The following is a 55,725-nucleotide window of genomic DNA, read 5'->3' as shown; positions in this document are numbered from 1 at the left end:
ACACCCTGGCCGATCTCGAGAACCCGGTCGCGCTCCCACGCATCACCGTCGACCAGCCCGCGATCTCGGTGACCATCGGCACCAACACCAGCCCGCTGGTGGGTCGGGTGAGCGGACACAAGCTCACCGCCCGGATGGTCAAGTCACGGCTCGATCAGGAACTCATCGGCAACGTCTCGCTCCGCGTACTCGACATCGGCCGTCCCGACGCGTGGGAGGTGCAGGGCCGCGGTGAGCTGGCGTTGGCCATCCTCGTCGAGCAGATGCGGCGCGAAGGATTCGAGCTGACCGTCGGCAAGCCGCAGGTGGTCACCAAGCAGGTCGACGGCAAGCTGCACGAGCCGTTCGAAGAGCTCACCATCGACACCCCCGAGGAGCACCTCGGCAGCGTCACCCAGCTGCTGGCCGCCCGCAAGGGAAAGATGGTCCAGATGTCCAACCACGGAGCCGGCTGGGTGCGCATGGAGTTCATCGTTCCCTCGCGCGGGCTCATCGGGTTCCGCACCGACTTCCTCACCGAGACCCGCGGAACCGGTATCGCCAACGCCGTCTTCCACGGCTACGCGCCGTGGGCCGGTGAGATCCGGGCGCGCCACACCGGCTCGCTGGTCTCCGACCGTCAGGGCAGCGTCACCCCGTTCGCGATGATCCAGCTCGCCGACCGCGGCACGTTCTTCGTCGAGCCGGGCGCCGACACCTACGAGGGCATGGTGGTCGGCATCAACCCGCGTCAGGAGGATCTCGACATCAACGTCACCCGCGAGAAGAAGCTGACCAACATGCGTCAGTCGTCCGCCGACGTGATGGAGACCCTCGCCAAGCCGAAGAAGCTCGACCTCGAGATGGCCATGGAGTTCTGCGCCGCCGACGAGTGCGTGGAGGTCACGCCCGAGGTGGTGCGCGTGCGCAAGGTGCACCTCGACGGCAACGAGCGAGCCCGCGAGCGCTCGCGCAGCAAGTCCCGCGACAAGGCGGCCCTCTAGGGGTGCGCCCGACCGGCTCGACCACCGAACGCCCGGCCCGCGCGCGGATCGCCGCGGTGGCGGTGCTCGCCCTCATGCTGTCCGCGTGCGCGGCCAACCCGCCACCTCCGATTCAGAGCACGCAGACCACCTCGTCGAAGGCTCCCGCGGCCTCGACGTCGACCAACCCCGTGGTCGTTGCCGTCGACGACACCGGTGTCGGGTTCAACCCGCACCTCGTGGCCGACCTCTCGCCCGCCACGGTGGCCGTCGCGTCGATGGTGCTTCCCAGCCCGTTCCGTCCCACCCCGGGACCGGACGGGTCGACGATCTGGACACTCGACTCGTCGCTGATGGTCTCCGCGGAGGTCACCAACACCGCGCCCTTCACCCTGACGTACGTGCTGCGGGGTGATTCTCAGTGGTCCGACAGCGCGCCCATCGCGGCGGAGGACTTCCGCTACCTGTGGCAGCAGATGATCACCGCGCCGGGGGCGGTCGATCCGGCCGGGTACTCCCTCATCCGCGACGTGCAGTCCTCCGGCGGTGGCAAGACGGTGACGGTGATCCTCGCCGAGGCCTACCCGGCGTGGCGTGAGCTGTTCACGGCACTTCTGCCGTCGCACCTGGTCAAGGACTCACCGGGCGGATTCGAGGACGGTCTGCGCGAGAACGTGCCGGTCTCGGGCGGGCCGTTTCGCGTCAAGTCCGTCGACAAGGGGCGCGACGAGATCCTCCTCGAACGCAACGACAGATACTGGGGCACCCCGGCCACACCCGATCAGGTTCTCCTGCGCCGAGGCGGCACGCCCGCGCAGCTGGCCGATTCGATGCGTTCGGGTGACGCGCAGGTCGCCCAGGTACGCGACGGCAACGCCGCCCGTGTGCAACTCGAGGCGATCTCCGGCCTGACCGTCGCCACCCTGCCGCAGCCGCGGGCACTCGAATTCGTCCTCAACGCTCGGCGACCGGCGCTGGCGGACGTCTCGACCCGGCGCGCCGTCATGGGTCTTCTCGATCCGGCGTTGCTGGCGACGGTGGCCGCAGGCGGTGGAATCAACGATCGCCAGACCCGCGCCCAGCTCCTCGTGCCGTCCGACCGCGGCTACGCGCCCACCGATCCACCCCCGCTCGGGGTCGACGCTGCCGTCGCCGCGCTGCGCGGGCAGGGCTTTCCGGCGGGCGCCCCGGTCGTGAACGGCCCGCAGTCGGCCACCGCCACGGCGCCGGCCACCCCGGTCGAACCCGGTGTCCGCGGCCCACTGACGCTGGTGATCGGTACCGCCACCGGCGACGCCATCGCAGCTGCCGTCGCGAACACCGCCGCCGATCAGCTCCGCAGATCCGGTGTCGAGGTCAGTGTGAGCACGCTCGACCCCACCGAGCTCTACGGTGAGGCACTGACGGGCGGAACCGTCGACGCCGTGGTCGGGTGGACTCGGGCGGGCGCCGATCCCGCCACCGCACTGGCATCCCGCTTCGGCTGCAGTGCGCCGCTCGTCGACGGTAGAGCCGTGGACCCGCGGGCGCTCAGCAACGTCGCGGGCGTGTGCGACCCGGCTCTGCAGCCGTCGATCGACCGGGCGCTCGTCGGCGCCGCCGACGCAGCCCAGACCATCGCTGCCGCCGAGCCCGCCCTGTGGGCTCTGGCGTCGGTGCTGCCGATCATCCAGGACACCTCGACGGTCGCGGTCGGCCCCGGCGTGGGCGGTGTGTCACTGGTCGGGCCGCCCGCGGCCGGGGTGTTCGGGGGGGCCGCCGGATGGGTCAGGAACACCAGGTGACCGGCGCACCGAGGCTGCTGCTGGTGCACGCACATCCAGACGACGAGTCCATCACCACCGGTGGAACCATCGCCCTGGCCGTCGACGCCGGTGCCCGGGTCACCGTGGTCACCTGCTCGCTCGGCGAGGAGGGCGAGGTGATCGGTGACCGCTGGGCCGATCTGGTGGTCGATCGGGCGGATCAGCTCGGTGGCTACCGCATCCACGAACTCACCCGCGCGCTCGAGGCCCTCGGGTGCGACCCGCCGCGGTTCCTCGGCGGCGCAGGCCGATGGCGCGACTCGGGGATGGTGGACCCGGCGACGTCGGCGCATCCTCGCGCGTTCGTCCATGCCGACCGCGACGAGGTGGTCGGCGCGATGGTGCAGGTGGTGCGCGAGGTCCGCCCGCACGTGGTGGTCTCCTACGACCCGCCGGGTGGATACGGCCACCCCGATCATCAGCAGGTCCACACCGTGACCACCGCGGCCCTGTACGCGGCCGCAGACCCCGGGTACCGGGCAGACCTCGGCGACCCGTGGTCGGTGCAGAAGTTCTACTGGACGGTCACCGGGGCACGACAGTTGGCGGACGGGCTGGCCGACCTCGGCGAGTATCCGCCCGCCTGGCGTGAGCCGGCTGCCGGTGAGCTACCGAGCGTGCCCGATTCCGTGGTGACCACCTCCATCGACGTTCGGCCGGTGCTCGATCGCAAGCTCGCCGCCCTGCGCGCGCACGCGACGCAGTTGACTGTCTCGGAGTCGGGTCGGGCGTACGCGCTGTCGAACAACGTGGTCCAACCCGTCCTGGCCGACGAGCAGTACGTGCTGGTGGCCGGGGTCCGCGGCACGGTGGACTCCGTCGGTCTCGAACGTGACCTGCTGGCCGGTATCGATGCGACGGGTACGCTGTGAGCCGCATCACCGATCGACGCCATGCGTCGCCGGCCGGAACGAACCTGAGGAGCTTGCTCGATGTCTTTCCTGGAACTGCTCGGCCAACTGCTGAACCCGTTCAAGGCGCCCTGGGTGGATGTTCCCGCTCTGTACAACGCGACGGTGCACGCCTTCGCCATCGATGCCAGCAACTTCCTGGTCACGCTGGGTTTCCCGAAGCGCTGATCCCGGTATTCGCGGGGGGTCGATCGTGACGCTTCCCGGCTCCACACCGCTGCCGGACGCCACTGCGGTCGCTCGCGCGCGCGGAGTCCTGCGCAGCGTCGACGTGGCCACTCTCGCCGCCCTGACCTTCGACGGGTTCCTCTGCGCCGTTCTGGCGGTGCTGTTCCTGCCGCTGTACGTGGGCAGTACCGCTCTCCCGATCAGCGCGCTCCTCGCGGGAGTGGCCAACGTGGTGTTGCTGCGGGCCGCGGGGCGGGTGTCGGGCAGCGCCGCCGGTAGCGCGCTCCCGCTCATCGGTTTCGCGGTGGGGTTCTTCCTCTGCACGCTCGGCGGCCCCGGCGGCGACGCGCTGGTGCTCTCCGACTGGCGCACCCTGCTGCTGATCATCGGCGGCATGGGTCCACCGGCGGCGCTGCTGATCACCGCGCGCGTGCGCGCGCTCGGAAACCTCACCGGCCCGGCCTCGAAGGTCTAGGGCCCGTCGAGTCCCGCCGCCCGGGCCGCGGCGCCGAGCACGTCCTCGAGCATCGCCGGGGTCAATCGGCCGGTGAAGGTGTTCTGCTGGCTCACGTGGTAGCACCCGAACAGAGCCACCGGCGCGCGACCGCGGACAGCGGGTCGAAGGTCCACGCGCACACCGTGTCCGAACTTCGGCCGCGGGGTCGGCACCACCCATCCGGCCTCGGCCAACACCGGCAGCAGCGCCTGCCAGCCGAACCCACCGAGGACCACCACGGACCGCAGTGTAGGAGCGAGGATGTCGAGTTCACGCAGCAGGAACGGTCGACAGCGATCGCGCTCGTCGGGCGTCGGTTTGTTCTCGGGCGGCGCGCAGTGCACGGGGGCGGAGATGCGGGTGCCGATCGGTTCGGTGCCGTCGGTTCGGCTCACGGACATCGGTGCGGTGGCCAGACCCACGGCGTGCAAGGCCGCGAACAGCACGTCGCCGCTGCGGTCGCCGGTGAACATCCTGCCGGTCCGGTTGGCGCCGTGCGCGGCGGGCGCCAGACCCACCACCAGCAACGCCGCGTCCGCCGGTCCGAAGCCGGGAACCGCTCGGCCCCAATAGTTCTCGTCGACGTAGGCGGCTCGCCTGGTCGCCGCGACGTGCTCGCGCCAGGACACCAGTCGCGGGCAGGCTCGGCACGCCGCGACGTCGCGATCGAGCGCCCGCAGGCGACTCACCCGCGACGGGCCCACACGTCGCCCGATCCCGGTCTGGCCGCCTCGACGATCGACCAGGCATCGCCGACAGGTACGTCCACGATGTCGTAGTGGCCCCGACCGGCGCCGGTGGTCGCGATCACGGTGGCCACCCCCGCCCGTCGCTGAAAGAAGCTCTGCCGCACCGTCCAACCGACGATTCCCGCGGCGTCGACAACGTGGCGACGACGCTCGAGAGAACCCGACGAGGCCACCAGGGTGCCCGGCTCCACGCCGTGCCCGAGCCCTCGATAGCGGTCGACGGCCAACACGAGTGCGACGGCCGCCGCGCCGGCGAGTACCACCGCGATCCACCACGGGAGGTCGGCGAGAGCTGCCCAGATCGCGGTGGCGCCTGCCAGGATCAGCACGGGCAGCAGCGCGCGGGTGATCCTGCGGCGCAGGGCGATCGGTCCGTGCGAGATCAGGTCGCCGGTCAGTGCCATCGGCCCGCGTCGCAACACGTTCGAACCCACCCGCACCACATCGGTGCGAGGTGCGGCCGGCAACAGCAGTGACGACTCGTTGCCCTCGGCGCTGACGCCGGTCATGATCGCCTCGAGCCGCGCACCTCTGGCCAGGCGCAGCAGTATCGATGCGCGCATCGTCACCCCGCGCAGGCGCCCACGATCGAGCGAGACCGCCCGCGTACGCAGCAACCCGTGGCCCACGTGCAGGCTGTGCCCGTCGTCGGTGAGCCGGAAGTTGCCATAGGTGAGCACGTAGTGGATCGCGGCGACCAGGCTCGCCCCCGCGATCACGATCACCACCGCCACCGCGATGGTCGCCGCGATTCCCAGGCGATCGGCCGTCGCGTTGACCGCCGACTCCGCCCCCGACTTCTCGAGGTCGTCCCAGATCCCGGCCTGCGAGGCCAGACCTGCGGCGCCGACGAAGACGGCGAGGCCGGTCGTCGACAGGGGAGCGAACCGCACCCATGAGAAGCGGAAGCCGGACATCTCCGGTCCTGCCGCGCCGCGCGGCGGGACCGGGGTCACGAGCGACGGTTCGTGCGCCGCAGAGGATCCGGGGTCGGGTTCGGTGAGGGCCGCGCGGGAGAGCAGTTCGGCGCGCAGAGCGTCGATGCTGCGGGTGGCGATGCCGTTGAGTTCGATATGGCCCGGTCCGTCCTTGGACGCCTGCTGCCCTGTGCCGATGCGGACGATGGACAGTCCCAGCAGACGGTGCATCACGGTCGCTTCGACGTCGACGCTACGAACTCGGCTGCGCGGGATCGACGTGGTGGTCCGGCGCACGATGCCGGCGCGCATCTCGATGCGCTCGTCCCCGATGCGGTAGGTGGTGCTGAGCCAGCGTCCGATCGCGACGAACACCAGCACGACCGCCACGATGATCCCGGAGAGGTGATTGCCGCTCGCCGACCCGGCGAAGATGGCCACCAGCAGCACCGGGAGCAGGCGGATCGCCTCGCGCACCGGGTGGATCGCGAGCATCCGGGCGTCCAGGCGCAACCAGGGCGGTTCGGCGGCGGCGCCCGGGACCGGCGCGGTCATGTCGCGTCGCCGCGCATCGCAGCGGCGGCGCGCGTGAGGTGGGCAACCACATCGTCGGCCACGGCCCGGTCGAGGGCGGTGATGGTGATGTTGCCCGCGGACGACGCGGTGGTGACGGTGACCGTGGACAGATCGAGCATCCGTTCCAGCGGGCCACGCGCGGTGTCGACGGTCTGCACGCGCGAGAGCGGGGCGATGCGACTCTCCTGCGTCAGCCATCCCGAGCGCGTGTAGACGGCGGTGTCGCTGATGTCCCAGCGGTGAACCCGGTAGCGCCACCGTGGCACCGCGACGATGTGCACGACGGCGAGCGCGACCGTGATCACCAGGACCAGCAGGTGCACACCGGCAACCGGCCCGGTGGGATCGTCGCGCAGGTTCCCGTCGAACACGGCCCACACGATCTGCGCCAGGAGGACGGGCAGCCACAGCGCGACCGCGCCGATGGTCCAGAGGGTTCGCGCACGCGGGCTCGGCAGGCGGGTCGGTTCCACCATCGTGACCATGGGCAAGAAACCTAGCCCGCACTCGGCGCCGCGTCGAGACAGCACCTACCGGGTGGCAGTGACACCGTTGCCCCGGGTGGCAGTGACAGCGTTGCCCCGGGTGGCAGTGACACCGTTGCCCCGGGTGGCAGGGGGTGCGGGCGACGGCGCATGATCGACCTGTGACATTGCTGCCCGACCCTGCTCTTCCAGCCAAGCCCGCACCGTCCGATTCCGCGCCACCGTCCGAGTCCGCACTGCGGCGTGCCCTGCGTCGCGCACGCGACGGTGTGGCGCTCAACGTGGACGAGGCGACGGTACTTCTGCACGCGCGCGGGCCGGCCCTGGACGATCTGTGCGCGAGCGCAGCCCGGGTACGCGACGCGGGCCTGCTCGCCGAGGGACGACCGAACACGGTGACCTACTCGCGCAAGGTGTTCGTCCCGGTCACCCGTCTGTGCCGCGACAGCTGTCACTACTGCACGTTCGTCACGGTGCCCGGCAAGTTGCGCGCCGCCGGTCACGGCATGTTCCTCGAGCCCGACGAGATTCTCGACATCGCTCGGCGCGGCGCCGAACTGGGGTGCAAGGAGGCCCTGCTGACCCTCGGTGATCGTCCGGAGGACCGCTGGCCCGAGGCCGCCGAGTGGTTGGACTCGCGGGGGTACGACTCCACGCTCGACTACGTGCGCGCGATGTCCATCCGGATCCTCGAGGAGACCGGACTGCTGCCGCACCTGAACCCCGGAGTGATGAGTTGGGAGGAACTCTCTCGCCTGCAGCCGGTGGCACCGTCGATGGGGATGATGCTCGAGACCACCTCGCGTCGGCTGTTCGAGGAGAAGGGCCGGGCGCACTACGGCAGTCCGGACAAGGACCCTGCCGTGCGGCTGCGCGCGCTCACCGACGCCGGCCGCCTGTCGATTCCCTTCACCACGGGCATTCTGGTCGGCATCGGGGAGAGCCTGCGCGAGCGGGCGGAGTCGATCATGGCGATCCGCTCGGTCCACCGCGCGTTCGGGCACGTGCAGGAGGTGATCGTGCAGAACTTCCTGGCCAAGTCCGATACCGCCATGCGGTCGGTGCCCGACGCCGGTCTCGAGGAGTTCCGCGCCACGATCGCCGTTGCCCGCCTGCTTCTCGGGCCGGCGATGCGTGTGCAGGCACCGCCGAACCTCGTCGCCGCCGACGAGTGCGCCGCGCTCCTGGCATCCGGGGTGGACGACTGGGGTGGGGTGTCGCCTCTGACGCCCGATCACGTGAACCCCGAACGCCCCTGGCCGAACCTCGATTCGCTCGCGGCCATCTCGGCCGATGCGGGCTTCACACTCGTCGAACGTATTGCCGCGCAACCGAAGTACGTTCTGGCCGGGTCCCCGTGGATCGATCCTCGAATCGCCGCGCACGTGGCGGCGCTCGCCGATCCGGCGACCGGGCTCGCGCGGGCCGACGTGGTGGCGACCGGGTTGCCGTGGCAGGAACCCGACGAGGTGTGGCAGTCCACCGGCCGGGTCGACCTGAACACCGAGATCGACACCGCTGGGCGCAACACCGACACCCGCTCGGACATCGCGTCGGCGTTCGGTGACTGGGATTCGGTGCGCGAGCAGGTTGCCGCTCTCTCGACGCTCACCCCGGTCGATCGGGACGTCGCCGCGGCCCTGCGCCGCGCCGAAGCAGACCCCGGCGGTCTCTCCGACGAGGACTACCTCGCCCTCGCGACGGCCGACGGGCCCGCGCTCGACGCCGTCGCCGCATTCGCCGACCAGCTGCGTCGAGACGTCGTCGGCGACGATGTGACGTACGTGATCAACAGGAACATCAACTTCACGAACATCTGCTACACGGGATGCCGATTCTGCGCGTTCGCCCAGCGCAAGGGCGACGCCGATGCCTTCTCGCTCTCGACCACCGAGGTTGCCGACCGCGCGTGGGAGGCGCACGTTCTCGGCGCGACCGAGGTGTGCATGCAGGGCGGGATCGATCCGGAGTTGCCGGTCACCGGGTACGCGGACCTGGTGCGTGCGGTCAAGGCTCGGGTGCCGTCGATGCACGTGCACGCGTTCTCCCCGATGGAGATCGTCAACGGTGCGTCCCGCGGAGGCCAGAGTGTGCGCGACTGGCTCACCGCTCTGCGCGAGGCAGGTCTGGACACCATCCCCGGCACCGCCGCGGAGATCCTCGACGACGAGGTGCGCTGGGTGCTGACCAAGGGCAAGTTGCCCACGGCCACCTGGGTGGACGTGGTGACCACCGCTCACGAGGTGGGCCTGCGATCGAGCTCGACCATGATGTACGGCCACGTCGACAACCCGTCGCACTGGGTGTCACATCTGAACGTGCTCAAGGGCATCCAGGACCGCACCGGGGGATTCACCGAGTTCGTGCCGCTGCCGTTCGTGCATCAGAGTTCGCCGCTGTACCTCGCCGGTGCGGCCCGGCCGGGGCCGACTCAGCGCGACAACCGGGCCGTCCACGCCCTGGCCCGGATCATGCTGCACGGTCGAATCCCGAACATTCAGACCTCCTGGGTCAAACTCGGAATCACGGGTACACGCGTGATGTTGACCGGGGGAGCGAACGATCTCGGCGGTACGTTGATGGAGGAGACCATCTCGCGCATGGCCGGTTCACAGCACGGCTCGGAGAAGACCGTCGCCGAACTCGTGGACATTGCGGCCGGCATCGGGCGGCGCGCCGTCCAGCGCAGTACCGCCTACACCGAGAGGAACAGTGCTGCGTGAGCAAGGACTATCTGGGCGACGACGCCGTCGCCGCTGTGCTGACCGCTGCCGTGAGGGTGATCACCCCGATGATCGAGGTGCTCGCCGAGAGTGATCCGCTGGGGCTCAAGGAGCGAACCCACCGTCTCGCGAGTGTCGACTCCTCGCTCGCCGACCGTGCGCGCGATGCCGCGACGGACAGGGCCCGCGACATGCTCGCATCGGTGTTCGACGCGGTGGAGAGCCCGGGAACCCATGCGTGGGAGCAACTCACCGTCGATCAGCGGGTGTCCTGGTGGGTCAAGCGCGTCGGCGGCATCACCACCATCGCCGTGGCGTTCCCCGGCATGTTCGGGGTGCTCGCCCGTCGTCTTCCGGTGGGTGATCTTCTCGGATTCGCGAACCAGGCCATCGTCCTCGTCGCGGTCGCGCGCGTGTACGGGGTCACCGAGCGCGACGACCACGTCCGGCTGCTCGCGTCGGTGCTGTGCAATCGGCAGCTCTCGCCGCGAACGGCCGAGCAGGCCGTGGAGAAATCGCTCGAGGACGGCGCATCGACCGAGGTGGCCCCGCGTTCGGCGCGATCACCGTTCTGGGTGCTCTCGACGCTGTGGTCGGTGACCAGGATCCTGCGCGCGGTGGCCGACGAACTGGTCAAGCGACCCCGCAGCCGCACGCTCTACCGGTGGCTCGGTAATCTTCCCGTGGTCGGGGCGATCGCCGGGTACTTCGGTGAGCGTGACGCCCTCGAGAGGGCGGCCAAGCTCGGTCGGCGATGGATCGAGGGCCAGGGCCTCGCCCGCACGTCGACACCCCGGCGAACCACCTTCGTCAACGCTCGGAAAGGGTAAGGAGACCCGCAGTGACCTACACCATCGCAGAGCCCTGCGTCGACGTTCTCGACAAGGCGTGCATCGAGGAGTGCCCGGTCGACTGCATCTACGAGGGCGCTCGGATGCTCTACATCCACCCCGACGAGTGCGTGGACTGCGGTGCCTGCGAACCGGTGTGCCCGGTCGAGGCCATCTTCTACGAGGACGACGTTCCCGATCAGTGGTCGGCGTACGTCAGCGCCAACGTCGATTTCTTCGACGAACTCGGCTCTCCCGGTGGCGCCGCCAAGGTCGGGCGCACCGAGCACGATCCGGCGTTCATCAAGGCGCTGCCGCCCATGGCCGAGAACTGACGGCACCGACATGAGCCTGCGTGTGCCGCGCGCGTCCGGGCTTCCGGATTTTCCGTGGGACTCGCTCGCAGGCGCCAAGAAGACCGCCTCGGCGCATCCGGACGGGTTGGTCGACCTGTCGGTGGGAACACCCGTCGATCCCGTCGCTCCGGTGATTCGCGATGCTCTCGCGGCGGCCTCCGATGTGCCCGGCTACCCCGCCACCGTGGGGACACCGGCGTTGCGTGCCGCCGCGGCGGCGGCATTGAAACGGCGACACGGCATCGTCGGGCTCGACGAGGCCATGATCCTGCCGTCGATCGGCACCAAGGAGACCATCGCCTGGCTGCCGTTCCTGCTCGGGCTCGGCGCCGGCGACACCGTGGTGATCCCGGAGCTCGCCTACCCCACGTACGAGGTGGCGGCTCTGCTGGCGGGCGCCACCATCGCGCGCGCCGACGGGTTGGCTCAGCTGGGACCGACGTCGCCGGCCCTGATCTTCGTGAACTCACCGTCGAACCCCACCGGGCGTGTTCTGGGTGTACCGCACTTGCGCAAGGTGGTCGAGTGGGCACGCGAGCGGGGTGCCATCGTGGTCTCGGACGAGTGCTACCTCGGGTTGAGTTGGACCGGGCCCGCATACTCGGTGCTCGATCCCGCGGTGTGCGACGGCGACATGACCGGGCTGCTGGCCGTGCACTCGCTGTCGAAGACCTCGAATCTCGCCAGCTACCGTGCCGGGTTCGTGGCCGGCGATCGAGCCCTGATCGCGGAGTTGCTCGAGGTGCGCAAGCACGCGGGAATGATGATGCCCTACCCGGTGCAGGTCGCCATGACCGCGGCACTGACCGACGACGCGCACGCCCGCGATCAACGTGAGATCTACCGGCGGCGACGCGAGGTGCTGCACGCAGCGGTGACCGCGGCCGGCTTCACCGTCGACCACTCCGAGGCCGGGCTCTACCTGTGGGTGAGCAGCGGTCGGTCGTGCCGGAGCACGGTCGACTGGTTCGCCGAGCGCGGGATCCTGGTCGCTCCCGGCGAGTTCTACGGCCCGGCCGGCGCCCAACACGTGCGCATCGCCCTCACCGCCACCGATGAGCGGATTGCGGCGGCCGCCGCCCGGCTCGGCTCTGCGTGACGTCCACCCCGCTCGGCGCTCGTTAGACTCCCTGCCGTGAGTGTGGTCGATCGAGCGCAGGAGGACATCGCGCGGGGCGAGCCGTGGCTGGCGCGCAACCGATTGGCCGCGCTGCTCGAACAGGACCCGTCGTCGCAGGCGGCGCTGGACATGCTGGCGTACGCGCACCTGGCCATGGACGACCTCCCGTCGGCCGGTGCGGCCTGGTTCCTCACCGCCCGGCCCGACGACGATCCGCACATCAAACCTGCTCTCGATGCCCTCGCATCGGCGTACCCCGATCCGCTGGTGCTGGCCCGATCGCTGCCCATCCACGGGCCGTCGGCCGCGTATCCACCAGCTGCGCGCGGGCGGTTGGCCGTGCTCGAGTCGCGCATCCGTGCCGGTGGCCAGGAGTGGGAACCACCCGGTGAGGTGCACTTCTTCGAGCAGGACGGCGTCGACGTGGAGGCTTTCCGCGAGTGGCCCGCCACCGTTGCCCAGCCGCGCTCCGGCGTTCGCGTCGTCGCCGCCATACTCGTGGTCGTGATGCTGACCGGCGCCGTTGCCGCCGTGGTCGCGCTGCTGCTGTGACCCGTGCGACGATCGCAGGGTGCTGCTGCGGTCGCTGAACTCCTACACCGTCGCCCGCGGGGACGACATCGAGAACGCCGTCACCTTCCTCGGTCAGAACGAGGTGTCCACCCGCCTCTCGCGCAGCGACATCATCGGTGCCGCCACGTCGGTGGCCGAACGCATCGCTCGCGCGTCCCGCGTGGCCGTCCTCGCCGAGCCGACGCCCCGCACCGTCATCGCCATCGTGGGCTGCCTGATCGCCGGGGTTCCCGTGGTGCCCGTTCCGCCGGACTGCGGACGCGCCGAACTCGACCACATCCTCGCCGACTCCGGAGCGCAGGCCTGGTTGGGAGTCGCGCCCCAACACGACCGATCGTTGCCCGTGGTGCCGGTGCGTCTGCACGCCCGCTCGTGGCACAGTTACCCCGAACCCGCGCCCGAGTCCACCGCCTTCGTCCTCTACACCTCCGGTACCACCGGGCCTCCGAAGGGTGTGGTGCTCAGTCGACGCGCTGTGGCCGCCGGCCTCGACGCGGTGATCGACGCCTGGGCCTGGACCGCGAGAGACGTTCTGGTCCATGGACTTCCGCTCTTCCACGTGCACGGTCTGATCCTGGGTCTGCTCGGTCCGCTGAGAGTGGGAAGCCCCGTGGTCCACACCGTCACACCCACGCCGACCAACTACGCCCGCGCCCGCGGCACCATGTACTTCGGGGTGCCGACGGTGTGGTCGCGCATCGCCGCCGATCCCGAGTCCGCGCGGGCTCTGTCCCATGCGCGTCTGCTGATCTCCGGGAGCGCGCCCCTGCCTGCACCGGTGTTCCATGCGATCGCCGACCTCACCGGTCTGGCCCCCGTCGAGCGCTACGGCATGAGCGAAACGCTCATCACCGTCAGCACCCGCGCCGAAGGTGAGCGCCGCCCCGGCTGGGTCGGCGTCCCCGTTCGCGGTGTCTCCACTCGCCTGCGTACCGAGGACGGGGAGGACGTGCCCCACGACGGGGAGAGCATCGGCCGCCTCGAGGTGCGCGGCGCCCAACTGTTCGACGGGTACCTCGGTAGAGACGATGCCACCGCCGACTCCTTCACCGACGACGGCTGGTTCATCACCGGCGACGTCGCTCGGATCGATGCCGGCGGGTTCCACGCCATCGTGGGCAGGGAGTCGACCGACCTGATCAAGAGCGGTGGCTACCGGATCGGTGCGGGCGAGATCGAGACCTCGCTTCTCGGTCACCCGAGCGTGTCCGAGGTCGCCGTCGTCGGGTTGCCCGACAGCGATCTCGGCCAACGCATCGTCGCCTTCGTGGTCGGCACGGACGTCAGCGAGGAGGACCTCATCGCTCACGTCGCTGCTGAACTCTCGAACCACAAGAGGCCGAGGGAAATTCGCGTCGTCGACGCCCTTCCCCGCAATGCGATGGGGAAGGTGCAGAAGACGCGCCTCTCCTGATCGGGGTGCCCCGGACCGGGCGGGCTCAGTAGCCGTGGTGGTAGGTCATCTCCGACGAATCGACGGTGAGGTTGTCCAGGGGATCGGTGATGTGCTCGGTGACGGCGCCGGTGGTGTCGTAGACGTGGTCGTCGTCGACATCGGTGTACTGGGTGTCGAATACCCCGTCGAAATCGGTGTCCCGCACCTCGATGTTGGCGGTTCCGTCTCCGTCGGTGTCGATGAGGCGCTCGTCCATGATCCCGTCGCCGTTGGTGTCGATGCTCGTGACGTCGGTGGTGCCGTCGTTGTTCATGTCCCAGATGAACGTGTCGACCTTGCCGTCGCCGTCGGTGTCCTGAGCCTGCACACTCATGCCGTCGACCTCACCGGTGTAGTACCCACCGGTCGAGGTGTCGGTGGAGTGGCTGTGGGAGTGCGAGTCGGTCGAGTACGGGGTGGTCGAGTGCGAGTCGGTGGAGTGAGGGCTGGTGGAGTTCGAGTTCGATGAGGTGCCGCTGACGCCGGGGACCCCCGTCGGGATGGTGAGGCTGCCGTATCCGGTGTGGCCGTCGGACATCGAGTTCAAGTCCATGGACGTGCTCTCGGAGTCGTCGACGATGCCGTCACCGTTGTAGTCCGTGTACCGCACGTCGCCGACGCCGTCTCCGTTGATGTCGACGACCACGGCGTCGACGCGGCCATCGCCATCGTCGTCGAAACCCTCGACGTCGGTGCGTCCGTCGCCGTTGGTGTCCTCGAGAATGATGTCGTTGCGACCGTCGGAGTCGGAGTCGATGTTCTTGGTGCTCATGGCGTGTTCCCTGTCGGTTGGTCCGCCTGATCCGGCGGGTCTGTGTGGCTTACACGGACTTGGATGCGGCCGGAAGGGTGAATGTTCCCGCCGTGGTCAGGACCCCATCGGCATGGGTAGCGGGGGCGCGGTGCTCGTGTAGCGATGCCCGGGCGTGGTGATGGTGATGGCGTGCGGTTCGGCGGTGTTGGTGCCGGGGGTGTGTGTCAGGCCCGATGCGTCCTTGACGAGGTTGCAGGTGACGCACAGACCCGCGCTGTTGACGACGCTGGTGGCGCCACCGCGCGAGTGGGGAACCGTGTGGTCGTGGTGAGCGATCGGGTTGCCGCAGTACGGAGTTCGGCACACGCCGCCGTCACGCAGATCGATCAGCGTCGCCAGGGCGGCGGGGAACGTGCGGGTGCGGGAGCGGGTGGCGGTGAGTGCTCCGGTGGTCGGGCAGGCGTAGACCATGCGCAGTGCGGTGGTGGCCTTCTCCTGCGCCAGAGCTGCGTTGCGCGCCGACAGGTCGGCGAGGTGACCGACGAGCTCGCTGATCACCTCCGTGAGTTGGTCCGGATCGGTCGGGTCCAGAGCAGGCCGCACCTGCGGAGGATCCTGCTGTGGCGATGACCCGGGTGGCGGCCGGTATCGGCGTCCGGTGACCGGCGGAATGTCCGCGAGCATGGCCTCGCGTGCGGCGGCGCCGTAATCGCCGGGAACGGGTATCGGCCGATCGCCGTCGGCGACGACGGGAACCGGTGGTGGCGGCTCGACCGGGGGCTCCGAGTGGGTGCGCAGGCTGTCGGCGACGAGCCGGCGCGCCAGAGGTGCGGGGATGGTGGTGCCGTCGCCGAGTCGAGCCGCCTCGCGCCCGCCGGCCAGGAGTGTGCGGTCGGAGACCACCAGGTTCACCGTGGTGGGCACCGATGCGGCGATCGACTGGCCCGTCAGGCGGGTGACGGCGAGGTCGGTGAGGATGTGCGCGCGGGTGCGGCCGGTGTCGTCACCGCGGGCGACGAGCTGCGCGGCACGCGTGTTCAGCGATCCCATGATGTGCGCGCACTGCTCCACGGGAACAGTGATCGAGAGCCGCGCCATGCCGTCGGGCAGCGGGCGAGAGGTCACACGTCGACCCGTCACCGCGGCGTCGCGTCGAGCCAGGACCGCGTCGGCATCGATCTCGGCGACCCACGCGGCCATCAGCTCACGAATCTGCCTGGTGGACGCGCCGACCAGGAGGTCGACACGCTGGGCGATGCGGGCGTCGAGGACCGCGCACCCATCGGGGTTCAGCACCGCGCTGGCGTCGGCGATCACGTGTGCCCGCTCTGCGGTGAGCACGCCGCGATCGAGGAGATCCCACACCGCCGGGAGCGAGGTCATCACCCGACGTGAGCGTGTGATCGCTCGCGTGCCGCTGCTCGCAGATTCCTTGCAGGCCAGCCCGACAACCATGGCCAACCCGGCAGCGCGGCGCGGTCGAGTCGGGACCCGCGTTCCGTCGCTGCGTTCCCGCTCGGCGACTGCCTGCGCGACATCAGCGGCCTCGGCGACCGTGTGCAGTGCGGCGATCACCGCCATCTGCTGCGCTGCGATCGCGGCGGCGGCTCGCTCGAGGCCTGCCAACCGCCGCTCCAGTGCCCCCGCGGACAAACCCGTGATGGCGTCGACAGGCCCGAGAGCTGCCCGAACGGACTCCGCCACCCCCGTCACCGAACACCCCCGTCACCGAACACCCCCGTCACCGAACACCCCCGACACCGAACACCCCCGACACGTCTCGCCCCGACATCTAGCCGGGCCCCCGGACCTACCGCGTCAGCCTACCACATATTCGAACGTATGTGCGATCAAGTTTGGGTTTCCGAATGCTTGCACCGAGTCGGCGCGGACCCACCCATCCTCACACCTTCGGCGCCCCCCGTTCGATGATGGCGGCGGTGTCCACACCGACGGGGAGGGTGCCGTAGACGTTGCCCCAGTCACCGCCGAGTCGGCTGCGGGTGAAGGCGTCCGACACCGCAGGGTGCCCGTATCGCACGAGCAGGGCGCCCTGCAGGGTCAACGCCATCGTGCCGACCACCGTGCGCGCCCGGTGTTCGATCTCGTCGAGGTTGCCCATCGACACCTTCAGCGCGGCGACGGACGCATCGAGATGCGCATCGGCACCCGCTGCGGCGTCGAGCTCGTCGAAGAACGCCGTCACCGACTCCGGCTGTCGAGCCATGGCCCGCAACGTGTCCAGCGCCGCCACATTGCCCGAGCCCTCCCAGATCGACAGCAGCGGAGCCTCCCGATACAGCCGGGGCATGCGCGACTGCTCGACGTATCCGTTGCCGCCCAGGCACTCGAGGGCTTCGGCGGCGTGCGCGGGACCGCGCTTGCACACGAAGTACTTGCTCACGGCCAAGCCGACACGACGCAGGGCCGCGGCCTGCTCGTCCCCACCGACGACTCGGTCGGTCAGCGCCGCCAGCCACAGACCGACCAGGGTCGACGCCTCGGCCTCGATTGCCAGGTCCGCCAACACGTTTCGCATCAGCGGCTGGTCGACGAGCGATCGACCGAACGCGCTGCGGTAGCGGGCGTGATGGATCGCGTGCGCTGTCCCGGTGCGCATCCCCGTCGCCGATCCGAGTGTGCAGTCCAGGCGCGTCAGGTTCACCATCTCGATGATGGTGCGCACCCCCCGCCCTTCTTCGCCCACCAACCATGCTGTCGCGCTGTCGTATTCGACCTCGCCGCTGGCGTTGGAGCGGTTGCCCAGCTTGTCCTTGAGGCGTTGGATCGCCATCGAGTTGCGGGTGCCGTCGGGCAGGATACGGGGGAGCAGGAAGCACGAGAGCCCACCGGGTGCCTGCGCGAGCACCAGCAGGATGTCCGACATCGGGGCCGAGGTGAACCATTTGTGCCCGGTGATCCGGTACGTGCCGTCGGGTTGCGGCGCAGCCGTCGTGGTGTTGGCCCGGACATCGGAGCCGCCCTGCTTCTCCGTCATCGACATCCCGGCGATCAGACCGGTCTTCGACAGAGCCGGTCGCTGCGATGGGTCGTACTCGGCAGAGGTGAGCAGGGGCTCGTACTGCGCCGCGAGATCGGGCTGGGCCCGCAACGCCGTAACAACGGCGTAGGTCATCGAGATCGGGCATCCGTGCCCGGCGTCGACGGTGCCCCAGATGCTCGACCGGGCCGCGCGGATCAGGTGCGCGTGCGGTGACGGGTCGGCCCACGGGGCGGCATGCAACCCGAGTTCTACTGCGGTACGCATCAACTGGTGATAGGCCGGGTCGTAGGTCACCTCGTCGATTCGATTGCCGTACCGATCGTGTGTGTGGAGCACCGGAGGATGCGATTCGGCGAGGTCGGCCCACTCGTGCGCCTGAGCGGACCCGGCCAGGCGGCCCACGCGGTGCAGATCGGCAACGGTGTGGCCGGCGCCTTCGCGTTCGAGGGTCTCGAGGACGACGGGGCAGTCCGCGACGTCGTGGTTCAGAAGTGGTGGGACCTGGTTGAACACACGGTGAGTGCTGGTCATCGGACCAGGTTACGGACACACGAGGGCGCCCCACGGCGGATTGGTGATCCGGCGTGGGGCGCCCTGGTCGCGCGCGGTGATCAGGCCCGGGCAGGGACCGGTTCGTCGTGCTCTTCCTGCTTCGCGAACTCCGGATCGTCCGCGAAGGACTTCAGTCGGGCGATCCGGTAGATCAGCAGACCGTAGAGGCACTTGGCCAGGATGTCCGCGATGGAGTAACCCACCTGCTTGCCCACCCAGGCGTCGGCACCGTCGAGGCCGAACACCGGGATGAGGTACGCGATGGGGTACACACCCCACGTGGCCAGCAGCAGGATGCGCATCCGCGAGACGATCGAGCGCACCTCCGACGGCTGACGATCGAGCGACTTGGTGAGCTCGACGAACAGCACGTACAGGATATAGAGGAACGGAATGGTGGACAGGGTTCCCCAGATCAGGCGCACTGTGGTGTCACCGCTGAGCTCGCCCGGGTAGCCCAGCGCGATCATCAGGGCGGAGGCCGGGATGAGACGCACGAGCAGGGACCGCTGCAGCTTGCGCGCCAGGGCCAGGACGACGATGAGTTCGACGAGCAGCAGCGGCACCGTCAGCAGCCAGTCCACGTACCGGTAGCCCTCGTTGAAGGACGCGCCGGGTGCCTGGGTGTAGGTGCCCTTGCCGCCGAGAGCTTCCGTGGTGAAGGCGTGCTTGAAGGAGTCGAAGATGCGGAAGTAGTGGTACGCGGCGATGCCACACACGATGGCCGAGAAGATCAGGGCCTGGCGGTACCGGGCCAGCACTCGTGGCTGCGCCACGAGCAGGAATATCGCCGTGAACAGCTGGCTGGCGATCACCAGGGAGAACACGTTGTACACAGTGTCGAACTGACCCTGTGTGAGCGAATCGGGAATCACGAGATACCTCCAAGGGCGTGGTGGGTGGAGCCCTGTGTGGTTGGCCCACCCGTTTCGTGCCGGCCGGATCGAGGTCGGTAGTAGCGAGTATTGCGCTTGTGGCGCAGCATGAATCGTCCTGCGCATGATTGACCGACTAATTGTGACAATGCTGAGCAGAATGCAAATTAGTTTATCTGATCGTTATAACCGTTCGGCGACGAGCCCGCCGTATTCGCAATCTGAAGCGACCACATGTTCCGAATGCTCGCCATGATGTCCGCAGCCGCTCACGTCTCCCGCGGGGTCGCTCTCGCCGCACTCGGACTGTCCACCGCAGCCCATGCGCTGGGCGTGTCCGACGGCGTCGACGCGGCTCTGATCGCGACAGGAATTCTGGCCGGAATCCCGCACGGCGCAGTCGATCACCGGGTGGCGTCCCCGCTCTACGGACGGTCGCTGGCGACCGTGACGATCGCCTACGCTGCAACAGCTGTGATCGCCTGGGCCGCACTGGAATTCGTGGGAGCACCGGCTCTCGTCGCCGTTCTCCTGCTCAGCGTCCTGCACTTCGGCGCGGGCGAGGTGGAGACGGCGCGGACGCTGTACCTGCCGAATCCCGGCCAAGCCCGTGCCCTGGCGATCGGGGTCGCCGGCACCGGCGCGTTGATCCTGCCCCTCGCTCGCGGTGGCGAACAAATTCGCAGCGTGGCGGCATCACTCGATCCGAACCTGGCGGAGCTGCTCGCCAATCCTGTTGTGCGGGCGGGCGCCGTGTGTATCTGGGCCATTGCTGCTGTGGCCGTGCTGATCACGGCCGCACGCCACGGCAGCGCCGGGCTGGCGGCAGACGTCGTGGTGATCGCGCTGTTGGGGCTGTTCGCCCCGCCGTTGGTCGCCTTCGCCGTCTGGTTCGGCGGGTGGCACGCGGTGCGACACACGGCACGACTGGTCGAACTGCGGCCCGGTACCTTCGTGCGCGACGCGGCGGCCCCGACGGCAGCGGCGTTGGTGTTCCTGGGCGTGGTGATCGCTCTGGTCGACGCGGCTCCCGACACCTGGTCGGCGGTGGGGTCGGCGCTACTGGTTCTGCTGGCCCTGACCACCCCGCACATGGTGGTGGTGATGGCGATGGACCGCGCCGACCGCGCGCGATCAGTCGTTCGCGTGTAAGGCCGCGTTGAGTTCGACTCCCGTGCCCTTCCACGGCACCACCTCCACCGCGCCGCTCACCGAGTTGCGCCGGAAGAGAATGTTGCTGCGGCCACTGAGCTCGGCGGCCTTGACCGTGGTGCCATCGGGTCCGGTGACCTTGGTGCCGGCCGTGACGTAGAGGCCGGCCTCGATCACACAGTCGTCACCGAGGGAGATGCCCAGACCGGCGTTGGCGCCGAGCAGGCACCGCTCGCCGACGGAGATCACCGCCTTGCCGCCGCCCGAGAGCGTGCCCATGATCGAGGCGCCTCCGCCGACATCGGACCCGTCGCCGACCACGACACCGGCCGAGATGCGGCCCTCCACCATGGAGTTGCCGAGCGTGCCGGCGTTGAAGTTCACGAATCCTTCGTGCATCACCGTCGTTCCCGACGCCAGGTGGGCGCCCAGGCGCACGCGGTCCGCATCACCGATTCGCACGCCGCTCGGGACCACGTAGTCGACCAGGCGCGGGAACTTGTCGACGCCGAACACCGTGACGTGACCGCGGGCGCGCAACCGAGCGCGAGTGGCCTCGAAGCCCTCCACCGAAGCCGGCCCGAAGTTGGTCCAGACCACGTTGGTGAGCAGGCCGAAGACCCCGTCGAGGTTCGCCCCGTGCGGGGCGACGAGTCGGTGGCTGAGCAGATGCAGGCGCAGGTAGGCGTCGTGAGCGTCGACGGGGGCGGCGTCGAGCGAGGCGATGGAGGTGCGCACCGCGACGATGTCGAGATCGCGCGCGTCGTCGTGGCCGATCAGCTGAGCCAGGTGCGCCGGAACATCGGCACCCTCGAGGTGGACGGTGCCGGTCTCGGCGGTCTCGACGAGCTCCGGTTCGGGGAACCAGGTGTCGAGCACCGTTCCGGATGTGGTGATGTGGGCTAGTCCGACTGCCGATGCTCCTGTGGTCACGGCAGTGATCGTAACGGCCGGGCCGACGCGCTCGCCCGTACCATTCGAGCCATGAGTGCACCTGTTCGTCTGGACCTGCACGCCGACCCGATCGATCTCGCCGCCGCGCTGGTGGACACCCCCAGCGTCTCGCGCGAGGAGGCAGCGCTCGCCGACGCCGTCGAGCACGCCCTGCGGACCCAGACCAACGGATTCGAGGTGATTCGGTCGGGCAACGCCGTTCTGGCGCGGACCCGGCGCGGGCTCGGGCGTCGGGTGATTCTCGCCGGACACCTCGACACCGTCCCGATCGCCGACAACGTGCCCAGCCGCCGCACCGTCACCGACGACGAGGGTGAGGTGCTGCACGGGTGCGGCACCGTGGACATGAAGTCCGGGGACGCGGTGTTCCTGCACCTGGCGGCCACCATCGCGAACCCGACGGCGGAGATCACCGTGATCATGTACGACTGCGAGGAGATCGACGCGAGCGCCAACGGCCTCGGTCGCATCCAGGCCGAGCTGCCCGACTGGATGGCCGGCGATGTGGCGATCCTCGGTGAGCCCTCGGGTGGGTATATCGAGGCAGGCTGCCAGGGAACGCTACGGGTTCGCCTGCGCGCGTCCGGAATTCGTGCTCACTCGGCTCGATCCTGGTTGGGCGAGAACGCCGTTCACAAACTCGGTCCCCTCTTCGGGCGCCTGGCCGACTACGTCCCGCGCACGGTCGAGATCGACGGGTGCATCTATCGTGAAGGGCTCCAGGCGGTTCGGGTGAGCGGTGGCGTCGCCGGCAACGTGGTTCCCGACGACGCATGGGTGGACGTCAACTTCCGATTCGCCCCCGATCGGTCGCTCGAGCAGGCCACCGCGCACGTCCGCGAGGTGACGGCCGGTCTCGACCTGAGTTTCGAGGTCACCGACGGCTCACCCGGCGCTCTGCCCGGCCTCGGCACCCCCGCGGCGGCGGAACTGGTGGCCGCAGCCGATGGACAGTTCCGCGCGAAGTACGGCTGGACCGATGTGAGCCGGTTCTCGGCTCTGGGAATCCCGGCCGTCAACTACGGCCCGGGTGATCCGAACCTCGCGCACACTCGCGACGAGCGGGTGCCCGTCCGGCAGATCAGCGCCGTCACCGACGTGCTGCGGCGCTACCTGTCCTGACCCCCGGATTACTGTGAGCGCCATGCCGGAGCAATCGCACAGTCGTCGTGAACCTGCTCGCCGGGGTGAGGTGTTCCGCGGCGCGGTGGTCGATCGTCGTGGATGCCCACCAGGGCACACCACCACCGATCAGCGACTGCTGGATTCGCAGAACGCGCACGAGTGGTTGCACACCGATCCGTGGCGGGTACTGCGGATCCAGAGCGAGTTCGTCGAAGGATTCGGTGCCCTGGCCGAGGTTCCCGCAGCCGTGACGGTGTTCGGCTCGGCCCGCACCGTCGTCGATTCCGACGACTACCGGACCGGCCGCGATCTCGGCCGGGCACTGGCCACGGCCGGGTACGCGGTGATCACCGGTGGCGGACCCGGTGCCATGGAGTCGGCGAATCGGGGTGCCGCCGATGTCGGAGGCCTCTCGATCGGCCTCGGGATCGAGCTGCCCTTCGAGCAGGGCCTCAACGAGTACGTCGATCTGGGCGTGAACTTCCGCTACTTCTTCGTGCGCAAGACGATGTTCGTGAAGTATTCGCAGGCCTTCGTGTGCCTGCCCGGCGGGTTCGGCACGTTGGACGAGCTGTTCGAAGCGTTGACCCTGGTGCAGACCCACAAGGTCACCCGATTCCCGATCGTCCTGCTCGGGACCGCGTTCTGGGGCGGCCTGCTGACCTGGATCCGCACCACGCTGGTCGAGAGAGGGATGATCTCTCCCGCCGACGTCGAGCTGCTGCACTGCACCGACAGTGTCGACGAGGCGTTGGCATTGATCCTCGAGTCGCGCCGATGAGTGTCGCGGTGTGCGTGTACTGCGCGTCGGGACCGGTGGAGGCCCGCTACCTCGACCTGGCCGCCGCTGTCGGTACCGCGATCGGGCAGCGCGGGTGGACCCTGGTCTCCGGCGGCGGCAACGTCTCGATGATGGGTGCAGTGGCGACCGCGGCGCGGGCTGCCGGTGCGCACACGGTGGGGGTGATCCCCGCCGCGCTCGTAGAACGCGAGGTGGCCGACGTCGAGGCCGACGAGCTGATCGTCACCGACACCATGCGCGCTCGCAAGGCGACGATGGAGGATCGGGCGGACGCATTTCTCACCCTGCCGGGCGGGATCGGCACGCTCGAGGAACTGTTCGAGACCTGGACCGCCGGCTACCTGGGTATGCACGACAAACCCGTGGTGCTGCTCGATCCGGCCGGGCACTTCGCGCCGCTGCTGACGTGGCTCGAGACGCTGGTCTCCACCGGGTTCGTCGGCCGCCGGGCACTGGATCGGCTCGAGATCACCGACGAGGTCGGTGCCGCCCTCGACTTCTGCTCGCGGACGAATCTTACCCGGGAGTAGGGACAGGGCGTTCTCGTAGTACCGTCAGCGGGCGACCCCAGCCTCGGGAAGGACCCCACCGAACATGACCTCCTCGCCTCGCACCACCGTCGGAGTTCTCGACATCGCCTCGCGGTTGCCCGCGATGATCGGCGAGGTACCGGCGCTGCTGCGCGGGGTGCCGGGGTTCCTGCGCAAGCCCGACGACAAGGAGTCGATCGGCCAACTCTTCCAGCGCGTCGCCGCCCGCGTTCCCGACCGTGATTTCCTTCGGTTCGAGGGCAGCTCCATCTCCTATCGTGAGGCGAATCAGCAGGTCAACCGATACGCAGCGGTGCTGACCGCGCGCGGGGTGCGCCGCGGTGACGTGGTGGGGATCCTGGCCAAGAACTCTCCGCGCACACTGCTGGTGGCTCTCGCGACCGTCAAGCTCGGAGCCGCCGCGGGCATGCTCAACTACAACCAGCGCGGCGACGTGCTGGCGCACAGCCTCGGCATCCTCGACAGCCGGGTCCTCGTGGTGGACGAGGACTGCCTCGAGGCCCTGGACTCCCTGGACCAGGCGCCGCCGCAGGAGATCGTCCTGGAGTTCGGCCGGCTCGACGCCGAGGCGGCACCCGCGTCGTCCGCCAACCCGGCCGTCACAGCGCAGATCCAGGCCAAGGAGAAGGCCTTCTACATCTTCACCTCGGGCACCACCGGCATGCCCAAGGCCAGCCTGATGAGCCACTTCCGGTGGTTGAAGTCGATGTCGGGCCTGGGGAGCATGGGCGTGCGGTTGCGCAAGACGGACGTCCTGTACTGCTGCCTGCCGCTCTATCACAACAACGCGTTGACGGTGTCGCTGTCGTCGGTGCTGGCCGGCTCGGCAACCTTCGCCATCGGCAAGCAGTTCTCGGTCTCGCGCTTCTGGGACGACATTCGGCTCAACCGAGCGACCGGTTTCACCTACATCGGTGAACTCTGCCGCTACCTGCTCAACCAGCCGCCGACGGGACGTGACCGCGAGAACGACGTGCGACTGATGGTCGGCAACGGGCTGCGTCCGGAGATCTGGCACGAGTTCACCGAGCGTTTCGGCGTCGAACGCGTCGCCGAGTTCTACGGGGCCAGCGAGTGCAACATCGCCTTCATCAACGCGCTCAACGTCGACCGAACGGCCGGGCTGTGCCCGCTGCCGTACTCGATCGTCGAGTACGACGAGGACACCGGCCGCCCCAAGCGCTATCCCGACGGCCGCCTGCGCAAGGTGGGCAAGGGTGGCGTGGGCCTGCTGCTGTCCAAGGTCACCGACCGCGCCCCGTTCGACGGCTACACCGACCCGGAGGCGTCGAACAAGAAGCTTGTCAAGGACGGATTCGAAGACGGCGACCTGTGGTTCGACACGGGCGACCTGGTGCGTAAGCAGGGCTTCTTGCACGTGGCGTTCGTCGACCGTCTCGGCGACACCTTCCGCTGGAAGGGCGAGAACGTCGCCACGACCCAGGTCGAGGGGGCGATCGGCAACCACGATTCGATCGCCCAGGCCGCGGTGTACGGAGTGGCGATCCCCGGCACCGACGGCAAGGCCGGCATGGCGGCGGTCACCCTGCTCGACGGCGAGAAGTTCGACGGGCACGCACTGGCGGAGGTGGCCTATGCGGGCCTGCCGTCGTACGCGGTGCCGCTGTTCGTGCGGGTGGTGCAGTCGCTCGAGGCCACCTCGACGTTCAAGAGCAAGAAGGTCGAGCTGCGGGCCGAGGGGTACGACACGAGCGCCGAGGGTGACCTCTACGTCCTGCAGGGTCGCGCCGAAGGGTACGTGCCGTTCTACGCCGGCTACATCGACGAGGTTGCGGCCGGCAAGCGCCCCAAGGGTTAGTTCGCCCGCCTTCGGGCACACTGGTGCGGTGATCGTTCCTCGCTTCGAGACCCTGTGTGGCAAACCTGTGGCGACCGATCGCGCGCTGGTCATGGCCATCGTCAACCGCACGCCCGATTCCTTCTACGATCACGGTGCCAACTTCACCGACGAGGCGGCGATGGCCACGGTGGCGCGGGCTGTCGACGAGGGCGCCGATCTGGTGGACATCGGCGGGGTCAAGGCGGGGCCGGGAGCCACGGTCGACGCCGAGGAGGAGACGCGGCGTGTGGTGCCGTTCGTCGCCGCGATCCGCGCCGCCCACCCCGACCTGATCATCAGCGTCGACACCTGGCGTGCGGAGGTGGCCAGACGTGCGTGCGCCGAGGGCGCGGATCTGATCAACGACACCTGGTCCGGTGCCGACCCCGATCTGGTCCACGTGGCGGCCGAGGTGGGCGCGGGCATCGTGTGTTCGCACACCGGCGGAGCCGTCCCACGGACGCGTCCGCACCGTGTGCGCTACGTCGACGTGGTGGCGGACGTGGTCGACGAGGTCACCGGCGCCGCACAGCACGCCCGCGAGGTCGGGGTGCGCGAGGACGGGATCATCGTCGACCCGACCCACGACTTCGGCAAGAACACCTTCCACGGGCTCGAACTGTTGCGTCGCGTCGACAGTCTTGTAAACACCGGATGGCCCGTGCTGATGGCGCTGAGCAACAAGGACTTCATCGGGGAGACTCTGGGTGTAGGGCTCGCCGAACGGTTGGAGGGAACATTGGCCGCGACAGCACTGGCTGCCTCACGGGGGGCTCGGATGTTCCGAGTTCATGAGGTGGCAGCAACGAGACGGGTGGTCGACACGGTGGCGGCGATCGTCGGCACCAGGGCTCCGGCCCGCACGGTTCGAGGTCTGGCATGACTCTTGCGCACATCGACATCACGGCCGACGATCCGATGGAATCGAGTCGCCGCGTCTGGGACAAGCCCACCTGGACGCTCGAGGAACTCGAGGCCGCCAAGGGTGAGCGCACGGTGTCGGTGGTACTCCCGGCGCTGAACGAGGAGGCCACGGTCGCCTCGGTCATCGAATCGATCACCCCGCTTCTCGGGCGCATCGTCGACGAACTGATCGTGCTCGATTCCGGATCGACCGACGCCACCGCTGCGCTGGCCCGCCGGGCCGGAGCGCGGGTGGTCTCCCGCGAGGAGGCGGTTCCCGAGCTGGCGCCGGCGCCCGGTAAGGGCGAGGTGCTGTGGCGCTCGCTGGCCGCCACCACCGGTGACATCGTCGCCTTCGTGGACTCGGATCTGATCGACCCCGATCCGCAGTTCGTTCCGAAGCTTCTCGGGCCGCTGCTGGTGGCGGACGGTGTGCACCTGGTCAAGGCGTACTACCGCAGGCCGCTGATCGGCTCGTCGGAGGCCCACGGCGGTGGACGGGTCACAGAACTGGTGGCCAGGCCCCTGCTGGCTGCGCTCCGCCCGGAGCTCTCCGGAGTGGTGCAACCGCTCGGAGGCGAATACGCGGGCACCCGCGAGCTGCTCACCTCCGTGCCCTTCGCCCCCGGCTACGGCGTGGAGATCGGGCTGCTGATCGACACCTACGACGCGTTGGGTCTGGATGCGATCGCCCAGGTCAACCTCGGTGTTCGCAAGCACCGCAACCGTCCGCTGGTCGAACTGGGCGCGATGAGTCGGCAGATCGTGGGCACCATGCTCTCGCGAGCCGGAGTGGTGGATTCCGGTGCGGGGCTCACGCAGTTCGTGCTCGACGGGGACACCTTCGTGCCCACGGTCACCGAGGTCTCCCTCGACGACCGGCCGCCCATGAAGTCGATCCGGCCTGAGTCGATCCGGCCTGAGACGATCAACCCCTGAGACGATCGACCCCTGACGCTCTGATGGCAGGATTGTCGGCATGCTGACGATCCTGACGTACGTGTTCGTCGTCGCCGTCGTCGCGACGGGTCTGTTCCTGCTGGCCGCGGTGGTGTTCGGTCGCGGAGAGGAGCTCGAGGCCCTGCCGCCGGGCACCACGGCCACCGTTCTGCCGGCCACCGATGTGACGGGTCGCGATGTTCGCGCTCTCCGATTCCGCATGTGCCTGCGTGGCTACAACGCCGGGGAGGTCGACTGGTCGCTCGAGCGGTTGGCCGGGGAGATCGACACCCTGCGCGAGCGAATCGTCGAGCTGGAGTCGGCGGCGGACTCCGAGCCCCCCGCGGCCGCGACCACGTGAGCGACCGTCCACGGCGTGATCGGGCGACCGACGGTCTACGGCGGTGCTCGTGGGCGACCGGTCACACCGACCCGGTCATCGACGCTCTGTACTGCGAGTATCACGACACCGAGTGGGGCCGACCGGTCCACGGCCGGGACGCGCTCTTCGAGAGGATCTCGCTCGAGGCGTTCCAGTCGGGCCTGTCCTGGATCACGATCCTGCGCAAACGACCGGCGTTCCGGGTCGGGTTCGCGAACTTCGACGTGGAGGCGGTGGCCCGGATGACCGACGCGGATCTCGAGCGGTTGGCCACCGACGCGTCCATCGTGCGCAACCGGGCCAAGATCGAGGCCACCCGGTCGAACGCCCGCGCGATCGCCGACTTCACCGACACCGATCTGGACACCCTGCTGTGGTCGTTCGCTCCCGCCGCCGCGCGCGAGCGCCCCGCATCCGAGGCCGACCTGCAGGCCAGCACGGTCGAATCATCGGCGATGGCACGCGAACTGCGTCGACGCGGGTTGCGGTTCGTGGGACCGACCACCGCATACGCGCTGATGCAGGCCACCGGGATGGTGGACGATCACGTCCGCGACTGCTGGGTGCCGCAGGCGTCCGTCGTGCCCGGTTTCGGCCCGAACACCAAGTCAGATTCCCGTTGTGGACCGGTATAGGGAACAATGGGCGGAAGAACGTTCCCGGCTCTCGACCAAGGCAGCCGCCTTCATGCCGACACCGTGGACGTCACGTCGAAACGACGCGCGGAGCAGCGCAGTTCTGGAGGGAGCAGTCAATGGCGGCCATGAAGCCCCGAACCGGGGACGGTCCTCTCGAGGCCACCAAGGAGGGACGAGGGATCGTCATGCGGGTGCCGCTCGAGGGCGGTGGACGCCTGGTGGTCGAGCTGACCCCCGATGAAGCGGCTGCCCTGGGCGACGAGCTCAAGGGCGTGGCCGGCTGAGCCGGTACACCACGCACCCGTTCTCAGGAGTACACCCCACCCGCCGGTCACGGCAGGTGGGGTTTTCTCGTCCCGGGCCACGGCGCGAAACGGTGGGATGGAGGACACCGTGCTGAGCTCTGCGCTCGCTCTCCTCGCCTGCCCGCACTGCGGCGGCGCACTCGACGGCGACACCGACCGGGAGTTGCTGTGCGACCGCGGCCACACCTTCGACGTCGCACGTCAGGGATACGTGAACCTGCAGGGCGGGTCCGCCACCGGGGTCGCCGGGGACTCCGCCGACATGGTTGCCGCGCGCGTGCGGTTCTTCGCCACCGGACACTTCGATCCGCTCATCGCTGCCGTGGCCGAGCAGGTGCACCCCTGCCACGCGATCGCCGACATCGGATCGGGGACCGGTGAGTACCTTTCTGCTGCCCTCTCGGCTGCGCCCGACGCGGTGGGCGTGGGCGTCGACGTGTCCAAGTTCGCTGCCCGCCGCACCGCCCGGGTGCACCCGCGAGCCATCGCGGTGGTGGCCGATGTGTGGCGTGCGTTGCCCCTTCGCGACGGTGCTCTCGACACCGTCCTGTCGGTGTTCTCCCCGCGCAACGTCCCCCAGATGCGGCGAGTTCTTTCGGCGCAGGGTCGGTTGGTGGTGCTGACCCCCACCGAACGCCACCTCACCGAGCTGGTCGGTCCGCTGTCGCTGATCGGGGTCGAGCCGGACAAGAGTCGACGCCTCGAGGAGTCGACGGCCGGGTCGTTCGTGCGGACCGATCGCCTACCGGTCACCTACACCGTGACGATGAGCCGCGCCGCCGTGGCCGACGTGGTGGCGATGGGCCCGTCGTCGCGTCATGCGAATGCGGCCCGGCAGAGCGCGATCGACGCTCTTCCCGACGAGACGGAGGTGACGGTGTCGGTGGTGGTCGGTGTGTACGAGCGGCTCTGAGCCTGCGAGTGGGCCATGCACCTACCGGCGGCCCTGCGCCGACCGGTACACCGCGACGGTCTGTTCGGCGATCGAGCCCCACGAGAACTCGGCGACGGCGCGGGCGCGGCCGGCTCGGCCCATCTGCACTGCCCGTGCGCGGTCCGCGGTGAGGGTGTTGACCGCGTCGGCGAGGCCGGACTCGAAGGCCGCGGTGTCGGCCTCGTCGTAGTGGACGAGGATTCCGGTCTCACCATCCGCGACCACCTCGGGTATGCCGCCGACGTCGGAGGCCACCACCGCGCTCTCGCAGGCCATGGCCTCGAGGTTGACGATGCCGAGCGGCTCGTACACCGAGGGACACACGAACACCGTTGCCGCGCGCAGGATCACCCGCACCTGCTCGGTGGGCAGCATGTCGCGAATCCAGGTCACGTTCCCGCGGGCGCGGGCGAGCTCGGCGACCGCGCGCTCGGTGTCCGCGGCGATCTCGGGGGTGTCGGGGGCGCCCGCGCACAGCACCAGCTGAACGTCGGGGGCGAATCGGTGCGCCGCGGCCACGAGATGTCCCACGCCCTTCTGGCGGGTGATCCGGCCCACGAACGCCACGATCGGTGCGCTCGGATCGATGCCGCGTGCGGTCAACGGGGACTCGTCACCAGGACCGGGGTGCCACGTGAGGGTGTCGATCCCGTTGCGCACCACATGAACTCGCGACGGGTCGATGCTCGGGTAGCAGGCGAGCACGTCGTCGCGCATTCCGTCGCTCACGGCGATCACGGCGTCGGCGTTCTCCATCGCCGTGCGTTCGGACCACGAGGAGATGCGGTAGCCGCCGCCGAGCTGCTCGGCCTTCCACGGGCGCCGCGGTTCGAGGGAATGTGCGGTGAGCACGTGCGGCACACCCTGCAGTGCCGACGCGAGGTGGCCGGCGAGACCGGTGTACCAGGTGTGCGAGTGCACCACGTCCACCCCGGCCACCGCCGCCGCCATGCGCAGTTCGGCGGAGAGAGTGGTCAGAGCACCGTTGGCGCCCGCCAACGCCGGGTCGGGGGAGTGCACCACCGCCGTCTCACGCGGGGCACCCGTGCAGTGCACCTCGACCTCGACGCTCGCGCGCAGATGGTCGACGAGCTCCCGTACGTGCACACCCGCCCCGCCGTAGATCTCCGGCGGGTATTCCTTGGTGAGCATCGCGACACGCATGTCAGCAACGTAACGCCTTGCTCTCGATCGCGCGTGGATCGCGTTCGATTCGCCGTTAACGTGGCGGGGGTGTCGAGCGAGCGGCTACGTTTGCTCGGGTGAGGACCCAGCCACATGTGCTCGGAATTGTGCTCGCCGGCGGCGAGGGCAAACGTCTGTACCCGATGACCGCCGACCGGGCGAAACCGGCGGTCCCGTTCGGCGGTGCGTACCGCCTCATCGACTTCGTGCTCAGCAACCTCGTCAACGCGGGATACCTACGCCTGTGTGTTCTCACCCAGTACAAGTCGCACTCCCTCGACCGCCACATCTCCCAGACGTGGCGGCTGTCGGGATTCGGCGGGGAGTACATCACGCCGGTCCCGGCGCAGCAGCGGCTCGGCCCCCGCTGGTACACCGGCAGTGCGGACGCGATCCACCAGTCCCTCAACCTCGTCTACGACGAGGACCCCGAGTACATCGTGGTGTTCGGCGCGGACCACGTCTACCGCATGGACCCCGAGCAGATGGTGCGCCAGCACATCGAATCCGGGGCCGGGGTCACGGTGGCCGGTATCCGCGTCCCACGGTCCGAGGCGTCGGCCTTCGGGTGCATCGACGCCGACTCCTCGGGCACCATCACCCAGTTCCTGGAGAAGCCCGCGCACCCGCCCGGCACCCCCGACGACGACAACGCCACCTTCGCGTCCATGGGCAACTACGTCTTCACCACCAAGGTCCTCGTCGACGCCATCCGTGCCGACGCCGAGGACTCCGATTCCGATCACGACATGGGCGGCAACATCATTCCGGCGCTGGTGGCCACCGGCTCGGCGGCGGTGTACGACTTCAAGGACAACGTGGTGCCCGGCGCCACCGAGCGCGACCGCGGCTACTGGCGTGACGTGGGGACGCTCGACGCGTTCTACGAGGCTCACATGGACCTGGTCTCGGTGCACCCGGTGTTCAACCTCTACAACCGGCGGTGGCCCATCCGCGGCGCCGCGGAGAATCTGCCGCCGGCGAAGTTCGTCCAGGGCGGGTTGGCGCAGGAGTCGATCGTGGGCGCGGGCTCGATCATCTCGGGTGCCACCGTGCGCAACTCGGTGCTCAGCTCCAACGTGATGATCGACGCGGGCGCCACCATCGAGGGGAGCGTGCTGATGCCCGGAGTCCGAATCGGACGAAACGCCGTCGTGCGCAACGCGATTCTGGACAAGAACGTGGTGGTGAACCCGGGCGAGATCATCGGGGTCGACCACGAGCGCGACCGAGAGCGCTTCGCCGTGTCCGCCGGCGGCGTGGTGGCCGTCGGCAAGGGAGTGCGGATCTGACCGTGATGAACCTGTCCACCGAGCAGCTCGACCGCGCCCACGGGGTGTTGCTGGGCACCGCGGCCGGGGACGCACTCGGCGCGGGATACGAGTTCACCCACCCGAGCGCCGACACCCCCATCGCCATGATCGGCGGCGGCCCGTTCAACTGGCGTCCGGGGGAGTGGACCGACGACACCGCGATGGCCACGTGCGTGGCACGGGGGTTGGCCGAGGGAGCCGGACTCGACGGCGTCGCTGCGCATTTCGTGGCCTGGTACGACACTGCTCCTGCCGACATCGGCATGCAGACGCGGTCGGTCCTCACACGCCGGAGTGCGTCCGCGCAGGACATGACCGCCGTCGCGGCCTCGCTCACCGGACTCACCGGCGGGAACGGCTCGCTCATGCGCACTGCACCGGTGGCGTTGGCCCATCTGGGCGACGCCGACGCCTGCCGGCGCACCGCCGAGTCCGTCAGCGCCCTCACCCACGCGGACCCGCAGGCAGGTCAGGCGTGCGCACTGTGGTCGTCGGCGATCCGTCACGCCGTCCTGCACGGCACGTACGACGGCGTCGATCTGTACCTCGATCAGGCCCCGCCGGATGTCGCTGATTTCTGGTCACCGCTCCTGCATCGGGCGCGCACCGGCTCACCCGTGGACTTCGCCAAGAACGGCTGGGTGGTGCACGCCCTGCAGACCGCCTGGTGGGCCATCACCACCACACCCGAGAACGGCGCGGCGACCCTGCCCGCTGCGCTGGAGGCATGCGTGCGAGCGGGCGGTGACACCGACACCACCGCTGCCATCGCAGGAGGTTTGCTCGGTGCCCGGTGGGGCGCCGGCGCCGTTCCCGGTCACTGGCAGGACGCTCTGCACGGCTACCCGGGGATGAGGGCTGCGGATCTGCGCACCCTCACCAGCGCCCTGATCGGGGAGAGCCGATAGCTACCCGTGCGCTCGCGCGGCGCACAGCAGCCCGTCGCCGAGGGGCACCAGCACGGGCGTGAGTCGAGGGTCCTCTGCGATCGCGCGTGCGGCCGCGCGCACCGCGGCCGTCGTCTCGTCGCCCGCGTCGACATCGGCCACACGCCCGGACAGCAGTGCGTTGTGGATCACCAGGGTGCCGCCCGGCCGGAGCAATCGCACGGCCTCGCTCACGAAGGTCGGGTGCTCGCGAGGTGCGGCGTCGACGAAGATCAGGTCGTACCCGCCGTCCGCGAGCCGTGTCAGCACATCGGCGGCGCGGCCGTTGATCAGCCGTGTGCGCGACGGGGCGATGTCGGCGCTGCGGAACGCCTCGCGGGCGGCACGCTGATGCTCGGGATCGGTGTCGATGGTGGTCAGTACGCCGTCCGCGGTCATGCCGTCGAGCAGCCACAGCCCGGAAACTCCGGCGCCTGTGCCCACCTCGACGACGGTGCGGGCGCCCGACATCTGCGCCACGACGCTGAGGAACGCCCCGACCGACGCCGGGATCGGCGCCGCGCCGAGATCGGTGGCCCGCTCGCGGGCACCGAGCACGATCTCGTCCTCGACGACCGAACTCTCGACGTAGGACAGCAGTTTCTCGGCGGCGGTCGACACGACGGGAAGGCTATCGGATGAATTCTCAGCCCGTGCTCAGCTTCCTCACACGAGCGCCACACACCCATCGGAAACACTCGTCTCATCGCGAGATCGACGACCGTGCCGATCGCGCCGCAGTGGTCGGGACGAGCGGAACAAACCGCGGATCCCGCCGGTTGCTCCGAACACCTGGTGTCACGACCAGATGGTGTCCGGGTAGGCGGACCACTACGTGCTTGCGCCACGACGTGTTTGCACGGTCCCGAGAAGGAGGATTGAACGATCCCCATGATCACCACCACCCGTGCCCACACCGAACTCGCCCGACCGGCCCTCGACGCTCCTGCCGAGATGTCCGGCACCGCAGTCTTCGACGCGACCGGCGACCTCGAGGCCATGCCGACGTGGGACGAACTGGTTCGTGAACACGGTGATCGCGTGTACCGGCTCGCGTACCGACTCTCGGGCAATGCGCAGGACGCCGAGGACATCACTCAGGACACGTTCATCCGGGTCTTCCGCTCGCTGCAGAACTACCGACCCGGCACCTTCGAGGGATGGCTGCACCGCATCACCACCAACCTCTTCCTCGACATGGTTCGCCGTCGCAGCCGCATCCGCATGGAGGCGCTGCCCGAGGACTACGACCGCGTGCCCTCCGACAATCCCGATCCCGAGCAGATCTACCACGACGCGCGGCTGGACCCGCAGTTGCAGTCGGCCCTGGACTCACTGGCGCCCGAGTTCCGCGCGGCGGTGGTCCTGTGTGATATCGAAGGGCTGTCCTACGAGGAGATCGGGGCAACCCTCGGCGTCAAGCTCGGCACCGTGCGCAGCCGGATACATCGCGGCCGGCAGGCCCTGCGGGACCACCTCGCCGCACACCAGGGTGTGCAGGACCTCGCGTCCTTCGCCGCACGGTGAATCAGGCGCCCCGCAGGCGCACGATCACGGGTAGATTCGACGTCGGCGTCGATACCCGCGGCGCCTGCCGACCACAGGAGGTGTGGATGACCAGCGCCGACCGACCGCGTCGCTTCAGTCCCACCGAGCACCTCGCGAGCGAGGCCGTTGCCGCGTACGTCGACGGCGAGCTGCGCATGAACGCGTATCTGCGCGCATCGCATCACCTGTCTCTGTGCCCGTCGTGCGCCGCCGAGGTGGACGCTCAGATGCAGGCACGTGCCGCGCTGAGAACTGCCGGTGAGGTCACCATGCCGCACACGCTCGTCGGGTTGCTCTCGCAGATCCCGCACTGCACGCCGCCCGCCGGTCCCGCCCCGTCGCCGGGGTCACGTGGACCTTTCGCGCGGGCCCAGTCGATCTCCGACCTGGGCTCTGCGGTGACCTCACGACTGCGCCGTAGGTAACGTCGAGCAGGTGAGCCAGAACGAGACCGAGCAGCCGCTCGCACCACGGCTGCCCCCGCGCCCGCTGCATCGGCCCACCATCGACGAGTCCACCTCGCGTGCGTTCGGTCGTCCGCAAGGTGTGCAGACCTCGTTCGGTGACGTCGCCGACCGGTCCGTGCCCGCACCGGGCGTCGTCGTCCGCCCTCCCGATCCCGTCCTCGCCGAGGCGTACGGCCGCCCACCCGGCGTCGCCGAGTCACTGGTCCGTGTTCCGGAACCGGTTGCGGAGGTGGTCGAGGCCGCGCCGGAGAACCCGTGGCGTGATCCGTCCGCGCCCGCACACCTGGCGTCACCTGCGCTCGCCCCCGACCCCGAGCCCGAGCTCGTGCGCGGCTCCAGTCTCGGCGTACGAGAGGTGCTCTTCGGTCGCCGCGTCGCCCCCCGCGCCCTGGCGACCCTGGCCGCGATCGCCGCGATCATCGCGCTGCTCGGTGGTGTGGTCGGCAGCTACCTCGGGGAGTCGTTCCGCTCCCTGACCAGCTCACGTGTCACGCTTGCCCAGGGCGGCGGGCAGGTACCCGAGGGGCAGGTCGCCACGGTCGCGAAGGCCGTTCTTCCGTCGGTGGTCTCGGTGCAGACCACGTTCGGTGACAACGCCGAGACCGGATCGGGCGTCGTGATCGACGGCGCCGGCTACATCGTCACCAACAACCACGTGATCTCCATGGCCGCCACCAACCCTCAGGCCGTGCTGAAGGTGACCTTCTCCGACGGCACCAAGGTTCCCGTGCGCATCGTCGGCCGCGACACCAAGACCGACCTCGCGGTGGTCAAGACCGATGTCACCGGACTCACGGTGTCGCAACTCGGCAGGTCCGGCGACGTGCGTGTGGGCGATCCCGTGGTGGCCGTCGGCTCGCCGTTGGGTCTGAGCGAGACCGTCACCAGCGGCATCGTCAGCGCGCTGGATCGGCCGGTGAGCCTGTCCGGTGAGGGAACCGACACCGACGCGGTGATCGACGCCGTGCAGACCGACGCCGCGATCAATCCCGGTAACTCCGGTGGGCCGCTCATCGACATGTCCGGCCGCGTGATCGGCATCAACTCGGCGATCCGCAGTGAGAGTGGAGGGTCGGTGGGCCTGGGCTTCGCCATCCCCATCGACACCGTCACTCGCGTCGCGAAGTCGTTGATCCGTGACGGCCGCATGCGTCACGCCGACATCGGCGTCAACGCGCGATCGGTGGTCAACGACGCCACCAGCGGCGCCGAGGTGGCCAACGTCATCGCGGGCGGACCCGCCCAGCAGGCCGGGATCGTGGAGGGCGACGTGATCGTGGGGGTGGGCGACCGCACCGTCGAGAGCGCCGACGAGTTGACCGTCGCGGTGCAGGAGCAGGACATCGGCGCAACGGTGACGGTGAAACTGGTGCGCTCGGGTAGGCCCGTCGACGTCACCGTGACCACGGTCTCGGACTGACCGCCGTGTCGAGTTGGCGGTAGGCTCGAGAGATGTTCGGCAACATCGGCTGGGGCGAGATGGTGGTGCTCCTCGTGGCCGCCCTGGTCATCCTGGGTCCAGAGCGACTGCCCGGAGCGGTCAGCTGGACCACGAGAACTCTGCGCCAGGTACGCGACTACGCGAGCGGCGCCAGCGCCCAGCTCAAGGACGAACTCGGGCCGGAGTTCGAAGATCTGCGCAAGCCGCTCGCTGACCTCAATCAGCTGCGCGGGATGACGCCTCGGTCGGTGATCACCAAGCATCTGCTCGACGGCGACGACTCCCTGCTCAGGAGCTTCGACAAGCCTCAGGGCTTCGACAAGGCGCTGAGCTTCGACAAGCCTCAGCGTCTCGACAAGCCGCAGGGTGTCGAGAAGCCGCAGAGCCCCGGTGGGCCGGGGTCGGCTGCTGCCGGGCCGCCGGATATGACCAAGCCCGCGTCGACGTCGGGTGTTCCGCCCATCGATTCCGACGCCACCTGAGCTCGAACTCGCCGCGTCAGAGGTGACGGGTGGTGTCGATACCCAGGGACATCCCCACCAATCCGCGGCTACGGGTGGACAGGGCGGTCGCGATCGAACGCAGTTCCGCACCGGCCGGTGAGTCCGGCGCCGAGAGCACGATCGGTACTCCCACGTCGCCAGCCTCGCGCACCGCGGTATCGAGCGGGATTCGACCGAGGAGGGGCACCGGTGCCCCGACGGCGGTGCTGAGGCGGTCCGCCACGGCCTGACCGCCGCCGCTGCCGAAGACCTCCATGCGCGTGCCGTCGGGCAGTTCGAGCCACGACATGTTCTCCACCACCCCGGCCAGACGCTGCCGGGTCTGCAGGGCGATCGCGCCCGCCCGCTCGGCGACCTCGGCGGCGGCCTGCTGAGGTGTGGTGACCACCAGGATCTCGGCGCCGGGGATCAGCTGTGCCACCGAGATGGCCACGTCACCGGTTCCGGGTGGCAGGTCGAGCAGCAACACGTCCAGATCGCCCCAGAACACGTCCGCCAGGAACTGCTGCAACGCGCGGTGCAGCATCGGCCCGCGCCAGACCACCGGGGTGTTGCCCTTGGTGAACTGTGCGATGGAGATCATCTTCACCTCGTGTGCCACCGGCGGCATGATCATGCGCTCGACCTGGGTGGGCACGGCGTCCGTGCCGAGCATGCGGGGGACGGAGTGGCCGTAGATGTCGGCGTCGAGCACGCCCACCGAGAGGCCCTTCGCGGCCATCGCGGCGGCGAGGTTGACCGTCACCGAGGACTTGCCCACCCCGCCCTTGCCGGAGGCGACGGCGTACACGCGGGTCAATGATCCGGGCTGCGCGAACGGGATCACCGGTTCCGCGGAGTCGCCGCGCAGCGACTTGCGCAGCGCTGTGCGCTGCTCGTCGTTCATCACGTCCAACTCCACGCGAACGGCCCCCACGCCGGCCACGTCGGCGACGGCGCGGGTGATGCGATCGATGATCTCGGTGCGCAACGGACACCCGGAGGTGGTCAGATAGATCTCGATGTCGACGGAGAAGTCCTCGGCGAGCGTGACGCTCTTGACCATCCCGAGTTCGGTGATGGGCTTGCGAATCTCGGGGTCGTCGACGCGGGCGAGGGCGGCGCGGATATCGGATTCGGTGGGCGCGGGCATACCGACGATCCTATGTGCGCCCGATTCGCTCGGTACCCGAGCCACCTGCTGCGGCGGCGATCAGTGGATTCGGGGCAGGTCCGCAGCGGTAGGGGCGATGCCGGTGGCGTATCCGACCGACCACGCGAGGACGTTGGCCACGTATGCCGCGGAGTTGTTGTAGCGCAGGATCGCGCGGCCGGCCTGAACGGGATCGCGCATGTCGAGGTTGCCGTCGCAGAGGTACTTGCCGGTGGTGACGGCACTGTCGAAGAGGTTCTGCGGGTCGGCCTTGCCGTCGCCGTTGCCGTCGGTTGCGTAGCGCTTCCAGGTTTCGGGCAGGAACTGCATGGGCCCCACTGCACGGTCGTACGACGAGTTGCCGTCGAGTGCACCGCCGTCGGTGTCGGTGATGACGTTGTTGCCCGCCAGGCTGCCGTCGAGCACGGGTCCGAGGATCGGCTCGTAGAGCGTGCCGTCGGGTCCGGCCTTCCCGTCGTCGGCGTGCGTGGACTCGACGCGGCCGATACCCGCGAGCAACGCCCACGACATCCCGCAGCCGGGATTGGAGACCGCGAGCATCGACTCGGCGTTCTTGTACGCCGCAACGTTGATCCCGGGAACGCCGAGAGCGCCTGCCGCGACGCTGGGGGGCAGTGCCGGGATGGGTGGAGGTGGCGGCGGAGGTGGGGGCGCCGGCGGGGCAGCAGGTGCGGCCGCGGGAGCGACGGACGTGGGGGTCGACGGCTCGGGCGTGGTCGGGCTCGCGGTGAGGGTGGACTCGTGGGCCGTGGCCACGGTGCCCACGAGTGGTACGTCGGCCCCCGCCGCAGCGGCGACGGTGACGACTCCGGCGGGAACGAGGCCGGTCAGAGCAATCACGGACGACCGCTTGACCACGGAGTTCGATTTCTTCCGATGCCGACCCACGCTGGCGGAACCTCCTCGGGTCCGGCGTCTGCGGACCGTGATGTCTCGGGAACATCACAAGACTACCCGAAAAGAGACTTTTCCGTTATCTACCCGTGATCAGAATCGTCGGTGCTCCGCTCGTCGACAGGCTTCTTGCGGGCCTTCTTCCGCGACTTGGTCTCGCTCTCGGCAGGGCCGCCGGCCGGGTCTGCCACGGCTGCGCGAATGTCGTCCATCAGGTCGTCCAGCTCACGCCGCAGGTAGTCCCTGGTGGCCACCTCACCGACCGCGATCCGCAGCGCAGCGAGTTCGCGGGCGAGGAACTCGGTGTCCGCCTTGGTTTGGGCGGCGCGGGTGCGGTCCTCCTCGAGCGAGACCCGGTCCCGATCGTCCTGCCGGTTCTGCGCGAGCAGGATCAGCGGCGCCGCGTACGCCGCCTGCGTGGAGAACGCGAGATTGAGCAGGATGAACGGGTACGGATCCCACCGCAGGCTCACCGCGAACACGTTCAGCGCAATCCACACGATCACCACGACCGTCTGAATGATCAGATAGCGACCGGTGCCGAGGAAACGGGCGATACGCTCGCCGATCCGGCCCAGAGCCTCGATGTCGATGTCGAGCCGAAGGCGGCGCGAACCGCGGGGAACGTCGAGGCGACTGCGCGACGATGCGAGCGCGGACTTGTCAGTCATGTCCCACGTGCTCCTGCTCGCGCCAGTCGTCGGGCAGGAGGTGATCGAGCACGTCGTCGACGGTGACCGCGCCGAGCAGGTGGTCCTCGTCGTCGACGACGGGGCCGCACACGAGGTTGTAGGCGGCGAAGTACCGGGTGACCGCGGCCAATGAGTCGTCGGGCGAGAGGCGGGTCATCGTGGAGTCGATGATCCCGCCCACCAGCGCGGCGGGCGGCTCGCGCAGCAACTGCTGTAGGTGCACGCAGCCGAGGTAGCGACCGGTGGGTGTCGCGGTGGGCGGACGCACCACGAACACCAGCGACGCCAGCGCGGGGGTCAGATCGGGGTTCCGTGCGCGTGCCAGGGCCTCGGCCACCGTCGCCGACGCCGACAGGACCACCGGCTCGGGTGTCATCAGACCACCGGCGGTGTCGGGGGAGTGCTCGAGCAGGCGACGCACCGGCTCCGAGTCCTGCGGATCCATCAGCTGCAGAAGCGATTCCGCCTCCGAGTCGGGCAACTCGCCCAGCAGGTCCGCAGCGTCGTCCGGGTCCATCGCCTCGAGCACGTCGGCGGCCCGCTCGAGTTCGAGATGCTTGAGCAGGTCGATCTGATCGTCGTCGGGAAGTTCCTGAACCACGTCGGCGAGCCGCTGGTCGTCGAGCGCGAACATCACCTCGAGTCGTCGCTTGTCGGGCAGATCGCGAAGCTGATCGGCCACATCGGCGGGGCGCATGCCCTCGATCTGCTGCAGGAGTTGCGAGACACCCTGACCCGGCATCGACAACTCCGTCTGGGTCAGACCCTGGATGTGCTGCCAGTCGATCACCTGAAGGGCCCCGCGCCGACCCAGTCGTGCCCGCTGCGGGCGAACGGCCACTCGTGAGACGACCCAGTCCCGCGTGCGGGTCTGCTCGAGGCCGAGATCGACCACGATGGAGTCGATGTCGTGCAGCTCCGGTGTGGCGGGGTCGTCGGTGCGGACCTTCGAGTCCAGCACCTGCGCGAGGGCCAGGACCTCGCCGGGGCGCTGGACGAATCGGCGCATACTGATGTTGCCGGTGGTCAGCGTCACCGCGTTGGGCTCGATGGCGGTCACGCGCAGCATCGGTACGAAAATCTTTCGCCGCGTGGCCAATTCGAGCACCAGACCCAGCACCCTCGGTTGCAGGCGACCGACGCGCACCGTGACGACGATGTCGCGAACCCGGCCCATCGACTCACCGTCGGGGCCCAGAACGGCCAGGCCCGCGAGCCTCGCCGCGAAGACCTTGGTCACTGCCGCCATGCAAGCACAGTAGCCCGCCGCAGTTCGGCGTCGGCGACTGCTGGTTGGCGACCCGGCCGAACGGGCACAATGGTCCCATGACGAACCCCATGGCCCGCACCAATCAGCCCAGTGGACTGCCCACCCCGCCCTCGGGGTGGCCCATCGGCTCCTACCCGACGTACGAGGAGGCGCAGCGGGCCGTCGACTACCTGTCCGATCAGGAGTTCACGGTGGAGGACGTCACCATCGTCGGGGTCGACCTGATGCAGGTCGAGCGTGTCCTCGGGCGACTGACATGGCCGAAGGTCATCGGTGGCGGCATCGTCTCGGGTGCGTGGTTCGGCATCTTCATTGGCCTGCTGCTCTCCATCATCACCAGCACCAGCCTTGCCGGGGCGTTGCTGGTCGGCATGATCGGCGGCATCATCTTCGGCCTGATCTCGGCGTCGATTCCCTACGCCGCCACCCGTGGGCAGCGCGACTTCGCCTCGACGATGCAACTCGTGGCCGGCCGGTACGACGTTCTGTGCGAGCCGAAGTCCGCCGAGAAGGCGCGCGACCTGCTCGCCAGGCTGGCTCTCTAGTCCCGGCGGCAGCGGGGCCCTGTCACTGCGGGGCTGCCGAGCGAAGCTGCGCCATGATCTCGTCGTTCCAAGTGTGGCTGCGCACCAGGCGGTAACGCTCGCGTGCCACCCACAGGAAGGCCTCGGCGTCGGTGTGGCGGGTCATCATCCCACCCATCGAGCGCACCATACGAACCACCGGGAGGAACTCCTCACCGAACCATCGGCGCGCCACCGTGGGTCGATCGACGAACTCACCGGTCTCCTGCATCAACCGGAAGCCCCACGCCTCGACGGCCTCGCTGAGTTCGGAATACTGCCACGGGTCGGTGAACTCGATCGCCTCTCGCGCTCGTCCCACCAGCGGAACCCGGGTCAGGAACAGTCGACGATGATCCTTGACCACGAGATCTCCGCGAGTGGAGATGCCGTCCGGAGCTATGCGGGTGGTGATCTCGGTGACGTACGCCTCGATGGTCGTGTGGTGCATCGCGAACGCGATCGAGACGCGGTGATGGCCGTCGATCACGAAGTGCATCGAACCCACGCGATAGACCTCGATCGGAGGCATCGACTCACCCCGACGCCATGCCGTTGCCAGACGCTGCCAGCGCTCGCGGGTGCGCGTGGAGGTCGGCCGGAAGTACCGGTCGAAGTCCCGGGTGCGGTCGACGCTCCCGACGATCGACTCCACGCGGATCACCTCGAGACCCAACCTCCGCTCACCGGTTCTGCCCAGTGCGGCCACCACCTCGTCGAACGGCAGGATCATCGTGACGTCGTCGGGTTGGCGTCGCAGCCAGCCGATCAGGCGTGCGAGCTCGGCACGGCGCCGCTGGCGGGCGAAGTCGTTCTGTGCGTCGGTGGCGGGAAATCCGGTGTCACGCGCCATGGCGCCGCCGTCCGATCGTGGGCTCTGCCGCTCCCGGAGTGATCTCGAGCAGGGCGTAGCCGACGGTGTTGATCACGGTGGTCCCTCCGATGTGGTGGTCCGGCGGTCGCGTGCCGTGCGGGTGGACGTGACCGTGCACGAACACCTGCGGGCTGAGCGCGGCGAGAACCCGGTGGAAGCAGTCGAACCCGCGGTGCGGGCCGTCGTCGCCGTCCCCGACGCCGCGCGCAGGACTGTGGGCGAGGAAGACATCGATCCTCTCGCGGCGCAGCCGCGGGTGCCAGGTGTGCGTGCGCAGCAGCGACGCAGCCCTGCGCTTCTGCTGTTGCTCGGTCCACTGATTGGGGCCGGTGTTGTATCGGATCGAGCCGCCGAGCCCGGCGATGGACAGACCGGCAGCGCCGACGATTCGTCTGTCGGCGTTGGTGGCACCCGCCGGCCCCGGCCACCTCGACGAGTCGGCGAGGTCGGGATCGTGGTTGCCGGGCACGAAGACGCAGGGTGCTCCGATGGTGTCGGTGAGGTACTCGATGTAGTCGAACGGAAGGTCGCCCGCTGCGAGGATCAGGTCCACCTCCAGCGTGCGCGCCTGCTCGGTCCACAGACTGCCGACGACCTCGTCGGAGATGGTCAGTACGGACACCACGGTGCGAAACGCTACCCGTCCCGGGAGTCGGCGGGCGTGGTCGTGGTGGTTGGATGACGGCGATGAACGAGGACATCCCGGCGGCGGTGACCGCGCACCTGTGCGCCGAGATCGGCGGCGCCCCGCCGGAGTCGGCTTCGGTGACGCTGCTCGGCGTCGAGGCCGTAGACATTCTGCGATTCGGGCCCGACGAGGCCGGGGTGGTGCGCTACGCGACGGTCGGATGCGCGCGCCACCCCATGTCCGACCCCTCCGACCTCGTCGCCGATCCGATCCGCGGACCGCGCGCGGAACTGGTGCTGGCCATCGCTGGGTCCGCACCGGGAGTGCACGTGAGCTTGGCGATCCTCGCCGCCGCGCCCGCGGTGGAGGGAGTGGTCCACACCGCCGATGCGCTGATCGACCTCGGCGAACCGCTCTGGACCGGTGCGCTCTTCACCGCGGTGCTGATCGGTGACGGTTCCGGTGTCGTCGACCTGCCGCTCACCCCGCCCGCGGACCCGGTGCACTTCTTCGCCGTCACGCCCATCACCGCCACCGAGGCGGCCATGGTGCGCCTCCGCGGCGCCGACGCACTGCGCGAGGCCTGGGCCGAGGCCGGCATCGACCCGCTCGACCCTCACCGCGGCAGCGCGGCACTGGGTCGCTGACGTTCACCCGGCACCGGAACGTCACAGCCAGCTGTTGCGACGGAACGTCAGAGCCAGCTGTTGCGCCGGAACGTCGCGAACAGCAGCCCGCACACCGTCAGCACCGAACCGCCGATGATCGGGTACCCGTACGTCCAGTGCAGTTCGGGCATGTTGTCGAAGTTCATCCCGTAGATCCCGGCCACCATCGTCGGAACCGATGCGATGGCCACCCACGACGAGATCTTGCGCATGTCCAGGTTCTGCTGCATGGTCACGCGCGCCAACGCCGCGTCGACGAGGGTGGAGAGCACCTCGTCGAACTCGGAGATGCGCTCGGACACCGCAGTGTGGTGGTCGGCGACATCGCGCAGGTAGCGGCGCACGGCCTTCGGGACCGTCGAGGTGCTCTCCTGCACCAGCCGTGCCAGCGGAACCGCGAGGGGAGTGACACCGCGACGCAACTCCACCACTTCGCGCTTGAGCATGTAGATCTGTTCGATCGGCACGTGGTGGTTCGGGCTGAACACCTCGCCCTCCATGACGTCGACATCACGTTCGAGCTTGCCGGTCACCTCGAGGTAGCGGTCGACCACATGGTCGGCGATCGCATGCAGCACCGCGGTGGGTCCGAGCGCGAGCCGCTCGGGGGAGCGCTCGAGCCTCTTGCGGACCCCGGCCAGCTCGGAGTGTTCGCCGTGGCGGACGGTGATCACGAAGTCGGGACCCACGAAGATCATGATCTCGCCCGTCTCGACGATCTCGTTGGCCGTGGTCACCGACTCGTGCTCGACGTAGTTGACCGTGCGCAGGACCAGGAACATCACGTCGTCGTACTGCTCGAGTTTGGGGCGCTGGTGCGCGTGCACGGCGTCCTCGACCATGAGCTCGTGCAGCGTGTAGCTCTCGGCGATGCTGCTCATCTGGCCCTCGTCGGGCGCATGCAGGCCCACCCACACGAATCCGGCACCGCGGGTTCGCACCTCGGCCAGCGCGCCCGCATGGGTGAACTTGCCGGGCAGGCGCACCCCGTCGACGTACACCGCGCAGTCCACGATGGCGCGCGCGGTGGGAACGGGCAGTTTGGGCATGGTCACACCCGCCCCGCGCGCCGAGGGACGCAGCGACGGCATCGATCTCAGCGAGGGCACCGGACGATCGTACGTCTGCTGGATGTGGCGTCGCTCGGCTGACACACTTGCCCGGTGATCATCGATCTGCACACCCATTCCACGGCGTCGGACGGCACCGACAGCCCGGCCGAACTGGTGCGCGGCGCTGCAGCGGCCGGCGTGGACGTGGTTGCCATCACCGATCACGACACCACCGCGGGATGGGCCGAGGCTGCGGCGCAGACGGCCCGACTGGATCGCCCCCTCACCCTGGTTCGCGGGATCGAACTCTCCTGCACCGGGCCCGGTGAGGACGGCGCGCCCGTGGCCGTCCACGTCCTGGGATACCTCTTCGACCCCGAGCACCCCGCCTTCGCTGCCGAGCGGGCGCGCCTGCGTGACGAGCGCGCGACGCGGCTGCGGGCGATCGCGCTGAACCTGCGTGCCGACGGGATCGAGCTCGACGTCGAGTCGATCCTGGCCGAGTCGGGCCCGTCGGCGGGTCGGCCCCACCTGGCCCGCGCGCTGATCGAGCGCGGCGTCGTCGCGTCGATGGACGAGGCGTTCGCCGGCCCGTTGCGCACCGGCGGCCGGTACTACGTGGCCAAACGTGACACCCCGATCGAGGACGGGATCGCGCTGATCACCGAGTCCGGGGGCGTGGCGGTGATCGCCCACGCGCGTGCTCGCCGACGCGGGCGCCTGCTCGCGACGGCGGCCATCGAGGAGTTCGCGCGCGAGGGGTCGATCGGTGGGCTCGAGGTCGACCACCCCGACCACGACGACGCCGACGCCGACGCGCTGCGTGCACTCGCCGACCGGTACGGGTTGATCGTGACCGGATCCTCGGACTACCACGGGGTCAACAAGAGCACCCCGATCGCGGCGCGCACCACCGCGCCCGAGCACTTCGCCGAGCTCGTCCGCCGGGGCAGCGGAGTCCCCGTCCTAGGACCGGCATGAGTTTCGACCTGACCCTCTACATCACGGCGGTGGTCACGCTCTTCGTGATCATGGATCCGCTGGGCGCGATCCCGGTGTTCCTGTCGCTGGTCGGACGCAAGAGTCCGGAAGTCCGGCACCGGGCGGCGCTGCAGGCCCCGCTGGTCTCGCTGGCGGTGATCTCGGTGTTCGCGATCGGTGGTCAGGCGATTCTGAGCTACCTGCACATCGGGATCCCGGCGCTGCAGGGGGCGGGTGGGCTGCTGCTGATCATCATCGCTCTGCAACTGCTCACCGGCACCGAGTCGGGTCGGACCGGGGCCACGGAGGACGTGAACGTGGCGCTGGTGCCGCTCGGAACGCCGATCATGGCCGGACCCGGAGCCATCGCAGCGGTGATCGTGTACGTCAGCCAGTCGGACGGCAGCGCCGGTTCCCTGCTCGCCATCGGCTCCGCCATCGTCACCATCCACGTGATCTTCTTCCTGGTTCTGCGCTTCTCCGCGGTCCTGATACGCATCCTCGGTGTCGGCGGGATCTCACTTCTCGCCCGCATCGCGGGCCTGCTCCTCGCCGCCATCGCCGTGCAGCTGATCGCAAGCTCGGTTCGCGGCTTCGTGGCGGGAGGGTAGGCGCGCGTGCGCACGGTCAGCGGTGTGGTGACCGCGGGTCTGCTCGTTCTCACCGTCGTGGTACTCGCGTCGGCTCTGATCGGTGCCGCCAGGGGATTCCCGGGGCCGGGGGTGCAATCGGTGGCGGTCCACGTCGTCGGCAGTGCCGTGGCGCTTCTCGCCCAGCGCCGCGCCGACCGCGGCACCGCACTCGCGTCGGTGATCGCCTCGACGGTGGTGCTCGTCGTCACCGCGCTGGTCCTGTACACCCAGTGGTGGTCGTGATCGGGCAGCAGATGCGGGGGGACTAGGATTCACCGAGGCGCTCAGGCGCCGTGGCGCCTCGACGCGGCGATCCCGCTTTCCGCCGCCCTCCCCGACAAACACGCAGCAGTTCATCAGCAGGAGCGACCAGTGAGCACCGCCACCGACCGTCCGGGTAGCGACGACCTGACCACCATCACCGACGAGGAGATCTTCCTCGGCCACTCGGGCGGCAAGCTCACCGTGGAACTCACCGCGCCCATCGACACCAAGCGAGATCTCTCCATCGCCTACACCCCCGGTGTCGCGAAGGTCTCGCGCGCGATCGCGGACGACGCAGCACTGGCCAAGAAGTACACCTGGACCGAACGGCTGGTCGTGGTGGTCAGCGACGGGTCCGCGGTGCTCGGACTCGGCGACATCGGCGCGCGCGCGTCACTGCCCGTCATGGAGGGCAAGTCCGCGCTGTTCAAGAAGTTCGCGGACCTCAACTCGATCCCGCTGGTACTCGACACCCAGGATCCCGACGAGATCATCGAGACGCTGGTGCGCCTGCGTCCGAGCTTCGGTGCGGTGAACCTCGAGGACATTTCGGCGCCGCGGTGCTTCGAGATCGAACGCCGGGCCATCGAGGCCCTCGACTGCCCGGTGATGCACGACGATCAGCACGGCACGGCCATCGTGGTGCTCGCCGCCCTGATGGGCGCCGCCCGGGTGCAGGGCCGCGCGATCGCGGACCTGACCGTGGTGATCTCCGGGGCCGGAGCGGCCGGCGTCGCGTGCGCGAACATGTTGGTCGCCGCGGGAGCCGGGGACGTCATCGTTCTCGATTCGCAGGGCATCATCTCGCAGGGACGTGACAGGCTCACCGACGTCAAGGTCGACCTCGCGGCCCGCACCAACCGTCGCGGACTGGTCGGCGGCGCCGCGCAGGCACTCGCCGGGGCGGATGTGTTCCTCGGTCTGTCGGCCGGGACCATCGCCGAGGACCTCATCGCGTCCATGGCCCCGCGGTCGATCGTGTTCGCCCTGTCGAACCCCGATCCCGAAATTCACCCCGAGGTGGCCGCGCGGTACGCAGAGATCGTCGCCACCGGGCGCAGCGACTTCGCGAACCAGATCAACAATGTGCTCGCCTTCCCCGGAGTGTTCCGCGGAGCGCTCGACGCGGGGGCGCGCCGAATCACCGAAGCCATGAAGCTCGCAGCCGCCGAGGCGATCCTGTCGGTCGTGGGTGAGGATCTCGCGCCCACCATGATCGTGCCGAGCCCGCTCGATCCGCGCGTGGCGCCTGCCGTCGCTGCGGCGGTGGCCGCAGCGGCAGCTCAGGACGGCGTGGTCTGACGCAGCTGCGAACGAGAGCCCCGGGTGCGCGCCGTGGCGGGTTGCCAGGGCCGCAGCCGTCCGGTTCCGGGCGCCGACAGCCAGACCGCGAACGCGAGCAGCCCGTCGACCACCAGGGCCAGTGCCGCCACCAGGACCGCGCCGACGATCACCCGGTCGTACCGGTACAGCGCCAGCCCGTCGAAGATGTAGCGGCCGAGACCGCCGAGGTTGACGAATGCCGCCACCGTCGCGGTGGCGATCACCTGCAGGGTCGCGTTGCGAACACCGCCGAGGATCAGGGGTAGCGCGTTGGGCACCTCGACGCCGAACAGCACCTGGCGGGAGGTCATCCCCATCGACGTGGCCGCGTCCACCACGGTGCGTTCGACGTTGGACACCCCGGAGTACGTTCCGGCCAGGATCGGCGGGATGCCCAGGATCACCAGCGCGATGATCGGCGGTTTCAACCCCAGCCCCATCAGCAGAACCAGGAGGGTGAGCAGCCCCAGCGTCGGCAGTGCCCGCATGGCGTTGACCAGGCCCACCACGAACGCCTCGCCCGATCGTGCGTGTCCGATCCACAGCCCGAGGGGCACCGCGATCGCTGCGGCGATCAGCACCGCCAGCGCGGAGTACCAGAGATGTTCGACGAGCCGGGCGCCGATGCCGGCCTCACCACTCCAGTTGGCCGCGGTGCTCATGTACTCGAACGCGCCCCGGAAGATGTTCACGTTGTCGCCGCCGCCCTGGTCCAGGGCGTCAGGACCCGGCCGGTGAGGTAGAGCAGGCCGTCGAAGAGCAGGGCGAGCACCACGATCGCGATGATCCCGGCCAGGATCTGGTCGGGGTAGTCGCGTTGGTAGCCCTGACGGAACAGATCACCCAGGCCGCCGATCCCGATCAGCGAGCCCACCGACACGAGCGAAATGTTGGTCACGGCGACCACGCGGACCGCCGCGACGAGAACGGGCAGCGCGAGCGGCAGTTCCACGGCCAGCGCTCGTCGTACCGTGGTGAACCCCATCGCTCGGGCGGCGTCGACCACCGACGGTGCCACCGAGTCCAACGCCTCCGGTACTGCCCGCACCAGCAGAGAGGTGGAGTAGACCGACAGGGCGATCACCACGTTGAGCGGATCGAGGATCTTCAGGCCCAGGAGCGGCGGGATGATCACGAACAGTGCCAGTGACGGCACGGTGAACAGCACCGCCGCGGTGACCATCGTGAGCCGACGCAGGATCGGGACGCCGCGCACGAGCGCCCCGAGCGGGACGCTGATCACCAGTCCCACCAGCAGCGGAGTCAGCGCGAGGTACAGGTGCTCACCGGTGAGCGATCGTACGACGGCGAAGTTGTCGATCAGCCACGTCACGGGCTCTCCTGCGCCCGTTGGCGTGCAAGCTGCTCGAGCACCTCGTCGGCGTGGACCGCCCCGACCACTCGGCCCGCGCCGTCGACGGCCACACCGATACCCGACGGCGACGAGATGGCGGCGTCGAGGGCCGATCGCAGGTCCGCTCCTCGCGTGTACAGCGAGCCCCCGGCCACGGACACCTCCTCGATGGGTGTACCGCTTCGGACGGCGGCCACCCCGGCCCGGGTCAGCCACCCACCGGGTCGACCGTCGTCGGTGGTCACCAGCAGCCATGAATGCTCGTCCGCGGACACCGTGCCCAGATCGTGGGCGGTGCAGCGGGGGATCTCGTGGATCGTCAGCTCGGTGCCGGGTCGGAACGAGAGCCCGCGATAGCCACGATCGCGCCCGACGAAGTCGGCGACGAAATCTGTCGCGGGTGAGGCGAGAACCACCTGCGGGGTGTCGTACTGCTGCAGCCGCCCACCGGTGCCGAACACCGCGATGCGGTCTCCGAGAGTGATGGCCTCGTCGATGTCGTGGGTGACGAAGACGATCGTCTTGCGCAGGTCGGCCTGCAGGCGCTGCATCTCGCGCTGCAACTCCTCGCGCACCACGGGGTCGACCGCGCTGAACGGCTCATCCATCAGCAGGATCGGCGGATCGGCGGCCAGGGCCCGCGCAACACCGACGCGTTGCTGCTGCCCCCCGGACAGCTGCGCCGGGTACCGCGAGCCGAGAGCCGGATCCAGACCCACCCTCTCGAGCACGCCGAGCGCGTCCGCGCGGGCCTGGCGCCGCGAGCGGCCCTGCAGGACGGGCACGGTGGCGACGTTGTCGACCACGGTGCGGTGCGGGAGCAGTCCACCACTCTGGATGACGTACCCGATGCCCAGTCTCAGCTGGACCGGGTCGACGGTGGATATGTCTCGACCGTCGACGGTGATCGTGCCCGAGGTGGGCGTGATCATCCGGTTGATCATCCGCATCGAGGTGGTCTTGCCGCAGCCCGACGGACCGACGAACACGGTCAGCTGCTGCGCCTCGATGGTCAACTCCAGCGAGTCGACCGCCACGGTGCCGTCCGGGTAGCGCTTGGTGACGTTCCCGAACGAGATCACGAGATCGGCTTGTCCAGTCCCTGCTTGGCCACCCATGCCTGCGCTGCGGCTGCGGGCTCGGTCTTGCTGTCACCGGAGACCTGCTCGTTCAGGTCGAGCAGTTCGGCGGTGGTGAGCTTTCCGGAGATCGCGTTGAGAACGGCGACCAGCTTGTCGGACTTCTTGGACGTGTTGAACAGCGGCACCACGTTCTGCGCGGCGAAGACGTTCTTGGGGTCCTCGAGGACGACGAGGTTGTTCTTCACGATCGCGGGGGAGGTGGTGAAGATGTCGGCCGCGTCGACCTGACCCTCGACCAGAGCCTTGACCGTGGCCGGCCCACCGCCGTCGGCGATGGTGACGTAGTTCGACGGGGAGATGTCGAGGCCGTACACGGACTTCAGACCCGGCAGACCCGCGACCCGCTCGGTGAACTCCGGCGTGCCGCCGAACTTGATCTGCCCCGAGTACTTCGCCAGATCCTCGATGGTGCGCAGGTTCCACTTGTCTGCAGTGGCGCGGGTGACCACCACGGCATCCTTGTCCTCTCCCGGCGCAGGCGCTGCGATGGACAGTGACGAACCGAGGGCGGCCGGGAGCGCGGCGGCGACATCTGCCGACGACGTGGCCGTCGCCTTCGGATCGAGGTACTGCAGAAGGTTGCCCGTGTAGTCCGGCACCAGGTCGATCGAGCCGTCCTTGACGGCCGGGACGTAGGCCTCGCGGCTTCCGATCGAGAGCTTGGTGCTGGTGTCGAATCCGTTGGCCTTCAAGGCGGCCGCGTAGATCTGTGCGACGACCACCGACTCGGTGAAGTCGGCGGAGCCCACGACGATGGTGCCGGTGCCCGAGCTGGGACCGCCGCCGGAGGACTGCGGATCGGAGTTGCCGCCGCAGGCGGTCAGCGCCAGCACCGACAGGGTGGCCACGGCGGCGACCGCCAGCCGGGAGCGCGAGATGATCGAGGGGCTCATTGTCGTCCTTCTGAGAGGGTGCAGATCTGAGAGTGTAACGATGGCGTCGGACACGACAGTGATTCCAGCGCAGGACGATCGAAAGTGGGGGAGATGCACGGGTACCGGACGCGGATTGCCGCGGCCCTGTCGGCGCTGGCCGTGCTGCTCTGCGCGTGCAGCTCCCCACCGGCACCGCAGGACCCGAACCCGGCGATCACCGTCGCATCGGACGGCCGGGTGGTCTCGCAGGTGCTCGCTCACCTCTATGCGGGTGCGCTGCAGGCCGCCGGAGCGCGAACGACGCTGGCACCCGCGGCCGCCGACCCCGCCGCCGCCGTCGAGCAGATTGCGACCGGGCGCGCGGACTTCTATGCGGGGTTCACCGGCGAGTTGCTCGATTCCTTCGACCGCTCCGCCGCGGCCACCACCGCCGACGAGGTGTACAGCGCTCTCGGGCGCGCCCTGCCGAGTTGGCTGACGATCACCGATCGAACTCTCGCGCAGCGTCCCGCGTCCCCGGGATCGGCGGCGGCGGTATCGATCGAACGTGCCCAGTTCGTGGTGCCGCTCCTGCGCAGCAACCCCCTGGCCCGGCGCCTGGACGACGCTCTCGGCGTCGTGGCGGGTGAGCTGACCACCACCGACCTGACGAGCATGGTGCGACGAGTCGACGCCGGTGAATCCGTCGACCGCGTCACCGGCGACTGGCTCGCCGGTCGGCCCCTGTGACCGGGCGTCAGGACCGGCTCGCCTCGAAGCGCGCGGTGATGAATCGGGCGAGGTCGCGCACTGCGTCGTCGGCTTCGCGCATGATGGTCGCCTGCAGGTGGGCGACGTGCCAGAGGTCGGGGTACTCGGTGTAGGTCACGTCGACCTTCGCCGCGCGCAGTTTCCCGACGAACTCGACCACCTCGTCGTGCAGCAACTCGGTGGTGGCGGCGTGCACGATGGTCGGCGGTAGACCGTCGAGGCGTGAGCGCATCGGTGCGTAGCCGGGATCGTACGGATCGCCGTCGCCCAGGTACGCCTTCGCGGACGCTCCCGACCATCCGGTGTTGACCACCAGGTCCCGCTTGAACTCCGGTGCCACGGACACCGGATCGACCCACGGTGCCAGCAGCACCAGCGACGAGGGGACCTCACCCTTGTCCACCACGCGTCTGGCCAGAGCAGCGGCCAGCCCGCCGCCGGCAGAGTCGCCGGCGATGCACAGTCGGTCGGGTGTGTACCCGTGGTGGGCGATGAGCGCGTCCCACACGGCTTCGGCGTCGTCGAGGCCTGCCGGGTACGGATGCTCGGGGGCGAGCCGGTAGTCGACCACGTACGCCACGCTGTCGGTGTATTCCGCGAGGGTGGCGGTCAGCGGGCGGTGCGTGTACGGCGATCCCACCGTGTACGAGCCGCCGTGCAGATAGACGATCGCGGTGTCGTGATTGCCGTCGCCCACCGTCACCCGTTCCACCGGGACCTTGTCGATCGTGATCTTCTGCTTGCGGGTGTTCAGCGGCACCGGCTGGATGACGGCGGCGAGCTTCATCAGGCGGCGCTGGTTCTTGAAGCTCAGCTTCGGGTGCAGGATGATCTTGTACATCGGGCCCAGGAACGCGACCACCTTGGGCAGGGGCGCCACGATCGGTGGCTTGCTGAACGAGTTCCTCACAGCGACTGCTTCGGGGCGACGCGGCCGGCGACGGTGGCCACCACGCGCTGATACCACGAGGCGGTCACCCGCACGAACATGTCGAGGACGACCGCGTCGTACCCGACGATCACTCGCGGCTTGCGCCGGGCGACGCCGCGGACGATGGTCTTGGCGGCGCTCTCGGCCGTGGTGAAGGTGAGCTTGTTGTCGAAGGTCGACGCGACGTTGGACTGGTCGTACCCGGCGCCCACGGTGGCATTGCGCGCGATGGCGGTCTTGATGCCTCCGGGGTGCACACACGTGACGGCCACGGGCTGCTTGCCCATGAGCATCTCGAGGCGCAGGGCCTCGGTGAACCCACGGACGGCGAACTTGGCGGCGTTGTAGGCCGACTGCGAGGGCATGGCCAGCAGACCGAACAGGCTGGAAATGTTGACGACGTGGCCGTCGCCGGAGGCGATGAGGTGGGGCAGGAAGACCTTGGTGCCGTTGACCACGCCCCAGAAGTCGACGTCGACGATGCGCTCGATGTCCTTGAACTCCGAGTTCAGAACGTCACCGTGGTAGGCGATGCCGGCGTTGTTGTAGATCTGGTGGATCACGCCGTAGTGCTCGGCGATGGCGTCGGCATAGGCGATGACGGCTTCGCGCTCGGTGACGTCGAGACGGTCGGTGCGCACCTCGGCCCCGGCCGCCTCGACCAGCCTGCCGGTCTCGGCCAGTCCCTCGACGTCGACGTCCGAGAGCGCGAGCCTGGCACCCCGCCGAGCGAGTTCGAGTGCCAGGGCGCGCCCGATCCCCGAGCCGGCGCCGGTGATCACGGCGACCTTGCCTTCGAATGACCTCACTGCGTACCGCCCTCCGCCGTCCTCGTGTCCACGATGGGCCGACCTTACCGTGCAGTAGGCGCCGGGCAAGGTTCGCAGTCCCGCTGGGTGACCCCCGGTCCCGGTGGCCCAACCGGGTGACGCCGGTCGCACCCGGGATACGGTGATCGCCGAACGACCGATAGACGTCGGCGGGAAAGGGCAGCTACGCCATGGGCGCGCAGATCACGGTGAACACCGTCACCCGACACTCGGGCATCCTCGGCATCGGCGTGTTCCGGCCCGAGCGCGTGGTCACCAATGCGGAGATCTGCGAGACGATCGACTCGACGGACGAGTGGATCCGCTCCCGTACCGGTATCGAGAGCCGTCGTTTCGCCAGTGACAGCGAGAACGTGGTGTCGATGTCGGTCGAGGCAGGTCGCCGCGCCCTCGAGAACGCCGGGGTCGACGCGGCCGACGTGGGCTGCGTCATCGTCGCCACGTCGACGCATCTGCTGCTCACCCCGCCCGCCGCGTCGATGGTGGCGCACGAACTCGGCACGTCCGGTCCGGGCGCCTTCGATGTCGGTGCCGGCTGTGCCGGTTTCTGTTACGCGCTCTCGCTCGCGTCGGACATGGTGCGCACGGGCGGCGAGGACACAGTGCTCGTCATCGGCACCGAACAGCTGTCGGTGACCACCCGCCCCGACGACCGCGGCACACGCATGATCTTCGGCGACGGCGCCGGCGCCATGGTGGTCGGCGTGAGCGACGAGCCGGGGATCGGACCCGTGGTGTGGGGTTCGGACGGTTCGCAGTCCGACGCGATCAAGCAGGACCGCGACTGGCTCGAGTTCTTCCGTGATCGGGAGAAGAACCTCGAGACCGAGCGTCCGTGGATCGCCATGACGGGTATCGCCGTCTTCCGCTGGGCAGCGTTCGAGATGGCGAAGGTGGCCAAGCAGGCCATCGAGAAGGCGGGGATCACCGCCGCCGATCTCGATGTCTTCGTCCCGCATCAAGCGAACTCGCGTATCACCGACCTGCTCGCCCGCAGCCTCGATCTCGGCGACGACGTGCCGGTCGCCAACGACATCGCCGAGTCCGGCAACACCTCGGCCGCCTCGATTCCCCTTGCGGTGGAAGAGGTTCTGCGGACGGGCAAGTCCAAGGAGGGCGACACCGCGCTGCTCCTCGGGTTCGGCGCCGGGTTGTCGTACGCCGGCCAGGTGGTCACCCTTCCGGCCCCGCCGAAGGTCTGAGACCGCACTCGACTCAGAGATGCCGCAGGTACTGCTCGGGTGAGTCGAAGAACCGCGACCAGTTCTGCGCCAAGCTCGTCTCGGCCCACGTCGTCGCGGTGAATCCGTCGTCGCCGGCCTCGAGGACGGTGGCTCCGGGAAAGGCTGCCAGCAGGGGCGAGTGCGTTGCCAGGACCACCTGCGAACCCTCGGCAACCAGGTCGGTCATCACCGACATGAGGGCGAGCGTGGCGTGGAACGACAGGGCCGACTCCGGCTCGTCCATCAACCACAGACCGACGCCGACGGGTCGGTCCGCGACATAGCGCAGGAACGACTGCCCGTGTGAGAGCGCGTTGAGTTCGACGTCGTGCGGGCGGACTCGCCGAGAGTCGGCGGCTTCGAACGCCGCGTGCATCGTCTCCGCCCGCAGGAAGCCCCCTCCGTAGGGTTGCGGACGCATTCCGGA

At 69.1% G+C, this 55,725-nt stretch carries 60 protein-coding genes (1 of these 60 cut by a window edge); 36 read left to right on the top strand and 24 right to left on the bottom strand.

All coding sequences use genetic code 11. The annotated features are described in order from the left end of the window. From typA to ACY48E_RS12815, 5 genes are all read left to right on the top strand, one after another. Window positions 1-983 carry the 3' portion of a translational GTPase TypA gene (gene typA, locus ACY48E_RS12835; RefSeq protein ID WP_462872585.1) on the top strand. The gene continues 934 nt to the left of window position 1, outside the view, so 983 of the gene's 1,917 nt are visible here — the last part of the coding sequence; its start codon lies beyond the left edge, outside the window; its stop codon occupies window positions 981-983. Between the two features lie 74 nt (window positions 984-1,057). Further along, window positions 1,058-2,746 (top strand): ABC transporter family substrate-binding protein, encoded by a 1,689-nt coding sequence (locus ACY48E_RS12830; RefSeq protein ID WP_462872646.1) that lies wholly within the window; start codon window positions 1,058-1,060, stop codon window positions 2,744-2,746. Next, window positions 2,725-3,639, top strand: a complete 915-nt coding sequence (mshB, locus tag ACY48E_RS12825; RefSeq protein WP_462872584.1) for an N-acetyl-1-D-myo-inositol-2-amino-2-deoxy-alpha-D-glucopyranoside deacetylase — start codon at window positions 2,725-2,727, stop codon at window positions 3,637-3,639. Before ACY48E_RS12830 ends, mshB begins: the two co-directional genes overlap by 22 nt. Window positions 3,640-3,699: 60 nt before the next feature. Continuing rightward, window positions 3,700-3,846, top strand: coding sequence for a hypothetical protein (locus ACY48E_RS12820; RefSeq protein WP_462872583.1), 147 nt, complete (start codon window positions 3,700-3,702; stop codon window positions 3,844-3,846). A gap of 25 nt (window positions 3,847-3,871) precedes the next feature. Continuing rightward, a complete protein-coding gene (locus ACY48E_RS12815) occupies window positions 3,872-4,321 on the top strand; it encodes a hypothetical protein (protein ID WP_462872582.1) in 450 nt (149 codons plus the stop codon). Here ACY48E_RS12815 and ACY48E_RS12810 read toward each other — a convergent pair. The 3 genes from ACY48E_RS12810 to ACY48E_RS12800 are packed head-to-tail and all read right to left on the bottom strand — an operon-like array spanning window position 4,318 to window position 7,069. Then, the gene (locus ACY48E_RS12810; RefSeq protein ID WP_462872581.1) at window positions 4,318-5,031 is read right to left on the bottom strand and encodes a uracil-DNA glycosylase; all 714 of its coding nucleotides are present in this window, start codon (window positions 5,029-5,031) and stop codon (window positions 4,318-4,320) included. The two genes, ACY48E_RS12815 and ACY48E_RS12810, sit on opposite strands and share 4 nt — an antisense overlap. Then, on the bottom strand, window positions 5,028-6,563 hold the full coding sequence (locus ACY48E_RS12805; protein WP_462872580.1) for a PH domain-containing protein: 1,536 nt from the start codon (window positions 6,561-6,563) through the stop codon (window positions 5,028-5,030). Before ACY48E_RS12805 ends, ACY48E_RS12810 begins: the two co-directional genes overlap by 4 nt. Then, the gene (locus tag ACY48E_RS12800) at window positions 6,560-7,069 is read right to left on the bottom strand and encodes a PH domain-containing protein (RefSeq protein WP_462872579.1); all 510 of its coding nucleotides are present in this window, start codon (window positions 7,067-7,069) and stop codon (window positions 6,560-6,562) included. Before ACY48E_RS12800 ends, ACY48E_RS12805 begins: the two co-directional genes overlap by 4 nt. A 161-nt stretch (window positions 7,070-7,230) precedes the next feature. On the opposite strand from ACY48E_RS12800, the gene ACY48E_RS12795 reads away from it, so the two are divergent. From ACY48E_RS12795 to ACY48E_RS12770, 6 genes are read left to right on the top strand one after another with little or no spacing between them, the layout of a single operon-like run. Beyond that, entirely contained in the window at window positions 7,231-9,792 is a 2,562-nt protein-coding gene (locus ACY48E_RS12795; protein WP_462872578.1) for a bifunctional FO biosynthesis protein CofGH, read from the top strand. Next, window positions 9,789-10,622 (top strand): hypothetical protein, encoded by an 834-nt coding sequence (locus tag ACY48E_RS12790; protein ID WP_462872577.1) that lies wholly within the window; start codon window positions 9,789-9,791, stop codon window positions 10,620-10,622. The genes ACY48E_RS12795 and ACY48E_RS12790 overlap by 4 nt, the downstream gene beginning before the upstream one ends. Window positions 10,623-10,633: 11 nt before the next feature. Continuing rightward, complete coding sequence (gene fdxA, locus ACY48E_RS12785) at window positions 10,634-10,957, top strand: ferredoxin (RefSeq protein WP_462872576.1); 324 nt, start codon at window positions 10,634-10,636, stop codon at window positions 10,955-10,957. Between the two features lie 10 nt (window positions 10,958-10,967). Then, the gene (gene dapC / locus ACY48E_RS12780) at window positions 10,968-12,077 is read left to right on the top strand and encodes a succinyldiaminopimelate transaminase (RefSeq protein WP_462872575.1); all 1,110 of its coding nucleotides are present in this window, start codon (window positions 10,968-10,970) and stop codon (window positions 12,075-12,077) included. Window positions 12,078-12,113: 36 nt separating this feature from the next. Then, window positions 12,114-12,650: a DUF6584 family protein gene (locus ACY48E_RS12775; protein ID WP_462872574.1), complete on the top strand. Its 537-nt coding sequence runs from the start codon at window positions 12,114-12,116 to the stop codon at window positions 12,648-12,650. A gap of 19 nt (window positions 12,651-12,669) precedes the next feature. Next, window positions 12,670-14,085, top strand: coding sequence for an acyl-CoA synthetase (locus ACY48E_RS12770; RefSeq protein WP_462872573.1), 1,416 nt, complete (start codon window positions 12,670-12,672; stop codon window positions 14,083-14,085). A gap of 25 nt (window positions 14,086-14,110) precedes the next feature. On the opposite strand, the gene ACY48E_RS12765 is transcribed toward ACY48E_RS12770, so the two are convergent. From ACY48E_RS12765 to ACY48E_RS12750, 4 genes are all read right to left on the bottom strand, one after another. Beyond that, entirely contained in the window at window positions 14,111-14,878 is a 768-nt protein-coding gene (locus ACY48E_RS12765) for a hypothetical protein (protein WP_462872572.1), read from the bottom strand. Window positions 14,879-14,974: 96 nt separating this feature from the next. Then, window positions 14,975-16,573 (bottom strand): HNH endonuclease, encoded by a 1,599-nt coding sequence (locus ACY48E_RS12760; RefSeq protein WP_462872571.1) that lies wholly within the window; start codon window positions 16,571-16,573, stop codon window positions 14,975-14,977. Window positions 16,574-16,763: 190 nt separating this feature from the next. Continuing rightward, window positions 16,764-18,395, bottom strand: coding sequence for an acyl-CoA dehydrogenase family protein (locus ACY48E_RS12755; RefSeq protein WP_462872570.1), 1,632 nt, complete (start codon window positions 18,393-18,395; stop codon window positions 16,764-16,766). 80 nt (window positions 18,396-18,475) lie between these two features. Continuing rightward, window positions 18,476-19,291: a bacteriorhodopsin-like gene (locus tag ACY48E_RS12750; RefSeq protein WP_462872569.1), complete on the bottom strand. Its 816-nt coding sequence runs from the start codon at window positions 19,289-19,291 to the stop codon at window positions 18,476-18,478. A gap of 255 nt (window positions 19,292-19,546) precedes the next feature. Here ACY48E_RS12750 and ACY48E_RS12745 point away from each other — a divergent pair, with 255 nt between their 5' ends. Continuing rightward, a complete protein-coding gene (locus ACY48E_RS12745; protein ID WP_462872568.1) occupies window positions 19,547-20,443 on the top strand; it encodes a beta-carotene 15,15'-dioxygenase, Brp/Blh family in 897 nt (298 codons plus the stop codon). Here ACY48E_RS12745 and dapD read toward each other — a convergent pair. Further along, entirely contained in the window at window positions 20,426-21,376 is a 951-nt protein-coding gene (gene dapD / locus ACY48E_RS12740) for a 2,3,4,5-tetrahydropyridine-2,6-dicarboxylate N-succinyltransferase (RefSeq protein WP_462872567.1), read from the bottom strand. The two genes, ACY48E_RS12745 and dapD, sit on opposite strands and share 18 nt — an antisense overlap. 51 nt (window positions 21,377-21,427) lie before the next feature. On the opposite strand from dapD, the gene dapE reads away from it, so the two are divergent. The 10 genes from dapE (at window position 21,428) to ACY48E_RS12690 (ending at window position 29,795) form a co-directional block, all read left to right on the top strand. Beyond that, window positions 21,428-22,519 carry a succinyl-diaminopimelate desuccinylase gene (dapE, locus tag ACY48E_RS12735; protein WP_462872566.1) on the top strand — a complete coding sequence of 364 codons (1,092 nt, stop codon included), beginning with the start codon at window positions 21,428-21,430 and terminating at the stop codon, window positions 22,517-22,519. A gap of 22 nt (window positions 22,520-22,541) precedes the next feature. After that, on the top strand, window positions 22,542-23,303 hold the full coding sequence (locus tag ACY48E_RS12730; RefSeq protein ID WP_462872565.1) for an LOG family protein: 762 nt from the start codon (window positions 22,542-22,544) through the stop codon (window positions 23,301-23,303). Continuing rightward, window positions 23,300-23,854 (top strand): LOG family protein, encoded by a 555-nt coding sequence (locus tag ACY48E_RS12725; RefSeq protein ID WP_462872564.1) that lies wholly within the window; start codon window positions 23,300-23,302, stop codon window positions 23,852-23,854. Before ACY48E_RS12730 ends, ACY48E_RS12725 begins: the two co-directional genes overlap by 4 nt. Window positions 23,855-23,918: 64 nt before the next feature. Continuing rightward, window positions 23,919-25,694, top strand: a complete 1,776-nt coding sequence (locus ACY48E_RS12720) for a long-chain-acyl-CoA synthetase (protein WP_462872562.1) — start codon at window positions 23,919-23,921, stop codon at window positions 25,692-25,694. A 91-nt stretch (window positions 25,695-25,785) separates the two neighbouring features. Beyond that, window positions 25,786-26,598: a dihydropteroate synthase gene (folP, locus tag ACY48E_RS12715; RefSeq protein WP_462872645.1), complete on the top strand. Its 813-nt coding sequence runs from the start codon at window positions 25,786-25,788 to the stop codon at window positions 26,596-26,598. Window positions 26,599-26,633: 35 nt separating this feature from the next. Continuing rightward, the gene (locus tag ACY48E_RS12710) at window positions 26,634-27,557 is read left to right on the top strand and encodes a glucosyl-3-phosphoglycerate synthase (RefSeq protein WP_462872644.1); all 924 of its coding nucleotides are present in this window, start codon (window positions 26,634-26,636) and stop codon (window positions 27,555-27,557) included. A 40-nt stretch (window positions 27,558-27,597) separates the two neighbouring features. Beyond that, the gene (locus ACY48E_RS12705) at window positions 27,598-27,918 is read left to right on the top strand and encodes a DivIVA domain-containing protein (protein WP_462872561.1); all 321 of its coding nucleotides are present in this window, start codon (window positions 27,598-27,600) and stop codon (window positions 27,916-27,918) included. Next, entirely contained in the window at window positions 27,915-28,574 is a 660-nt protein-coding gene (locus tag ACY48E_RS12700) for a DNA-3-methyladenine glycosylase I (RefSeq protein ID WP_462872560.1), read from the top strand. Before ACY48E_RS12705 ends, ACY48E_RS12700 begins: the two co-directional genes overlap by 4 nt. Before the next feature lie 119 nt (window positions 28,575-28,693). Beyond that, window positions 28,694-28,861 (top strand): DUF3117 domain-containing protein, encoded by a 168-nt coding sequence (locus ACY48E_RS12695; protein WP_462872559.1) that lies wholly within the window; start codon window positions 28,694-28,696, stop codon window positions 28,859-28,861. A 109-nt stretch (window positions 28,862-28,970) separates the two neighbouring features. Next, the gene (locus tag ACY48E_RS12690) at window positions 28,971-29,795 is read left to right on the top strand and encodes a putative RNA methyltransferase (protein WP_462872558.1); all 825 of its coding nucleotides are present in this window, start codon (window positions 28,971-28,973) and stop codon (window positions 29,793-29,795) included. 21 nt (window positions 29,796-29,816) lie between these two features. Here the strand turns inward: ACY48E_RS12690 and glgA are convergent, their stop codons facing one another. Next, entirely contained in the window at window positions 29,817-30,980 is a 1,164-nt protein-coding gene (glgA, locus tag ACY48E_RS12685) for a glycogen synthase (RefSeq protein WP_462872557.1), read from the bottom strand. A gap of 98 nt (window positions 30,981-31,078) precedes the next feature. Between glgA and glgC the strand changes: the two genes are divergently transcribed. Continuing rightward, window positions 31,079-32,293 carry a glucose-1-phosphate adenylyltransferase gene (gene glgC, locus ACY48E_RS12680; protein WP_462872555.1) on the top strand — a complete coding sequence of 405 codons (1,215 nt, stop codon included), beginning with the start codon at window positions 31,079-31,081 and terminating at the stop codon, window positions 32,291-32,293. A 5-nt stretch (window positions 32,294-32,298) separates the two neighbouring features. Further along, on the top strand, window positions 32,299-33,222 hold the full coding sequence (locus ACY48E_RS12675; protein ID WP_462872554.1) for an ADP-ribosylglycohydrolase family protein: 924 nt from the start codon (window positions 32,299-32,301) through the stop codon (window positions 33,220-33,222). On the opposite strand, the gene ACY48E_RS12670 is transcribed toward ACY48E_RS12675, so the two are convergent. After that, a complete protein-coding gene (locus tag ACY48E_RS12670) occupies window positions 33,223-33,861 on the bottom strand; it encodes an O-methyltransferase (RefSeq protein ID WP_462872553.1) in 639 nt (212 codons plus the stop codon). 270 nt (window positions 33,862-34,131) lie between these two features. Between ACY48E_RS12670 and sigE the strand changes: the two genes are divergently transcribed. The 4 genes from sigE to tatB all read left to right on the top strand — a co-directional run bounded on the left by sigE (window position 34,132) and on the right by tatB (window position 37,178). Then, window positions 34,132-34,767, top strand: coding sequence for an RNA polymerase sigma factor SigE (sigE, locus tag ACY48E_RS12665; RefSeq protein ID WP_462872552.1), 636 nt, complete (start codon window positions 34,132-34,134; stop codon window positions 34,765-34,767). A gap of 86 nt (window positions 34,768-34,853) precedes the next feature. Further along, a complete protein-coding gene (locus tag ACY48E_RS12660) occupies window positions 34,854-35,213 on the top strand; it encodes a hypothetical protein (protein WP_462872551.1) in 360 nt (119 codons plus the stop codon). Window positions 35,214-35,223: 10 nt separating this feature from the next. Then, the gene (locus tag ACY48E_RS12655) at window positions 35,224-36,675 is read left to right on the top strand and encodes a S1C family serine protease (RefSeq protein ID WP_462872550.1); all 1,452 of its coding nucleotides are present in this window, start codon (window positions 35,224-35,226) and stop codon (window positions 36,673-36,675) included. Window positions 36,676-36,707: 32 nt separating this feature from the next. Continuing rightward, window positions 36,708-37,178, top strand: a complete 471-nt coding sequence (gene tatB / locus ACY48E_RS12650) for a Sec-independent protein translocase protein TatB (protein ID WP_462872549.1) — start codon at window positions 36,708-36,710, stop codon at window positions 37,176-37,178. 16 nt (window positions 37,179-37,194) lie between these two features. On the opposite strand, the gene ACY48E_RS12645 is transcribed toward tatB, so the two are convergent. The 4 genes from ACY48E_RS12645 to ACY48E_RS12630 all read right to left on the bottom strand — a co-directional run bounded on the left by ACY48E_RS12645 (window position 37,195) and on the right by ACY48E_RS12630 (window position 41,187). Next, window positions 37,195-38,331 (bottom strand): Mrp/NBP35 family ATP-binding protein, encoded by a 1,137-nt coding sequence (locus tag ACY48E_RS12645; RefSeq protein WP_462872548.1) that lies wholly within the window; start codon window positions 38,329-38,331, stop codon window positions 37,195-37,197. A gap of 60 nt (window positions 38,332-38,391) precedes the next feature. Beyond that, a complete protein-coding gene (locus ACY48E_RS12640; RefSeq protein ID WP_462872546.1) occupies window positions 38,392-39,240 on the bottom strand; it encodes a lytic transglycosylase domain-containing protein in 849 nt (282 codons plus the stop codon). 89 nt (window positions 39,241-39,329) lie between these two features. Beyond that, window positions 39,330-39,917, bottom strand: a complete 588-nt coding sequence (locus ACY48E_RS12635; protein WP_462872545.1) for a DUF1003 domain-containing protein — start codon at window positions 39,915-39,917, stop codon at window positions 39,330-39,332. Then, window positions 39,910-41,187: a magnesium transporter MgtE N-terminal domain-containing protein gene (locus tag ACY48E_RS12630; RefSeq protein ID WP_462872544.1), complete on the bottom strand. Its 1,278-nt coding sequence runs from the start codon at window positions 41,185-41,187 to the stop codon at window positions 39,910-39,912. The genes ACY48E_RS12635 and ACY48E_RS12630 overlap by 8 nt, the downstream gene beginning before the upstream one ends. Before the next feature lie 77 nt (window positions 41,188-41,264). Here ACY48E_RS12630 and ACY48E_RS12625 point away from each other — a divergent pair, with 77 nt between their 5' ends. Next, window positions 41,265-41,753, top strand: a complete 489-nt coding sequence (locus ACY48E_RS12625) for a YflT domain-containing protein (RefSeq protein WP_462872543.1) — start codon at window positions 41,265-41,267, stop codon at window positions 41,751-41,753. A 22-nt stretch (window positions 41,754-41,775) separates the two neighbouring features. Here the strand turns inward: ACY48E_RS12625 and ACY48E_RS12620 are convergent, their stop codons facing one another. After that, complete coding sequence (locus tag ACY48E_RS12620) at window positions 41,776-42,624, bottom strand: chromosome partitioning protein ParB (protein WP_462872542.1); 849 nt, start codon at window positions 42,622-42,624, stop codon at window positions 41,776-41,778. Then, window positions 42,614-43,270 (bottom strand): metallophosphoesterase family protein, encoded by a 657-nt coding sequence (locus ACY48E_RS12615; protein WP_462872541.1) that lies wholly within the window; start codon window positions 43,268-43,270, stop codon window positions 42,614-42,616. The genes ACY48E_RS12620 and ACY48E_RS12615 overlap by 11 nt, the downstream gene beginning before the upstream one ends. Before the next feature lie 62 nt (window positions 43,271-43,332). On the opposite strand from ACY48E_RS12615, the gene ACY48E_RS12610 reads away from it, so the two are divergent. Then, complete coding sequence (locus tag ACY48E_RS12610) at window positions 43,333-43,920, top strand: suppressor of fused domain protein (RefSeq protein ID WP_462872643.1); 588 nt, start codon at window positions 43,333-43,335, stop codon at window positions 43,918-43,920. 47 nt (window positions 43,921-43,967) lie between these two features. Here the strand turns inward: ACY48E_RS12610 and ACY48E_RS12605 are convergent, their stop codons facing one another. Next, window positions 43,968-45,032 carry a magnesium and cobalt transport protein CorA gene (locus tag ACY48E_RS12605; protein ID WP_462872642.1) on the bottom strand — a complete coding sequence of 355 codons (1,065 nt, stop codon included), beginning with the start codon at window positions 45,030-45,032 and terminating at the stop codon, window positions 43,968-43,970. A gap of 72 nt (window positions 45,033-45,104) precedes the next feature. On the opposite strand from ACY48E_RS12605, the gene ACY48E_RS12600 reads away from it, so the two are divergent. From ACY48E_RS12600 to ACY48E_RS12585, 4 genes are all read left to right on the top strand, one after another. After that, entirely contained in the window at window positions 45,105-45,974 is an 870-nt protein-coding gene (locus ACY48E_RS12600) for a PHP domain-containing protein (RefSeq protein WP_462872540.1), read from the top strand. Then, the gene (locus ACY48E_RS12595; protein ID WP_462872539.1) at window positions 45,971-46,585 is read left to right on the top strand and encodes a MarC family protein; all 615 of its coding nucleotides are present in this window, start codon (window positions 45,971-45,973) and stop codon (window positions 46,583-46,585) included. Before ACY48E_RS12600 ends, ACY48E_RS12595 begins: the two co-directional genes overlap by 4 nt. A 6-nt stretch (window positions 46,586-46,591) precedes the next feature. Further along, window positions 46,592-46,849 (top strand): hypothetical protein, encoded by a 258-nt coding sequence (locus tag ACY48E_RS12590; RefSeq protein WP_462872538.1) that lies wholly within the window; start codon window positions 46,592-46,594, stop codon window positions 46,847-46,849. A gap of 129 nt (window positions 46,850-46,978) precedes the next feature. Next, the gene (locus tag ACY48E_RS12585; protein ID WP_462872537.1) at window positions 46,979-48,172 is read left to right on the top strand and encodes an NAD(P)-dependent malic enzyme; all 1,194 of its coding nucleotides are present in this window, start codon (window positions 46,979-46,981) and stop codon (window positions 48,170-48,172) included. On the opposite strand, the gene ACY48E_RS12580 is transcribed toward ACY48E_RS12585, so the two are convergent. Genes ACY48E_RS12580 through ACY48E_RS12565 form a run of 4 tightly spaced genes read right to left on the bottom strand, consistent with a single transcriptional unit; the run spans window position 48,154 to window position 51,582 of the window. After that, window positions 48,154-48,885 (bottom strand): ABC transporter permease, encoded by a 732-nt coding sequence (locus ACY48E_RS12580; protein WP_462872536.1) that lies wholly within the window; start codon window positions 48,883-48,885, stop codon window positions 48,154-48,156. The two genes, ACY48E_RS12585 and ACY48E_RS12580, sit on opposite strands and share 19 nt — an antisense overlap. Continuing rightward, window positions 48,882-49,526, bottom strand: coding sequence for an ABC transporter permease (locus ACY48E_RS12575; RefSeq protein WP_462872535.1), 645 nt, complete (start codon window positions 49,524-49,526; stop codon window positions 48,882-48,884). Before ACY48E_RS12575 ends, ACY48E_RS12580 begins: the two co-directional genes overlap by 4 nt. Further along, the gene (locus ACY48E_RS12570; RefSeq protein WP_462872534.1) at window positions 49,523-50,629 is read right to left on the bottom strand and encodes an ABC transporter ATP-binding protein; all 1,107 of its coding nucleotides are present in this window, start codon (window positions 50,627-50,629) and stop codon (window positions 49,523-49,525) included. Before ACY48E_RS12570 ends, ACY48E_RS12575 begins: the two co-directional genes overlap by 4 nt. Next, entirely contained in the window at window positions 50,626-51,582 is a 957-nt protein-coding gene (locus ACY48E_RS12565) for an ABC transporter substrate-binding protein (protein ID WP_462872533.1), read from the bottom strand. Before ACY48E_RS12565 ends, ACY48E_RS12570 begins: the two co-directional genes overlap by 4 nt. A 93-nt stretch (window positions 51,583-51,675) precedes the next feature. Here ACY48E_RS12565 and ACY48E_RS12560 point away from each other — a divergent pair, with 93 nt between their 5' ends. After that, complete coding sequence (locus ACY48E_RS12560) at window positions 51,676-52,293, top strand: glycine betaine ABC transporter substrate-binding protein (RefSeq protein ID WP_462872532.1); 618 nt, start codon at window positions 51,676-51,678, stop codon at window positions 52,291-52,293. Between the two features lie 7 nt (window positions 52,294-52,300). Here ACY48E_RS12560 and ACY48E_RS12555 read toward each other — a convergent pair whose 3' ends face one another. After that, entirely contained in the window at window positions 52,301-53,155 is an 855-nt protein-coding gene (locus tag ACY48E_RS12555) for an alpha/beta hydrolase fold domain-containing protein (RefSeq protein ID WP_462872641.1), read from the bottom strand. A 65-nt stretch (window positions 53,156-53,220) separates the two neighbouring features. Beyond that, window positions 53,221-54,054, bottom strand: coding sequence for an SDR family NAD(P)-dependent oxidoreductase (locus tag ACY48E_RS12550; protein WP_462872531.1), 834 nt, complete (start codon window positions 54,052-54,054; stop codon window positions 53,221-53,223). 191 nt (window positions 54,055-54,245) lie between these two features. On the opposite strand from ACY48E_RS12550, the gene ACY48E_RS12545 reads away from it, so the two are divergent. Next, window positions 54,246-55,277, top strand: coding sequence for a beta-ketoacyl-ACP synthase III (locus ACY48E_RS12545; protein ID WP_462872530.1), 1,032 nt, complete (start codon window positions 54,246-54,248; stop codon window positions 55,275-55,277). Window positions 55,278-55,290: 13 nt separating this feature from the next. On the opposite strand, the gene ACY48E_RS12540 is transcribed toward ACY48E_RS12545, so the two are convergent. After that, window positions 55,291-55,719 (bottom strand): AAA family ATPase, encoded by a 429-nt coding sequence (locus tag ACY48E_RS12540; RefSeq protein ID WP_462872640.1) that lies wholly within the window; start codon window positions 55,717-55,719, stop codon window positions 55,291-55,293. Window positions 55,720-55,725: the final 6 nt, after the last annotated feature.

This window comes from Rhodococcus sp. AZ1, from assembly GCF_054979605.1.
The sequence above is the reverse complement of the archived record's forward strand: the minus strand, read 5'-3'. Positions and strand labels throughout refer to the sequence as shown.

Coding starts and splice junctions, on each gene's coding strand:
- ACY48E_RS12830 (WP_462872646.1), top strand. CDS start 1,058: ATGCTGTCCGCGTGCGCGGCCAACCCGCCACCTCCGATTCAGAGCACG.
- mshB (WP_462872584.1), top strand. CDS start 2,725: ATGGGTCAGGAACACCAGGTGACCGGCGCACCGAGGCTGCTGCTGGTG.
- ACY48E_RS12820 (WP_462872583.1), top strand. CDS start 3,700: ATGTCTTTCCTGGAACTGCTCGGCCAACTGCTGAACCCGTTCAAGGCG.
- ACY48E_RS12805 (WP_462872580.1), bottom strand. CDS start 6,563: ATGACCGCGCCGGTCCCGGGCGCCGCCGCCGAACCGCCCTGGTTGCGC.
- ACY48E_RS12800 (WP_462872579.1), bottom strand. CDS start 7,069: ATGGTCACGATGGTGGAACCGACCCGCCTGCCGAGCCCGCGTGCGCGA.
- dapC (WP_462872575.1), top strand. CDS start 10,968: ATGAGCCTGCGTGTGCCGCGCGCGTCCGGGCTTCCGGATTTTCCGTGG.
- ACY48E_RS12765 (WP_462872572.1), bottom strand. CDS start 14,878: ATGAGCACCAAGAACATCGACTCCGACTCCGACGGTCGCAACGACATC.
- ACY48E_RS12755 (WP_462872570.1), bottom strand. CDS start 18,395: ATGACCAGCACTCACCGTGTGTTCAACCAGGTCCCACCACTTCTGAAC.
- ACY48E_RS12745 (WP_462872568.1), top strand. CDS start 19,547: ATGTCCGCAGCCGCTCACGTCTCCCGCGGGGTCGCTCTCGCCGCACTC.
- dapE (WP_462872566.1), top strand. CDS start 21,428: ATGAGTGCACCTGTTCGTCTGGACCTGCACGCCGACCCGATCGATCTC.
- ACY48E_RS12730 (WP_462872565.1), top strand. CDS start 22,542: ATGCCGGAGCAATCGCACAGTCGTCGTGAACCTGCTCGCCGGGGTGAG.
- ACY48E_RS12725 (WP_462872564.1), top strand. CDS start 23,300: ATGAGTGTCGCGGTGTGCGTGTACTGCGCGTCGGGACCGGTGGAGGCC.
- ACY48E_RS12720 (WP_462872562.1), top strand. CDS start 23,919: ATGACCTCCTCGCCTCGCACCACCGTCGGAGTTCTCGACATCGCCTCG.
- folP (WP_462872645.1), top strand. CDS start 25,786: ATGGCCATCGTCAACCGCACGCCCGATTCCTTCTACGATCACGGTGCC.
- ACY48E_RS12710 (WP_462872644.1), top strand. CDS start 26,634: ATGGAATCGAGTCGCCGCGTCTGGGACAAGCCCACCTGGACGCTCGAG.
- ACY48E_RS12705 (WP_462872561.1), top strand. CDS start 27,598: ATGCTGACGATCCTGACGTACGTGTTCGTCGTCGCCGTCGTCGCGACG.
- ACY48E_RS12695 (WP_462872559.1), top strand. CDS start 28,694: ATGGCGGCCATGAAGCCCCGAACCGGGGACGGTCCTCTCGAGGCCACC.
- glgA (WP_462872557.1), bottom strand. CDS start 30,980: ATGCGTGTCGCGATGCTCACCAAGGAATACCCGCCGGAGATCTACGGC.
- ACY48E_RS12675 (WP_462872554.1), top strand. CDS start 32,299: ATGAACCTGTCCACCGAGCAGCTCGACCGCGCCCACGGGGTGTTGCTG.
- sigE (WP_462872552.1), top strand. CDS start 34,132: ATGATCACCACCACCCGTGCCCACACCGAACTCGCCCGACCGGCCCTC.
- ACY48E_RS12660 (WP_462872551.1), top strand. CDS start 34,854: ATGACCAGCGCCGACCGACCGCGTCGCTTCAGTCCCACCGAGCACCTC.
- tatB (WP_462872549.1), top strand. CDS start 36,708: ATGTTCGGCAACATCGGCTGGGGCGAGATGGTGGTGCTCCTCGTGGCC.
- ACY48E_RS12645 (WP_462872548.1), bottom strand. CDS start 38,331: ATGCCCGCGCCCACCGAATCCGATATCCGCGCCGCCCTCGCCCGCGTC.
- ACY48E_RS12635 (WP_462872545.1), bottom strand. CDS start 39,917: ATGACTGACAAGTCCGCGCTCGCATCGTCGCGCAGTCGCCTCGACGTT.
- ACY48E_RS12630 (WP_462872544.1), bottom strand. CDS start 41,187: ATGGCGGCAGTGACCAAGGTCTTCGCGGCGAGGCTCGCGGGCCTGGCC.
- ACY48E_RS12625 (WP_462872543.1), top strand. CDS start 41,265: ATGACGAACCCCATGGCCCGCACCAATCAGCCCAGTGGACTGCCCACC.
- ACY48E_RS12620 (WP_462872542.1), bottom strand. CDS start 42,624: ATGGCGCGTGACACCGGATTTCCCGCCACCGACGCACAGAACGACTTC.
- ACY48E_RS12610 (WP_462872643.1), top strand. CDS start 43,333: ATGAACGAGGACATCCCGGCGGCGGTGACCGCGCACCTGTGCGCCGAG.
- ACY48E_RS12605 (WP_462872642.1), bottom strand. CDS start 45,032: ATGCCGTCGCTGCGTCCCTCGGCGCGCGGGGCGGGTGTGACCATGCCC.
- ACY48E_RS12595 (WP_462872539.1), top strand. CDS start 45,971: ATGAGTTTCGACCTGACCCTCTACATCACGGCGGTGGTCACGCTCTTC.
- ACY48E_RS12565 (WP_462872533.1), bottom strand. CDS start 51,582: ATGAGCCCCTCGATCATCTCGCGCTCCCGGCTGGCGGTCGCCGCCGTG.
- ACY48E_RS12560 (WP_462872532.1), top strand. CDS start 51,676: ATGCACGGGTACCGGACGCGGATTGCCGCGGCCCTGTCGGCGCTGGCC.
- ACY48E_RS12555 (WP_462872641.1), bottom strand. CDS start 53,155: ATGTACAAGATCATCCTGCACCCGAAGCTGAGCTTCAAGAACCAGCGC.
- ACY48E_RS12545 (WP_462872530.1), top strand. CDS start 54,246: ATGGGCGCGCAGATCACGGTGAACACCGTCACCCGACACTCGGGCATC.
- ACY48E_RS12540 (WP_462872640.1), bottom strand. CDS start 55,719: ATGCGTCCGCAACCCTACGGAGGGGGCTTCCTGCGGGCGGAGACGATG.